Source organism: Clostridium sp. BSD2780061688st1 H5 (genome assembly GCF_005845155.1).
GTDB classification, from domain to species: domain Bacteria; phylum Bacillota; class Clostridia; order Lachnospirales; family Lachnospiraceae; genus Claveliimonas; species Claveliimonas intestinigallinarum.
Map to the genome: position 1 here is coordinate 1 of NZ_SPGT01000020.1, position 57202 is coordinate 57202.

Here is a 57202-nt window from a genome sequence, read left to right on the forward strand (position 1 = left end):
AGTTTTCAAGGTACTGATTGCAACGAAAAGTCGTTGCCACTTTTTTACTTGACTTTCTTTAATAGTTAGTCTTATTTTTCCAGCTCTCCCATGAGCATGTCCAGATCATCCTCAATCCGGCCCTCACGTCCTCTGCCCTTGAAAAAGCCGCAGTTTCTTCCCATATCCTTCTCTTTTTTGCACCGGGAGACCATGAACCGGATGCGGAAGGTGAAATCCTCCGCCTCCATGGTGGTAAAGGGATGCTCCTCCGCGGCCACCACTTCCACGTTTCCCCTCGTATAGACGGGATACTTCCCGCAAAATCCGGCCCGGTGCAGTCTCTGGTGAACACGCTTTCTCGCCCTCAGGATCTCCCCGTCCAGGGCCTCCCCGTAGACTCTCTTCGGATATTTCAGGGAAGCGGCCCTCACCTTCCCGTAGATCGTCTCGTACAGTCTCTGCCTTGCCGGGTCACACAGCTTCCTTGCCAGCTTTTTCTTTAAAAATCCGAAGGGGAACCTGGCATACAGGCCGGCCAGCCTGGCGTAGCTCTTATCCCCCGCCTCCAGCGCCAGCCCCCGCATGCACAGGGCTCCCTCCCGGGTGGAGGGATACCGGTCGTCCAATGGCTCGTCTATGGGGGACCAGTAGCGGAAGGGCGGGAATTCGATGAGACGCATGAATTTCTTCTCGCCCTCATTGCAGGCCGCGTCGCCCAGATACTGGTACTTCTCGTAGACCGTCCCCGCCATATAGACGAGCTGTCTCCACTGCTCCTGCCCCTTTACCCAGAAGTGGCCGATCCGGTGATACTGATAGCACTGGAACACCTCTGTCAGCTCAGAAAACCAGATGGTAAATACATTCTCCCTGCCCTGCTTTACGATGAGAGCCGACCGGTCATCCCTCCAGGCAAGCTGCCCCTGTATAGGGTACTCCTCCTGATCCAGATCCAGATAATCTCCGGTCATCCAGGCATCCCTCAGCACCAGATAGCACTCCAGGGCATCGTTCATCATGTAGGGGATATAGTAATCCACCTTCCTGCCCCTGTCTTCTCCCAGGTGCAGTTCAAACACATGAAACTGAAAGATCTCCGCCAGCTTCCCGTAGCTCTCCGGCATGTCCCTTTGAAGCCCCGGCAGAAATTCCTTCAGCTCTTCAAATCTTTCTATCATAAACCAAGCTTCTCCTTTACCTGCGCCAGGCGTCTGTAGAACTCCCCATAGAAGTCCTCCCCGTCCCAGGGCGTCTGATAAAATGCGCGAAGCAGATACATCTGCAGTATTTTCAGGCTGTCCCCGTCCAGCCCCTCTGACTCCCTCTCACAGACTTTCAAAAAGCTGTGCCAGTCAAAGATATAGGTCTCATATCTCTTGAGATCCGGAATGTCCAGCCAGCTCCTGACCCTGACCTTGGTCCGATCCTTCTTGGGGCACTCGTGCACCTGGAGGAAATAGCGAAATCCCGTCTCCTCATAGTACCGCCCCAGGGGAAACATCCGGCAGATCCCCGGCCTGAAGGGGTGGATGGAGCACCGTCCCTCCCGGTCCAGAAAGGTGCAGGTCTCCTCCGTTCCCTCCATCCGAAGACAGGGCAGGACAATCCCGTCCGACAGGACAAGCTCTGCATGCTCTGCCAGAAGTCCCTCAAAGTCCTTCCCGGTTCCCTTTGTCAAAAGCCAGATATCCCGCGGATCCAGCAGGATGGAGCTTCCCATACCTTGACAGCAGGCAGAGCATCCCTGGCATCCCCGGCAGTCCGCCCGCACCATGTCCTGCGCCGTGTAGAGCTTTCCGTCAGAGATATCCTCCAGTCTTACATTTCTCCTCATCCACTCATCCTCCTGTTTCTTCCTTCTGTTCTGTCCGGCTGCTGCCTTTATTCCTTAATTTCCCAGCTCAAAGAGGCTCATCTGATGGCAGGTCTCCTCCTTTTTTACCGGGATCTCCTTCTCCCGTTTGAGAACTGTCTCAGGCAGCTCTGCCAGGAACCTGGACTCCTCCCCGGAGCAGGTGAGGATCAGCTCCTCCTTTGCCCGGGTCATGCCCACGTAGAGAAGTCTTCGCTCCTCTTCTTCATCCGACGGACGCTTCTCATTTTCCAGAGGGATATTCCCCTCTCTGGCGCCGTAAATGAACACTGCCGGGAACTCCAGGCCCTTGGAACCGTGGAGGGTCATCAGGGTAACAGCCCCTGACGTGTAATTTTTCCCGCCGCATCGCTTCAGGTCGCTCTCCACGCCCAGCACAAGATCCCGCAAAAAGTCCGGCATGGTCTTGTAGAAGACGGTCATGGCTGCCAGCTTCTTCACAGCGTCCTCCTTCTGAAGGCCCTGTTCCTCCATCCACATCTCCAGGAATTTCCCCGGCTTCTTCTTTTCAAAGAGAGGGCGGTATTTCTCCGCCATGGCACGGATCATCTCCTCTGTCAGCTGGTTCCAGGAAAGTCCCAGGAGAAGCTCCGCCGCCATCTGCGCCGCAGACTCGTTCTCCGGATTTTCCAGATACTGAAAGAAGCAGATGCTTCCCTGCACCTTGTCATCCTCCAGAAATCCCTCCCTGCCGGCCACGATATAGGGGATCCCCTCTTTTCGCAGGCACATTTCCACCAGATCCGCCTGCCGGTGGGTCCTGGCAAGGACAGCGATCTCATCAAAGGACCTTGTCTGTCTCTCTTTGCTGCCGGACAGCTCCTGAGCCTCCAGCATGCCGATGCCTCCGGCCATACGCCCGATCTCCTTGGCGATGAAAATGGCCTCCCCCAGCTCGCTTCCCGCTCTCAGAAGACGCACAGGCGCTCCCTCCGGGCAGTTGGGATGCAGAGGCTCACAACCCTGCGTCCTGCGGGCTGCCTCCAGGATCTGGGGCGTGGAGCGGTAGTTCTCCCTAAGCTCCACCAGACATAACTCCCCGCCGGCCGCCTCCACATCCGCCCGCAGCCGCTCAAAGCAGCCGGCGTCTGCCCCTCGGAAGCCGTAGATAGACTGGTTCGGATCCCCGATGACAAAGAGCTCTCTGGCATCCCGGTCCCAGGCTCTCACAAGTCTGTACTGGAGGGGATCGATGTCCTGAAACTCATCGATAAGCAGACAGGTGAACTGCTTTCCCGCAGGGGCGCCGCCCTCCAGCAGCCTCAGCGTCTCCAGAAGCAGGTCGTCAAAATCAAGGAGCCTCATCTCCTGCTTCTTCTTTTTGTAGAGCTCTTCCGCCTGCCGAAAGCGCTCCTCCTCATACACGGACAGGCCCGCCTGTTTCCGCGAGAGGCTCTCCAGGAATTTTCCGGCGCCAACGGAAAGCCCCGCCTCCGACACAGCCTCCCCGGCCATCTGCCGGCACTGAGCCTCGCTTGCCAGGGAGAATTCCACTCCCGCCTTCCGCAGGAAATGCAGACAGATGCTGTGGAAGGTGCCGATCTGCAGACCGCTGACCCGCCGGCTTCCCAGCTCCTTTTTCAGCCGCTCCCGCATCTCACCGGCAGCCTGGTTGGTGAAGGTAACAGCGGTGATCTCGGAGGGCTTTACCTTCCTGTGCTCCAGCAGATACTGGATCCGGGACACCAGGGTCTTTGTCTTTCCGGTGCCCGGCCCGGCAACCACCGCCAAATGCCGGCAGATCCTCCTCACAGCCTCCCGCTGCTCCGGGTTGAGGGAAGGAGCGCCGCCGGCAGCTGCCTCCTGCCGCTCCTCCTTCAAAGCGCTCACCGGCTCCTTTTCTGAAAGGACGGGCTGCGCCTCCCTCTGCCCCTTTTCGAGGGCTTCCGGCTCCACGCCGATGAGGCTGAAGAAATCCATCTGCCCATCCGTGTTCTCAAGCTCGTCCGCCGTAAAAAGCCGGATTGTCCCGTACTCCCCGTCAAATCCCGGGATCCGCTCCACCTTTCCCTGCCTGAGCCGCATGATGCCCTGGGCGATCCGGTGGCCCGCCGCCTTCTGGATATCCTCCTGGGGGATCGTCCGCAGGATCTCAAACTCCGGCCCCAGCTTTCCCAGCATTTCCTCATACTCTCTTAAGACCTTGCGGCTGACCGAAGAATGACCCAGAGACGCGCCGATGACCTCCGGCAGCGGCACCAGGCTCTCAAAGGCAGCGCCGTCAGTCCTGACATAATCCTCCGGCCGGTCGGCCAGCTCCTCCACCCGGTGGGAGACGCCGATGGTAATCTTCCGACCGCACACCGGGCAGACGCCGCCATATTTTTCCGTCTCAGAGGGCGTCAGGCACAGGCCGCATTTCCGGTGCCCGTCCAGATGGTATTTCCCCTCCTCCGGGAAAAACTCAATGGTACCCTGAAGCCCCGTCCCATCCTGGATAGCCCTGCGCAGCCCCTCGTAGGACATCTCGATGTCAAGTAGGTTGGCCTCCCGCCCCAGCTTAGCCGGGGAGTGGGCATCTGAGTTGGAGATGAGATGGTATCTGTCCAGGGCAGACACTCTCCAGTTCATGGGTGGGTCTGACGAGAGTCCCGTCTCCACTGCGTGAATGTAGGGCGTCAGATCCTCAAAGCACTCCTCCACCGTGTCAAAGCCGGAGAAAGCCCCGAACAGGGAGAAGTGGGGCGTCCAGATATGAGCCGGCACATAGATGCTCTCCGGGCAGGAGGTGAGCAGGATCTCCAACAGGTCATGGCAGGAGAGCCCCAGGATAGGCCGGCCATCAGAATGGATATTTCCAATCTCTTCCAGCCTGCCCGCAATCTCCTCCGCCGCCTCCAGACCGGGCAGAAGGATCAGGCTGTGAACCTTGCGCACTCTCCCTCCCTTTTTGTAGATGGAGCTGATTTCCCCCGTAACAACAAAACGAGGAGTCATACTGCCCCTCACTGTCTCATCCTCTATCCTGTATTCGTCTTTCAGCACGTACAGCCCGTCCTCCGCGGGCTTCAGTTTTTCCTTCAGCTCCTCCCTCCAGGCCGGGTGGGTGAAATCTCCGGTTCCCACAATGTGGATCCCCTTCCGCCTGGCCCACAGATCCAGGTGCTCCGGCGTACAGTTTTTACTGGTAGCCCGGGAATACCGGGAGTGTATATGAAGGTCCGCTATGTACATGATCATTCCCTCTTTCGTCTGCGCCCTGCCCGTTTCCACAGCTCCGCTTTCCCGGGCAGGGCTTATCTTATTTATTATAATATGGATGGCGGAAAAATACAATTCCCGGAGATTTCTATTCTGGATTTTCTATATATAGATTTCTATTCCACATTTTTCACGCATCCCGTCACAGGCAGGCCTACATGTTCCGGGCCTTTTCCACTTCCTCCTCCGTGGCCCCGGTGAGGCGCATGATCTCTTCCGGGCTGGTGCCGCCCTCCAGCATCCGGCGGACTATAGACAGCCGGCCCTGCTCTCTGCCTTTCTGCAGACCTTTCTCCATTCCTTTCTCCATTCCTTTCTCCATGCCGGTCTCCCAGGCGCTGCTCATGATGGCATCGTGGTCCCGGATGGCCTTCTGCCGGGCCTCGTACTCCAGCCTGGCCCTCTCGTCCGCGCTCATCCTCTCCAGTTCCCTGTAGGCCTCCTCGATATATTCGCTTGTACTTGCCATATCCTCCAACTCCTTCCGGTCCTTCCCAGCCAGGAAGCGCATCCACTGGATGACCTCATCGTCCTCCCGCAGATCCCCCGGCAGCTTCTTCAGCTCCAGGATCTGCAGCTCCAGAAGGTCTGTGTACTTTTCCCCTGTCTGCTCATCGCACAGGCTGATGGTCCGGTGGCATTTCCTGTCATCCGCAAAGCGGATAAAGTCCAGTATGCTCACATGGATACACTTTTTCAGCTTCGTGTAGGGATCGCCCCTCCCGATCTGATCTGTGTACATTTTACTCAGATAAAACAGGGATCTGGCGTCCCACTGCCCGAAGGGGTACGCCTGCATCTCCATGTTGACCTGCGCCCCTTTCTCACCTTGGGATTGTACATCAGTCCCTTAAAGCACACGTCCACGGTGGGAAGCATGATAAACTTGTCGTTTTTCTTCGTCACTTGCCTTCTCCTTTCCTGGGTAGCTCATGCAGAAAAGGGGCATGTCTGATTTTTGGCATATCCGGTCCGGATACCGGAGGCACGGCCCTCATTTCCTGCTCTGTTCAGTTGTGCAACAATCGGGTCATGCCTGGAAATCAGGCTCCGAATAGCCAGATGCGCCGCCTTGACTTTGCGGTGCACTTGATGTGTATGCCTGGCGGCAGATGCGCCGCCTTGACATATTTAGAATAACATAATTCATTTTGGACTGCAATAGAAAATTTATATTTAAATCCGGTTGTTAAATCTGATTGAAATTCATTTTTTACTCCGCGTTTTCTCCGATCCGCCCGTACACCTTCACCGCGTCCAGCACGTGGTAGGGCTCACTCTGGTGATCTCCCGGCGCCCCGGCTGTCACAAGGACATACTCTTTTCCATTCACCTCAGCCAGGCTTGCCAGACAAAGGCCCGCTTCTTGCGTGTACCCGGTCTTTCCTCCCAGTATCTCTCCCCCTGTGACGGACGGATCTGAAAGGCTGGCAAAGAGAGTGCTTGTCACGGTAAATCCCCCGGGATGAAAGGCGGTGGATGCCATGGTGTAGGATCTGCTGGTAAAGGCCTGCCGGAAGGCGTCATTTTTCAGGGCGTACACCACAAGCCGGGCCATATCCTCCGCCGTAGAGTAGTGCTTTCTGTCGTGGAGTCCGGTGCAGTTGGTAAAATGGGTGTCTCTCATCCCCAGCTCCCGCGCCTTTTCATTCATCATCTCCGCAAAGCCGCTCTCGCTGCCCGCAATTTTCTCCGCAAAGGCCATGCAGCACTCCGCCCCGGAGGGAAGGAGCGCTCCGTAGAGAATCTCCCGGTACGGTACCTCCTCACCCGGCTCAAATCCGGCCATGGAGGCGTTTTCCTCATAGAGCTGCCCGTAGAAATCTCCCGGCATGGTGATAGTCTCATCCAGGCTGGAGATGTGCTCCAGCGCCACCACGGCGGTCATGATCTTAGTCATGGATGCAGGATAGATCCGCCTGCTCCCGCCGGCGGCTCCCAGCTTCTCACCGGTTCCGGCATCCACCAGAGCCGCCGAGGGACTGTACAGATCCTCCAGACAGGCGGACAGCCTCCCTCCGTCCCCGGATCCGGGAAGTCCCAGTCCCTCCATATTCATATAATTTCTCGCTCCAAGCCATACGAAAAACAGCATCAGCACCAGCAAGACAGCGGTGAGCCGGTTTCTCCTGCGTCTTCGCAGCTTTTTCTTTCTTCTATCCATAGCGTTCTCTCCCTTCTTCTGGCTCTTAATCTACCAGAGGAGGGAGAGTGGAACTTTAATATGAAGTTGTTTGATTGCTAAGAAAAGATTAAGACTTTGTGAGTATCTGAAATGATTTACCCGGCAGCTGCGCCTAACACCAGGCCGGCAGGCGCACCTCGAACCTGGTGATCCTATCCTCACTGTAGGCAGCGATGCTGCCGCCGTGCTGGCTGACGATCTCCTTCGCAATGGCAAGCCCCAGGCCGGAGCCCCCTGTCTGGGCGCCCCGTGCATCGTCCAGGCGGAAGAATTTGTCAAAGATCATCTCCAGCTTTTCCCCGGGTATGGTGACCCCTGTATTTTCAAAAATAATAGCGATCTCCTCCCCTGTTCGCTGGGTCCATATCTTAATGGGGGTATCCCGGTCGCTGTAAGCCGCCCCGTTCTTCAGCAGATTGTTAAAGACCCGGGCCATCTTCTCCGGGTCAGCGTAAATATACTCCTCCTCATCCACCTCATTTTCCACTTCGTTTCCGTGCTTTTCAAGGGCAGGGTAGAGCTCCTCTGTCACCTGCACAAGGAGGGCGCACAGATTGACCCGCCGTTTTTCCAGAGGCATTTTCTGGAGATTGTACCGGGTGATGTCAAAAAATTCATTGATCAGCCCCTCCAGACGCTCCGCCTTGGAGAGGGCCGTGTGCAGGTATTTTCCCCGCTGCTCTCCCGGCATGTCCGGCGCCTCGTCAAGAAGGCTCAGATATCCGATGACTGAGGTGAGGGGCGTCTTCAGGTCGTGGGCCAGGTAAGCGATCAGATCATCCTTTCGCCGCATCTCGTCCTCGATGACCTGGGCCTGCCTCTTCTGCTCTTCCTTCATGCTGTCCATACTCTCCCTGGCCTCCTGCCGGATCTTTGCCGTATTTCTCTCTGTAAAAACAAAGACAAGGAGGATGACAGCGGCCGCCACCACGGCAACGCTCCAGAAGATAAAATTTTTCAGGGAAGGCCAGAAAATCGCATCTCTCATAACCGTGTTCCCTGTCTGGGGATCATACCAGGCCGGTACCGAGGTGACAAAATTCCTCGTAAACCACTCCACAAACACGCCGTTGCAGACATAATCCACAAAATCAAACAGAAAATAGAGCGCCAGCAGAGCTGCCAGGACCCCGCCCGCTGCCTTCCAGTACTTTTTACTGTTCTTCAATTTTGTAACCACACCCCCAGACTGTCTTAATGTATCTCGGATGGTCGATGGAGTCCCCCATCTTCTCCCGCAGATGCCGAATATGCACGGTGATAGTGTTATTTTTCCGGCTGTAGTACTCATCCTTCCATATGGCGTGGAACAGCTCCTCGGAGCTGACCACGCTGCCTCTCTTCCGGCACAGGATCTCCAGCACGGAAAACTCTGTGGGAGTCAGCTTTAGGTCCTTTCCCCCAAGGGTGCACTGATGGGTCCTCACATTCAAGGTGAGGCCTCCCCGCACAAGCAGATCCTCCTCCTGGCCGGGACAGTTGTACTTCTTGCAGCGCCGCAGCTGGGCCTTCACCCGGGCCACCATCTCCAGAGGGCGGAAGGGCTTTGTGATGTAGTCGTCCGCCCCCAGAGCCAGGCCGTTGATCTTGTCGATCTCCTCCCCTTTTGCCGTCAGGAAAATAACCGGATAGGTGTCTTTTTTTCGTATCTCCCGGCAGACCGTAAGGCCGCTCACCCCCGGCATCATGATGTCCAGGATGGCAAGGTCCGGCTTCTCCCGGCGTATTTCCTCCAGCGCCTCCTGGCCGGAATAGCACACTCTTGTCTCATAGTTTTCGTTCTGAAGATAAAGGCAGACGAGATCCGCGATATCCGGTTCGTCGTCTGCCACTAAAATCCTCTCGTTCATCTGTTTCTCTCCTTCCTGCCCTCCCATTAATAAAACAAATGGGAAAGGTACCACCTCCTGTAAGAAATGGTACCTTCATGATAGCAGGAAGACTTTAATGTTTTCCTTGCAAAATCTTAAGATTTTATAAATCCTTTTTCCCCTTCCTGTGCTTCACGCACTCTGTCAGGAGATACTCGATCTGTCCGTTCATGGAGCGGAAATCGTCCTCCGCCCACTGGGCGATCTCATCGTACAGCTTTTTTGACAGCCGGAGGGGCACCTGCTTTTTCGCTTTGGCCTTGTCAGCAGCCTTGTTTTCCCTCTCCAAAAAGCATCCCCCTCCCTTCTCTCTTTTTTGTTATTTTAATATAAACTTCCGCTGTTCACAATGGGCTGGGCGTCCTTGTTTCCGCAGAGCACTACCATCAGATTGCTCACCATGGCTGCCTTTCTCTCCTCGTCCAGCTCCACGATCTCCTTCTCATTCAGCCTGGAGAGGGCCATCTCCACCATGCCCACAGCGCCCTCCACGATCTTCTGCCGTGCATCGATGATGGCCGCCGCCTGCTGCCTCTGGAGCATGGCCGACGCGATCTCCGGCGCGTAGGCAAGATGCGTGATACGCACATCCAGTATCTTGATGCCTGCGTCCTCTGTCTTCTCCTGCAGCTCCTTGCTCATGATATCCGCAATCTCCTGGCTGCTGCCCCGAAGGGATTTCTCGTCCGCCCCCTCGCTTGTGTCATAGGGATACTGCCTGGCCGTGTTCCGGATGATGGAGTCACACTGGATGGACAGGTAATTCTTGTAGTTCTCCACATTGATGACCGCCTTGGTAGGGTTGACTACCTTCCAAATCACCACAGCTCCGATCTCCACCGGATTTCCCAGCTGGTCGTTCACCTTCTGCTTTTTATTGTCCAGCGTCATGGTCCGCATGGAGACCTTCTTCTCCTTGTCTCCCACAGACACGGATACGGACCGGCCATTGCCTGACGCCGCCACGACAGGCGCCGACTTTACCGTCGGATTGATGGCTGAGCAGAAGGGATTGACCCAGTAAAACCCTTCCTTTTTCAGCGTTCCGTAGTAGTTTCCGAACACAGTGAACACGTAAGCCTCGTTGGGATTGAGGACCTTCAGCCCGCACAGGAGGATGATCGCTCCAACGAGGATGAGGATTCCCAGTATCACGCCTCCCACGGCAAGGGCGCCGCTGCCGCTCCTGCTGCCGGCCATAAATCCCACGATCATGACGGCAATGCCTGCGATCATTCCTACGATCCCAAGAAGCAGCATCAAATACCCGCTGACCGGGTTCAGTATTCTCTCCTGCCTGATCTTCTCTTTGCTCATAATCTTTTCCCCCTTCTTTGATGAAAGTGTTTTATTTTGATATCATTTTGATATCATCATAATACCACCTATTACAGGGGATGTCAATAGACTGACATCACTGTTCTTATCCTGTGCCCGGGAAAGCGCATCATCCAGGGAACCGCACCCTGAAAAGCAGAAACGGGCAGGAGATCACATGTCTCCTGCCCGCAGCCGCAAGCCTTCTATCCGCTTTTTTGTCTACAGCCCCCTGTCGTAGGGAAGCTTCTTGAAATAATACTTTTTGTCCTCCTCCGTGATACGGCGGATCACCTTTGCCGGATTGCCACCCACGATCACGCCGTCCGGCACGTCCTTTGTGACCACGCTGCCGGATGCGATGACGCAGTCATTCCCAATGGTCACTCCGGGATTGATCACGCTCCTTCCGCCGATCCACACCCGGTTCCCTATCTTCACCTCCATAGCGTACTCCCACTCTGTACAGCGGGTCTCGGGGTGCACCGGATGCCCGGCTGTGTAGATATCCACGTTGGGGCCTATCATCACATCATGCCCAAAGGTCACCTTCGCACAGTCCAGCACGGTAAAGTGCACATTCGAATAAAAGTTCTCGCCAAACTCTATGTTCGTCCCATAGTCACAGTAAAAGGGCGCCTCGATCCACGTGTGCTCCGCCTGCTCACCGATAAGCTCCTTCATGATAGCGGCCCGCTTCTCCATGTCCGCAGGATCACATGTATTGTAAAGGTATGTCAGATGCTTTGCCCGGATGCGGGCCTCACAGAGCTCCTGATCTGCCGCGTTGTACAAAAGTCCCGCCAGCATCCGCTCTCTCTGTGTCATTTGCTGTGTCGGTTTTTCAGCCATTGCCTGCCTCCTCCTTATCCTTCATGTATGTTCGGTCACGGTTAACGTTACACCCTCTGCGGATAAAAAGCAAGCTAATTGTGATACACCTCGTAAAAGCATCTGGCACAGAGCTGGCCCGCCCCCTCCACATAGTATCTTCTGCCTGCAATATGACTGTCTCTGCGCACCGGAACCATACGCCCGCACAGCACACATTTTTCCATCAGCTCTTCGTCCTCTGCGGCCTGGCGGTATGTCTCCTCCATCCTGCATGTCCCCTTTCCGGCAAGTCCTGTTTTTTACAGTCTATACCAGAAGAGGAAAATATATACCACCTGCCTGGAGTCCTTTTTATCTGCTCAGCTTTACGGGTATATAGTCGTGATGCACTGCCTTCAGAAATTTTCCCAGCACATCCTCTGTCTTCAGCCGGATGCTGGACGTGTTGACGCAGGGATGGCAGGCAAAATACTCCTCTCCCAGCACCTCCTCATCTATCAGGAGCTGTACCTTGTTTTCCGGATCAAAGATCAGCCCCATGATAGTGGCGGACCCAGGCGTCACATTCAGATATTTCTCCATATCCTCCCCGGACGCAAAGGAAAGCCTGGATGAGGGAATCTGGGGCGAAAGCTCCTTTGCCTGCAGATTTTTCCCGCCCGGCATGACGAGAAGATAGTAGTTTGTCTTCTGCCGGTTGCACAGGAACAGGTTCTTGCAGATCTCTATGTGCAGCGCCTCGTCCACCTCCCTGCAGGCCTCGATGGTCATCACAGCCTCGTGGTCGGTCCGGACATAGGGTATCCCCAGTCCGTCCAGAAGATCGTAGACCTTCATCTCCTTTTCCAGTCTGCCCGCCGCCTGGGCCGGGCGGCTCTCATATATCTGCATTACTCTCACTCCTTCGTCCTGTATCCTGGTATGGTTCCTTTTGATGGCTCCGGAACGGGTCTTCCCAGCTCTTCGGCAACCTTTATCCACTCTGTAATAGTTGTCTTTGCATTTTCCACTGCTTCGGCTATTGTTTTCCCATCAGACATACACCCCGGAAGATCTGGCACTGTAACAAGAAAGGCATCATCATCCTCGCTCCATGTGATGATCATCTGATACTTATAATCCGCCATCTTCACACCTCCAAATGATATTTTATGATAAGTCCTCTCACTTGCTTCACCTGGTAACTTTTAGCTTTATTTCCTCTGGGCTGAATGTTGATGATTTCCTCAATATATTCCCGGCACATAAAATGGTGGTCTCCCCTTATCCTTTCGGAAAATCCCATAGAGATCAACAGATATCTCAGATCATCAAAATGGATATTGTTGTCCGACTGTGCGTCCAAGATTTTCTTATAAATTTTCTCTTTTCTTCCCATCCATATCCCTTCCCTTATTATATCCGCATTTATCTTCCATGACAACGCCCGTTTCGCCTGCAGTATCTATCGAAGTGCCCAGCACAGCATACCTGCAGTTCACGCACACATGGGTCCCCTCCGGGACAATCCTTCCGCAGATCACACAGTAATCCATCCTGTCACTTCCTTTTCCTTATACGCAGCGCCCACAGCATCGAGGCAAGGGATCCGGCCAGCGCCATTCCAAGCCATGGAATATAAGAGATATCTCCTGTCCTTGGAGCCTTCACCAACGGCTGATCCAGCATCTCCACCTTCTGCTCTTCTCCCGTCTCCTTAAGAGTGAAGCTTACAGACTCCGCCTTCTCATAGCCCTCCGGCGCCTGCTCCTCTGTCAGCACGTACTCTCCAGGCTGCAGTCTGTCAAATTTCTTTTCCTCTTCACCGGAAATCCAGCTCTCCACCAGCTCCCTCTCGCCGCTCTCCAGGACTCTCTCCAGCGTCAGATCAGCCCCAGGCAGATACTGTCGGTTTCCTCCGTCCAGCTTGGAGACGCGCAGCTTGGTATAGTCGTTTTCAAATTCCACCACACAGACAGCCTTATCCTCAATCTGTCCCCGGGAGTCCACACAGATCTCACGGATCGTACCGTCGGGAATATATCCCGGCAGAGCTTCCACCTCCTGTATACAATAAGTGCTGTCCGGCAGAAGATAGGGGATTTCAATCCTTCCTTCTTCGTCCGTCTCATAGACCTCCTCCAGCGTGTATCCGGGGTCCACCGCATCCTCTTCCGTGACTGTGTCCTCTCCCATGACTGCCTCCTCTTCCACAGCCTCATCCTGCTTCAGCCACACCTTAAACCTGACTCCTGACAGAGCGGTCTTCTCCTCTGAGCCCTTTTCATATTTCAGGAGCACAAGAGAAGTCGGCTCATTATAGACAGTGAGATGCTCCTCCACCACAGGGGTCGTCTGATCCTTATATTTCAGCTCCACCTGGAACGCTTTCTCCGGAAGAGCAAATCCGGGAACCTGCTTTGTCTCCCTGACCGTATATTTCCCGAGGAACAACTCCTCGGACACAGCTGTCTCATTCCCCGTCGTTAGGGTCCCGGCCAGCTCCCCCTTTTTCAGGCGAACCGTCCCGTCAGGCGTCACAATGTCCTCCGCCGCCTGTATCTCAAACTCTGTTCCCGCCAGGTACTCTTCCTTCCCCTCCTCGTACTTGTCGATGCTGATCCTTCCCATGGCGTTCTCATCGGCAAACCGCACGGTCAGAGGACTTCCCCAGTCCTTGTCCTCCTCCACGGTGAAGGCAAGCTCCTCCCCGTTCAGGAGGTACCCCTTGGGCGCCTTTACTTCACGCAGATAATAAGTCCCGTATTTCAGCTTTTCCGGGAATGTAAAACGCCCTTCCTCGTCTGTGACAAAGGTCTCGTACACCTGATATTCCGGATAGTGCGATGTCATAGTCACCACATTCCTGTCTGCGTCCAGCAGCTGGAATTCCGTCCCCGCGGCGGGGATCGTCTTACCCGTGGAGGCATCCACCTTCAGCACCTGGATGGGACTGGTGATGAGCGTGTCCTGCCGGTATATGCCGCTGACCGTCACATTTTCTTCCGAGATCTCCACCTCAAAGGGCTTGACGGGATTGTACCCTTCCGGCGTTTTGGTCTCTGTCACCAGGTAGGTATCATACACCAGCCTGCCCCTTGGATAGTCCTCGCTCCTGGTGGTGGCCTTCCCCTCGCGGTCCGTCACGATCCGCAGGACCTCCTGCCCTGTTGTCCTGGAAGTGAGCGTAAATTCCACTCCCTCGATGCCCTCCAGCACATCCTCCTTTTCCTCCTCATTTTGGTACACCTTGATGAGCTCCAGGTCTCCCCGGATCACATCCTCCTCAAAGGCCGGCGTCTGGTATGTCTGCACCTGCTCACCGGTTCCCTCCGGCGTAACGCGCACAAGCTGCGTCTCACTGTTCAGATTATATCCCTGTGGAGCTTTTGTCTCCTGTATCGTCACTGTTCCAAGAGGGAGGAAAAATCCGCCGTTTCCGTCCCGCCACACCGGATCTCCCTCCAAAAAATACTCCTCCTGTGTGGACACAAATCCCCTGTCGTCGCTTCGGAATACCCAGGTCCTGGCAGGGCTCACTCCCTCCAGCTTTTCCAGGCTGTCATAGTCTCCCGTGTAAAACCGGAAGGTAAATTCCGCTCCCGCCAGAGAGGCCGCCCCCTGAGGCGCATTTCCCTCCTCCTGGAAATCCAGCTCTCCGTCATATTTCTTCAGCAACACCTCCACCGGATTTTTCTGGGGAATGTCCTTTGCGCTCACCTGGGCTGTCTGTCCTGCCTGGACGTCCACCCTGTACACGGTCCCATCCAGGGCGTAGCCTCTGGGCGGTGTCTTTTCTTTTACATAGTAGGTTCCCGCGTTGACGGACAGAAGCCCACTCTTTCCGGACGCGTCTGTCACCAGCTCCCCTGCCTGGGCCGTGCAGCCTGCGTCTGTATACACGCCGTACACAACCCCCTCCAGGCTGTAGCAGAAGTTTCCCTCCGTTATGTCGGTCTGTGCGGACACCTTCTGGAGCTGCACATTTCCCTTTGGCTGCTCCTCCAGCCAGACAATGTCCTGCTGATCATTGTAGGCAATGTACACCTGATACCGGTCCAGATTTTCGTGGATCTCCGGCGCCCAGGACCCCTGCACGGCGGCAGTGGCATAGTGGACCATGTTTGTCACACCTGCCTGCATGCTGGCGCTCAGGCCGGTAAGGCTTCCCTCGTAGGCGTAGCTCAGCGCCGCGTGAGCGTAGGCATAGGTATTGTTGTCAGCCTCATTATAAATAATTTTCCCATATGCCTCATAATAGGGATAGCCCGGTGCCATCATCAGGAGCGCCTTCATCACATCGTTGTCAAGTCGGGACACCTGGTATGTCCCCGAGGGTGGCGGGCTCATAGGCTGCACACAGTACCCCGTATAGTTTCCTGTCTCAGCCGCCACGTAAAATTCCCTCGTAAACCAGCTCCCGTAGCTGTGGCTGCCGCCGTAGGAGATGGTGCAAAGAGAGCCGACCGCTGACCTGGGCATAATGCCTCCCTCCGTCACACCGAGCCGGTCCGTCTCCACTCTTTCGCTGTCTCGCCCCAGCGTCCAGCTGATCTCACTGCCGCCTCCCGGATCTGTCTCCGGGCTGTCCTCCTCCGCCCGGGACTGCAGCGCAGAGCTGCCCAGAAGGGCTGCAAACAAAAACAAAGCACAACAAAGAATACATACAAATCTTTTCAATTATGTTTACCTCCGTTTTTCTGTAAAATACCTGTCGTCTAAAAACAAAGTTTGCTTGCAGATCACCTCCCGTCTCGGCTGAACCTGTAAATGTTCTGGTAATTGTCCGGCGAAACGCCTGATTAAGTAAATAGAATATAGTGATAAATAAGAATAGCAGAACTGCTTTTCTATATGTACAAAGTTAACATAGCCTTTCGAAAAATGCAAGAGAAAAATACATTTATCAATATTTTTATACGCCGTATAAAAGACCGCCTGCCAGGAAAAGCTAAAACAGGCCGGAGCTTCTCTCGCATTTAGAACATATATAAATACATAAAAACTGAAAGGAGACAGAGCAAATGAAAGCAGAAAAGAGAAAAGTTGTCATTGTAGGCACCGGCATGGTGGGGATGAGCTATGCCTACTGCCTCCTGAACCAGTCCGTCTGCGACGAGCTGGTTCTCATCGACGTGAACCGGGAGCGGGCCGAGGGGGAGGCCATGGACCTCAATCACGGCCTGGCATTTGCCGGCTCCAATATGCAGATCTACGCCGGGGAGTACCAGGACTGCCGCGACGCGGATCTGGTGGTCATCTGCGCGGGGGTAGCCCAGCAAAACGGAGAGTCCAGGCTGAACCTCCTGAAGAGGAACGCAGCCGTCTTCCGCTCTATCGTGGAGCCCGTCACGGCCTCCGGCTTCCAGGGCATCTTTCTTGTAGCCACAAACCCGGTGGACATTATGACAAGGATCACCTGCGACCTCTCAGGCTTTCCCTCCCAAAAAGTATTCGGCAGCGGCACCGCTCTGGATACCGCCCGGCTCCGCTACCTTCTCGGCGACTATCTGAAGGTGGATCCCCGCAACATTCACGCCTACGTGATTGGCGAGCACGGGGACAGCGAGTTTGTCCCCTGGAGCCAGGCCCTGCTGGCAACCAAGCCCATCCTGGAGCTGGCCCGAGAGACAAAGTACCACATCTCCCCCGCCCGCCTCATGCAGATTGAGGAGGAAGTTCGCACCGCCGCCTACAAGATCATCGAGGCAAAAAAGGCCACCTACTACGGCATCGGCATGGCTCTGGCCAGGATCACAAAGGCAGTCCTGGGGGATGAGCACAGCGTCCTCACTGTGTCTGTCAAGGCTGACGGCCTCTATGGGCAAAGGGATGTATTTACCGGCATGCCCGCCATCATCGGCCAGACCGGCATCCAGGGGATCCTGCCCCTGTCCCTGACAGAGGAGGAGCAGGACAAGCTGAACGCCTCCTGCGACACTCTTTGCCGCAGCTACGAAGGCATCATCTGACATTTCCCCGAATTTATGCTATGATAAGGGCAGGATAATCAATAACAGTAAAGGGGGATTTCCATGGATACGAAATTTGCAATCGTCAGCGACGGCTCCTGCGACCTGCCCGCAGAGGAAGCCGCAAAAAACCACATTCACATCGTCCATTTTCTCGTCTCTTTCGATGGACAGACCTACAAAAGGGAGGGCGTAGAGATCGAGCTGAAGGATTTCTATCAGAAAATGGTGGACGAGCCCGGACATTTCCCCAAAACCGCGGCCCCTTCTCCTGAAGACTTCTATCAGGCCTTTGCAGACTGCGCCAGGATGGGTCGGCCCATCCTGTGTATCTGCATTTCCACCAAACTGAGCTCCTCCATGCAGTCTGCCCAGATTGCAAAGCGGATGCTGGAAAATGAATACCCGGACATCCCGGTCATCGTCCAGGACTCTCTTTGCGCCACCCTGATGCAGAGCGCCTACGTGCTGGAGGCCTGTCGTCTGCGGGACGCAGGGTACACGCTGGAAGAGGCCGCCGACCTTCTGTCAGGCCTGCGCAGTACCGCCCGCATCCTTTTCACGGTAGGCAGTCTGGACTACATACAGCACGGCGGACGCATCGGCAGGATGACCGGCATAGCGGGAACTCTCCTACAGATCAAGCCTCTGATCACACTGCAGGACGGGGAAATCCACTCCTCCGGCATCCGCCGGGGCAGGCGCAGATCCATAGAAGGCGTGGTGGATCTCCTTGTCTCCTACCTGAAAGACAATAGCCTGGCACCCTCAGACTGTCGCATCCTGGCCGGCTACGGATATGACCGGGAGGAGGCAGAGCGCTTTCGGGATCTGACAAAATCCCGGCTTCTTTCGGAATTTGGCCAGACCCCCGACCTGCCTCTCTGCCAGATCGGCGCCACCATCGGCGTCCACGCAGGTCCCTACTCCATCGGCTTCGGCGTGATCCAGAAAAGCAGGCTCTAAATACCCATTTTCCGGAACAGGGTGCGGAATTCTTCCGCATCCTTCAGGGTATGCCTCCATCCGAACCGCTTCATGTCCACCTGCCATCCATCCCTGGTTCCAAAAACCTCCACCCCTTCTCCCTCCAGAAGGTTTTTCTGCATGTCAAATGTCTCAAAGGCCGCTGCTCCGCTGAGCAGCCCTCTTCCATTGACCACCCTGTGGGCAGGTACATCCTCCCCCAGCTTTCCCCTGTTCAGAGCGTACCCCACCTGTCGGGCGTTCTTCGGCTTTCCGCTAAGAAGAGCAATCTGCCCGTAGGAGGCTACCTTCCCCCTGGGAATACACCTGCACACAATGCCGGCTCTCTGATAAAAATCCACTTCTTCTACTCCTTTATGAATACATATTCCGCCGGTCCGGAAAGCTCTTCCCTGAACCGGTATCCCAGGCGGTCAAATCCACGGGCATCCTCGGGCTCCCGCCCCCCTGTCTGCGCCAGATAGCGCACCATCTCTCCCCGGGCCATCTTGGCCAGAGTCCCCTTCTGGCGCACCTTTCCATCAACCAGCTCCCCGAACACACAGGTCACAAACCGATCCCCCGGCCCCAGATACTTTTCTACACATTTAGAATACTCTTTGGAGGCCAGATTGAGGATAGTCCCATCCCCTGCCGTCACCGCCCGGCAGATTGCATCTCCCCAGAACTCATAGAGGTTCCTTGTCCCGGCCACCGCCGCCTTTGCCTGCATTTCCAGGCGGTAGGGCGTGACTCCGTCCAGAGGCCGCAGGACACCGTAAAATCCCGAGAGTATGTACAGGTGCTCCTGGATATACTGAATTTCCTTTCCCTCGAATACGGACGGAGCCATATACTGGTACTGGATCCCCTCATAGGAGAGGATGGCCGGCGTCAGGTTCTTCTCCAGCTCCATAGTCTGAAAGCGCTGATAATTTTCCCGGGCAATGGCGTCATTGCATTTCCACAGCTCCTTTGCCTCCTGGCAGGTCAGCTTTTTCATCCACTGCGCCAGCTCCCGGGTCCTGCCCAAAAAGGCTGGCAGCCCGCTGCAGGGGTACAGATCCGGCTCACTTTTCATTTTCTTTGCGGGTGAGATAATAATTTTCACAGCTGTTCCTCCTTCTGCATAGCCAAAAGCCATTCAATGGACCTGGCCACTCCGTCCTCATCATTAGAGCCTGCGATGTGGTCCGCCGCCTGCAGGCAGCCCTGAGATCCGTTGGAGACCGCAATGCCAATCCCCGCAAACGCCAGCATCCCCCTGTCGTTGTCCCCGTCTCCGAAGGCTGCCGACTCCGTCTGCTCCAGCCCCAGATACCGCAGCAGAAACTTAAGAGCAGACTCCTTGCCCGCATCCCTGTAGGAGATCTCCAGAAGCTGGGGGACTGAGGAAGTCACATAGATATCCGTCACCTCCCGCTCCAGGAGGCACCACAGGCTGCGCTTTTTCTCCTCCCCCTTCACCACCACGTCCAGACAGTCCAGCTTCCCTTCTGCCGCATGCGCCCGGATAAAGGCCTCCATATCCGCCACCGGCTCCCGGGTTCTCTGGATATAGCCGATGGCTGCGGGCATGGCTCCATACCGCACCGGGTCTTCCACATACTCCTTCTGGGCATAGGGCTTTCCGTCTATAAAAGCCTCAAAGACTACATCCCTGCCGTCCATGAGCCGAAGGATCCTCTCCACAGACTCCTCTGTCAGCGAAAATTTCCGCAGGTACTCTCCCGTATGAACCTCCACCACAGCTGTCCCGTTGGAGGTGATAGCATATCGTATCCCGGGGATGCTCAGAATCTCCTCCGGCAGGGAATCAAAGGAGCGTCCGCTGGCCGGGATGACACAGATTCCTCTCTCCAGCGCCTCCGCAATGGCCCGCCTTGTTCTCTCGCTCAGTATGCCCCGGCTGTTCAGCGTAGTCCCATCCAGATCCAGGGCAATGCTTGTGATCTTCATAGTCTGCTCTCCTTTGTTCTGTCTGTATATTGCACTTGTCATCCGCACACCTTCCGCAACTGCTTTTCATCTGCCTCGGGGTACAGCTCTCTCACATAATCCAGTATCCTCTGGAAGGATTTCTCCGGCGCTTCCCTGTAGGCGGATGACACCAGCTCATACCCCCACAACGCCTCTGGAGCGGCATAAACGGAGGCCGCCATCCCGTAGGCCTGGCCCTTGCGGTTCCTCTTCTGTCGGAAGTCCTTTGTCACCAGGTAGGTCTGCATCTGCAGCTCCGTCACAATGCCGCTGAAATTCTTCTCCCCGCCTTTGCCAAAGCCTGCCTCCTTCTTCAGCTCGTGGGAGGCGTACTCCTCCCTCGCCTCAAAGAGATCCATGATCTTCTTACTCCGGTATCCGGCCAGGCCGTCCTCCCACCTGGCGTCAAAGTCATAGCCGTCCCGCCTGTAGTTGGCAAACCAGGGAAACCACTCCTGGGAAATAAAACCGGCCTTTTTGTTGAAAAATTTCCCGTACGCCACTCTCCCGCTTCTGGCAACGATGGCACGCCACTCCCAGGGATCCTGCTCCGGATCCCCGGTCCACCAAAAGAGGGGCGAGGTCTTCTCCTCCACGGAAAACCCCTTCACCTCATTTTGAAACAGGGGAAGAAAGCCAACCCTGTCCACATAGTCTATCAGCTCCCTCCAGGAGCGGATCCGCTCCGGGCTGTCCCAGGCCGTGCCGTGTAGGATCCACTCTCCATTTTCAACTGCCATGGTCATCATCTCCTCTATATCACAGCTGTATCAACAGCCTTTCACCCTATCTCTTCCACTTCCCCCAAAGCCTTCAGGAACTTCTTGCGCCCGTAGCCCTCAAACTCCACCTCGACCATCATCTCATCCTCCCCCACAATGGTTCCTTCTCCATACTTCCGATGTCGGGCTCTGCGGACCTCTTCCTCCGCCGGATGTGCATCTTCCACACAGGACTCCATCGGTCTGGAGCCAGGATTAAGGTCTGTCTTCCGCTCTGCGCGGCTTTTCCGCATCTGCGCCGCCACCTCTCTTCGGAGCTCCTGCAGATTAGCTTTCTTTTCCTTCTGACTCCGAGCCTCGCTCCAGTCCAGTAGATGCTCCGGGATCATCCGCAAATAGGAGCTGTATCCCTCCAGCACTCCTGGCTCTCCGGGATTTGTGTAGTAGGACAGCTCCAGATGGTTCCTGGCTCTTGTAATGCCCACAAAGAAGAGCCGCCTCTCCTCTTCCTCCTGCTCATAGCTCTGACACCGCAGAGGGATCAGCCCCGGGTTCACGCCAATCAGAAACACTGTGTCAAACTCCAGCCCTTTGGAGGCGTGGAGCGTCATCAGCCGGACGCCATCGTCCTCCTGCTCGCTCCCCTTCAGGAACTCCAGTCCATAGAGCATGGAGCTGTCCAGGAAACGGCGCAGGTTTTCCAGAAAGGAGCCGTCCTGCTCCCGGCAGAACCGGCACAGATGCTCCAGCAGCTTCTCGGCTTCCTTGGCATCCTTTTCATAGTCAGCCGAGGTGGGGTGCAGTCGGGTACAAAGGTCAAAGTAATCGAACAGCCACCGGGCTGAAATTCCATCCTTATCTTTATCCTTTTCCACCGCTGCCTCCTGGAACCCGGTCATTCTGTCAAGGAGAGGCAGGGCGCCTCCCTCTCCCTTTTCCAGGATGGAGGCTGCTCTCTTCGGAGTGGCTTTCTCTCCATATTTCCGGTTCGTCAGCACCTGCAGTCCCGTCTGGCGGTCAGCGGGATTGACAGAGAATTTAAGGATCTTCACCAGGTAGTCCAGCACTGGCACATCCCCCAGTGTCTTTTTCAGTGAGAGACTGCAGGGGATACCTGCCTTCTGAAAGACCTTCTCCAGAACCTCCGACTGTCGCTGCAGCCGGTAAAAGACAGCTATCTCTCCGTAGGCCAGCCCGTCCCTGTGGAGACTCTCTATCCGGTCAGCCAGATATTCCGCCTCCTGGAATGGATCGTAGTGGTTGCGGACCGTGATCTTTTCACCCCCGCCCCGGCTTCCCTCAATCTTCCCTCCGAACTGGAGAAAACGGTTCGCCGCCTCCAGGATCGAGGCGTTGGATCGGTAATTCACAGGGAGGGAGAGCTCCTTTGCCTGGAATCTGTGCTTGAGAAGAAAAAACATATTTTCCGTTGTCCCCCGCCAGCTGTAGATCACCTGGTTGGGGTCGCCCACGGCAAAGAGCCGGGACCGGCGCTCTCCGGCGATGTCTGTCCCCAGCGCCTCCAGAAAATCCATCTGGAGGGAGTCGCTGTCCTGCACCTCGTCCACAATGATCCACTCCGGGCACCTGTTCTCTTTATTCAGAAGGGCTGTGCTCACCCGGATCAGGTCGGAAAAGGTCATCTTGTTCTGTCTTTTCTTTCCCTCCTCCAGCAGAGGGAACAGCAGAAAAAGCTCGTCCTTATACCTGGGATTTCTTCCCTTCAGCCAGGAAGCGTACTCCTGCTCCAGACGCTTTTTCAGTCTGTTTTTATACTTGATCTTCAAGCCCCGCTCCGCCGCGATGGCCAGGGCAAGCTCCGCCTCCTCATCCGGATCCATCACCGAGAACTCCCTGGTCCACCCCGCCTCCTCTGTGGGAAGGCAGTTTTTCAGCAGATACAGCGCCACACTGTGAAACGTCCCAAAGCAGGCTGTCGCTTCTTTTGTGACAGAGGGCTCCCGCTGGGCAAGCCGCTGCAGGATCTCATCTGCGGCTTTGTTGGTAAAGGTCAGCACCACCATGTCCTTAAGGGGCACCTGCTTCTCAAAGTGCAGGTGGAGGATCTTCTCAATGAGCACCGTAGTCTTCCCGCTCCCCACATTGGCGTTGACCACACAGGCGGGACTCTCATCCAACACCGCCTCCATCTGATAGGTATTCAGCCGATATGTGTTATGAAAGTCTGTCATCGTATCTGCGCCTCAGCTTTCCCTTTGTCTTTTCCACCCGCTCTGCGTCCTCCTCCACCCGGAAGCGCACCTGCATGTCCGCCGGACAGACCGCATAGTATCGCAGGGTATTCTCCAGGCCCCGCCGGTTGTCCGGATCCTCCAGCCAGGTCTCGTAAAAGCGGCTTCCAAGAGTCAGAGTCAGGCAGTGCCCCTCCACCTCCACTTTCCGGATCATTCCCAGGAAGGCGCCTCCGCTCTCCCCGCTTCTTACTACCCGGTCACAGAAAGCAGGCCACTGATCCGCCAGCCTGAAAAAGGAAAATTCCTTCTCTATAGCAGGCACCTCCGCCTCCATCTGTTTGCCGTGAAAGGCCGGGGGCTCTGTCTGTTCTCTCAGGTTTTCCAGGCCCCACAGGACCATCTTTTTATTCAGGCTATAATCCCCCACACAGGCGGGGCAGCCGTCCTCGCAGGCGCATCCTCCTACCATCCGGATAGCCGCGTCCACGATCTGGGGGATCAGGTCATAGATCTTCTCGGAATAGCCCAGCCCGCCCTCATATTTGTCGTAAATAAAGAGAGAGACCTCCTCTTCCCTGCTGCCGTTTGGGATAAGTGCGTTGTTGGAGACGATAACATCTATATCGTCCCGCTCTGTCATGGTCACCATCATAGCTGCATTTTTAATAGCGTAAGCCAGTCCTTCGAAGTGGTTATTCAGCGCCAGCTCTCCCGTCCTGGTGGGGGCCAGAAGGCTCCGGTAGGTCTGAACCACATTTTCCGGAATCCTGATCCAGGTGCTCTCCGTGTCATAGTCCTTCTGCAGGGGAACGGTCAGAGAGACATAGCCCAGGTTCTGATGGTTGTGGAACTGGAGCTTTTTGTACATGGAGATTACCTCGTTCACATTGATGTCCCCGAAGCAGATATGGCTCCGCTCAAACTCCTCCTGCTGGAACACCTGAAGGATTCTGGTCTCCTGGGTTCCCGAAGGCACAGTGTAGTAGTTGCCCTCAAAGGGCACTGCCTCCGCGGTCCGGCGTACAAGATCCAGCTTCAGCACCTCGTAGAGCTCCCCATCGTGCATGTAGACCGCCCCCGGGTGAAGCTCATGGTAGGCCTGGGACTCATCCATCTCTGTGATCTCCCGCATGTCCCCATCTTCCCCTGACCGGAGGAGCAGCTTGTACCTTGTCTTGTCCATGTTTCTCAGACTGTAATCTCCTGCCGGGAAGGCAGGGCCTGACCAGGCAAATCTCCCCGCCAGTGTCCTCACTTCCTCTGCTCCAAGGAGCACCGGGATCACCTCCCCCAGATCCGGAAAAAGAGCCGCGTCGTCCAGCGACAGGGGGAGCTCCGCCGCTGCCGCCCGTATGTGGGAGAGCTGGATCAGCAGGTTGTCCGGATCCACAATGGCATTTTCGCTGCCGCCGGCAAAGAGCCAGTCCGGGTCGATGGCAATATACTGATCAAAGGGCTGATTTTCCAGGATCAGATAGTTGACGCACTTCTCCCCGTTTCTCCCGGCCCGCCCGGTCTGCTGCCAGAAGGAGGCTCTCGTCCCCGGGTAGCCCACGATCACCGTGGAGTCCAGCTTCCCGATGTCGATCCCCAGCTCCAGAGCGTTGGTGGACACGAGGCCCAACAGCTCACCGGCAGCCATCTTCCCCTCGATCTTTCGCCTCTCCTGTGGGGTGTAGCCCCCTCTGTATCCGGCGATCCGGGAGCTGTCCGCCCTGGACAGAAATCCAGCTCCGTCCAGCCTGTCCCTGGCCTCCTTTAAAATGACCTCCACATTTCTCCGGCTCTTCCCAAAGGCGATGAAATGGTGCTCCTCCTTGGCAAGCCGCGGGATCAGCTCCGCCGCCACAGAAGAGGCGGAGTACCGGCCGTAGGCCTTGTCATTTCTGCCCTTGATCACGGGCGGCTGCAGGATCCGGTACTCCTTCTCCGGCGCCGGAGATCCGTCCCTCTCGATCAGCCCAAAGGGTGCCCCGCATATCTTCTCCGCCAGCTCCACCGGATTGGCGATCGTGGCCGAGCTGCAGAGGAACTGAGGAGCAGACCGGTAGTACCCGCAAACTCTCTTCATCCTCCGGAAAATATTGGCAAGGTGGGCCCCAAAGGCGCCCCGGTAGCTGTGGAGCTCATCGATCACCACATATCTCAGATTGGCAAAGATAAAGTCAAACCCATATTTGCTGTGATTGGGAAGGAAGGCAGCGTTCAGCATCTCCGGGTTGGTGAGGATAATGTTCGCCTCCTTCCGGATCCTGCTCCTCTCAGCGGGCAGAGTATCCCCGTCGTACACCCCCGCCGAGACGCGGCCCTCCCCGAAATACTCCAGCACCGGCTGCAGCGCCCGGTACTGGTCGCTGGCCAGGGCCTTTGTAGGGTAGACAAAAACAGCCCTCGTCAGAGGGTGGGTAAGGACAGCCTGCAGCACAGGAAGCAGAAAACTCAGCGTCTTGCCGCTGGCCGTGGATGTGGTGATCACAACATTTTCCCCTCCGGCCGCCCTCTCAAACATCTCCGCCTGGTGGGTGTAGAGCCTGGAAATCCCCTGCTTTTCCAGATAGGCCCTTATCTCCGGCAGGAGATCTCTTGGAAAGTCCGCATACTCTCCTGTCCGCGCCGGAACAGTCTTTGTGTAAATTGTCAGATCTTCGATTGTCTGCTCTCGCATCGCAGTCTCCCTCCTCGCCGTATTTTCGAACATGTGTTTGTTCAAGTATCATAACACATTGTAGTCCCAGATACAATCCTCAATATCTCTTTTTTATCTCGCTGCTGATTCTATACCGCTCCCGGAATTCTTTCATATCTGCCTCATTCCGTATGAGACAGATATCTGTAAATCTTCCGGTAGCAGCTTCCTGAAATCCTGTCCTTTCCATCATACCATTTTTTTCTGAATAAGAAAATCTCACTTTCTGTCATCCATCCACAGTATAACAGAAAGTGAGTCTCATAATGTTCTTATAAACCTGATCCAACTGCCTCGCCGGAGCTATTTGTTTTCTTATTTCCCCCTCACCGGGAAATACACCTCCGTCTCCCAGTCCTCCGGGGAAAGGGTGTCGAACTGTGTCCTGATATAGAGCTCAAAAGGCTCCCCCGCCATCTCATAGCCATTCTCAATGATCCAGGAGACCACTGCGCCGTAGGCCTCCGAGAGGGTGGAGTAGCTGCCTCTGTGGAGCGTCATGGCGCACAGGCAGGGCTCCATCACCTCATCCGCCTTGTCCTTCTCCTTGATCCCGATAAAGAGCTCAATGTCCGAGGACTCCCGGTCAAACTCCTTATCGTAATACCTGGCCCCATTCATTCCGGTGGGGGTCACCCGCTCCTTTGGCACCCGCTCAAAGAGGGGGCTGTAGTACTTTCCGAATTCATCCACGCCCATCATGGCCCGGTTTGTCAGCACATTCATGGCCGGCGAATTCTTTACTTCAACCTTGTAGCCTTTCTGGTATGTCATCATGTCACCTGTCCTTTCAAATACAGAAATATGTGTCTGGAGCTCGTTCAGGATGAGGGCCCTCTCCTGCTGCTCCCACTTGATCTTTTCTTTCTGCTGCCGCAGCATGGTCAAAATCTCTCTGTCCTCTGAAAGGGTGAGCAGCTTCTGTATCTCCTCCAGCGAAAATCCGTAGCGCTTCAGGCGCTGGATGTAATTCATGACGTCAATCTGCTCCGGCTCGTAGTAGCGGTACCCTGTCAGGACGTCCACCCTGGCAGGCGCCAGGAGCCCGATCCTGTCATAGTGGTGCAGCGTCTTGACGCTCACCTGGCATATTCTTGAAAATTCACCAATCTGAAGCATGTTCCTCTTCCCCTTTCTGCAGTCTGTGATCCGGATCTGATAACAGTGTAGGCCCTGCCCTAGGAGGAGGGTCAACCCCTTTTTGAGAATTTTCTTTTATTTTTAACAGATCACATCACGGCTCCCCGAAGCCGCCTCTCAAAGGCAGCCACCAGCTCCCCCTCGTTCTCGTATCCGCTCACCAGCAGGTAGCTCCTCTTCCCCTGCTTTTTATTGGGGTATTCCACCAGGCATCTCACACGCAGGCCGTCTCCCGCAGGCCGCATCCTCTCCACAGATAAGATCTGGGTCTCCACGCCTGTAAGGCTGGGTCTCTGGCGCAGATACCGCTCCAGGATGTGATCTTTCTTCATATTGGTCTTTGCCTTCTGCATCTGAAAGAGCATCTGGATAAACCCGGGCAGGCCTCTCTGATATCCCACAAATTTCCGGATATCCACCGCAAAGAGCCTTCCCTCATCGTCCTGGCAGAAGACCGTGCAGTACTGATGGACCTTCCTCCCGATCTGCCTTGCGAAAAACAGCGCCAGCGCCACTCCGATCAGGCAGGCTGCCATTGACACCTCCGCCACCGGCCAGTCCAATATCAGGGCCAGTACGACAATCCCGCAGGGCAGGGCGATGACGGCAGCCACCAGCCCCGCAAAAGCCAGCGTGATCTTTGCCGCAAAATGGTCCCTCTCCCCCGCCTGTTCTTCCATCCAAATCCTCATATTCCGTACTCCTTTCTCTCCTGCCCGGCCTTCTCTCCACGCCCCGGTCCGAGGCCCACAGCCTGCTCGACTCCACGTCCCTATTTACTCCACGGCCCGGATCCTCTCCACGATGCTTCCGCCCCGCATCAGGGCCCGGCCGCAGGCCAGGGGCACAAGCACACAGATAAAGACCGCAAAGACGACCATGCCGGCCACGGGCCAGAGAGGCACATAGAAATCTGCTCCCATATAGTTCATAGACTGATAAATTACGTAGGTGACCCCAAGTCCCAGGGTGCCCACGAGAAGGAGGGAGCCTGCCGCCACCAGAAGCCCTTCCATGACCAGCATCCGCCTCATCTGCCGGTCCGTCATGCCGATACTCTCCAGGGCCGCCAGCTCTCTCTTCCGGCTCTGGATATTGCCAATTACTGTATTGACGTAGTTGAGGATGCCGATGAAGGCCAGGACGGCCGCCACGCCGATGCCCACCTCTATCATATTCCCCTGGGCGCTCTTGACAGTTTCCGCCTCGCGGATCCTGGACGTATAGGAAAAGTCCTTTGAGTCCGGGCTCTCGTCCATGAGAGACAGAACTGCGCTCTCCGTCTCTTCGTCGTAGCTCTTCTTGTACTGCACCGCCGCCTTGGACACGTAGTACCGGTCTGTAAACTCCCGCACCGCCTGCTCACTCACAATGACCACGGGCGGGCAGCCCAGCATGGGGCCGGTAAAATAGCTCTCATCGGTCAGGCCTGCGATTTCAAAGCTGCAGGTGTTTCCAAGGGCCTCCTCGTTCAGGACAGCGTCCGCTTCCCCGGCAAGGCCCTCCACCGGGTATTCCCCACATGTCACCGTCTTTCCCATCACGTCCGCATCGGTGAGTTCCAGGCTGTTCCGGTACAGGACGCAGGTCTTGCCCGCCAGGAAATCCTCTCTGTCAATCTCCGCGTCCACAAAGTCCGTCAGATAATCAAGATCCGACTCCGTGATGCCCACCAGGAAGGAGCCGAAGTTTTCCGGGTGGTCCTTGTACTCCTGCAGGTCATCCTCATAGGGGATATACATCCACATGTCATAGAACTCCCGCATCCACGTATCCGCAAAATCCGGCTCCCAGGGCACCGTGATCTGGGCCGCCAGTACCGGGTTTACCCGGGCCACCCCTTCTGTGTCTGACAGCCGCTCCAGGAAGTCCCCGCCCAGGATGTCCTTCCACTGCCGGTTGTCCGCCCTGGCCATGGTCTCATTTTCAATCTCCATGTCCTGGTCCATGAAATTGGAGACGTAGGTCCGGGGGCCCTGGCTCTGTATCATGGTGACCAGGCACAGGAACACGGAAAAGCCGGCTGCCAGAGACAAAATGATGACCGCTGTCTTTCGTTTATCCTTTGTGAGCTGCTGCAGCGCCAGCCGCCACAGTAGGCCGCCCTTCCCGGTTTTTCGCACGCTCTTCCCGCCGTACACCGGCCGGTAGCCTGCCGCCTCGATAGGGGAGACACAGACCGCCAGCTTCACCGGCTTGCGGCTGCCGATCCAGACCGTAGCGCCGGTCAGGAGGATAGTCAGGAGGAAGACTGCCGGGTGGAAGCTGATCTCTATGGGCCCCGCCTCCTTCGCCCTCATCCCGAGAAACCGGACGATGGAGGGGATGAGGAAGAAGGACACCCCTGTCCCCAAAAGCAGCCCCGCCGCTATGCCGACACCGCCCACAAGGACGCTCTGGCGTCCCATCAGAGCGCGGATCTGCCGCCCTGTCATGCCGATAGTCTGGAGGAGTCCGTAGTACCGGACATTCCCTGCCACAGACAGATACAGGATGTTGTAAATCAGAAGACAGGCGCACAGGCAGGTGACAAGGGCGATGCCCGCAAGCCCCAGGACAATGGGGATGGAGTACCCCGCCTCCACAGAGAAGAAGATATTCTGCTGCTTCTCCAGGTCCATGCTGTCGATGAAGGCCGTCTGCTCCTCCTGGGTCCAGAAATTCCTGTGAAAGGTCATGAAATAGCGTCCGGAAGCCACCTCCGAGAGCTGGTAGCCGCACTGGTCATAGAAGGCCTTTGACACATAGAACTCGTTCTGCGACCCGTAGCCCTCCCAGATGCCGGAAATCCGAAACTCCCTCTCCATCTGATTGCCCTGCCCGTCCTGCCAGAGGGCCCGGAAGGTGTCGCCTATGCCCAGGCCCAGGTCCTCAAAGCCGCAGGTCTCAAGCGCGCTCTCCGTCAGCATGACCTCGTTTTCCTTCTGGGGGTAGGAACCCTTCACCTGGGTCCTGGCAGGCGCCATGATGTCATTCCAGTACACATCGTCCGCCCAGATGCAGCCCACATTGACGGTATTGTCGTAATCCGTGGAGAGGATGGAGCCGGCCACGGCGGCGATGCCGATTTTGTCGATGTCCGGGTTCTCCTTGCACTTCTCCTTCTGCTCCTCTGTCATGCCGTACATGACCGCATCGAAGTCCCCGCCTGCCAGGCGGATATTCTGGAGATGGTACATGTGGAACCAGGTGATGCCCACAGTGAAGACAGAAAAGAGCATAAAGGCTGACAGAGCCACAGCCAGACCCATGATGACGGTCCTGCGCCGGCTGCTTTTGAGAGACCGACCCGCCATCCGGCGGATGACCCCCTGATTGTTGTTAGCCAGCATAGGTATCACCTGCCTTCACGATCCGTCCGTCCTCGATGTGCACGATCCGGTCCGCCATCTGGGCGATGTCGCTGTCGTGGGTGATGAGGATGATGGTCTGCTGAAACTGCTTCGCCGCCACCTTCAAAAGCCCCATCACATCGTGGCTCGTGGCCGTGTCCAGATTGCCGGTGGGCTCATCCGCCAGGATGATGGCGGGCTTACTGGCAATGGCCCGGGCAATGGCCACCCGCTGCTGCTGTCCCCCGGACAGGGTGCCGGGCAGGGCCTCCCGCTTTTCCTCCAGGGCCAGAAGGGACAGAAGCTCGTCCACAAATGCCCGGTCGACCCTGCGCCCGTCCAGCTCAATGGGGAGGACAATATTCTCATATACGTTCAGGTCCGGCACCAGGTTGTAGCTCTGGAAGACAAAACCCACCTTCCTGCGCCGGAAGATGGCAAGCTGCTCCCGGCTCATGCCCGCAAGCCTCCTTCCGTCCACATACACCTCCCCGGAGGTGGGCTCATCCAGCCCTCCGAGCATGTGCAGAAGGGTGCTCTTGCCGCTGCCGGATTTCCCGATGATGGCCACAAACTCCCGCTCCGCCGCGGCAAAGTCCACCCCGTCCAGAGCCTTCACCGTGTTCTTGCCAAGCTGATAGTATTTTTTTAGATTTTTCGTCTTTACGATCCAGTTTTCCACTTTTTACGCCTCCTTTTCTCGTCCGGTCACATATTCCTTGGACCATGGCTTTATTGTAAAGCGCAAAAGTCACAAACCAGTCTCAAATCCGAATCATCACAAAACTGTGACATTTCCTCTTCTATAGTGGAAGATAAATGGTAAAGTCCGCGCCTTTCCCGGGGCAGGAACGTACCTCCACATATCCGCCCTGAAGCTCTGTAATCCTCCTCGTTAAGTACAGACCGATGCCGATCCCCTCCACATCGTGAACCTCCGGCTCCCGGTAGAATCTTGTAAAAATTTCCGCCTGCCTCTCCAGAGGGATTCCCTTTCCTGTGTCCTTCACGTGGATTTCCGCAAAGATTTCCCCCTTCCTGACAGACAGCCCTATCCGGCCTCCCCGCCCGGTGTACTTCACCGCGTTGTCCAGAAGGTTGAACACCGCCTCTTCTGTCCACCTGGGGTCGTGGGATAAGAGAAGGGGCCCCTCTGCCTCCGCCCGGATCCCGATATCCTTTGCGGCAGCGGCGGCCACCACGGCGGAGATGGCCCGCTTCAGCGTCTCCGCCAGGTCGCAGTCCCTCTTTTCTATCTGGATGACCCCCGTCTCCAGCCGGGACATTTTCACCAGGCTGCGAAAGAGGAAGTCCAGCTTGTCCGTCTGGTGCTCCAGCCTGTCCAGAAAAATTCCTGTCTCCTCCGGAAGCTCCTCCCGCCTGAGGATCTCCAGGCAGAGCTTCTGGTTGGCGATGGGCGTCCTTGTCTGGTGGGAAATGTCTGAGATGAGCTCCTTCATCTGCTCCTTGGCCTCCAGGCTCTCCTGCTCTCTTCTTACCTGGATATGCTGGATGCGGGCCAGCTTCTCACCCACCTTCCCGGACAGGGTGTCCCTGGTCGCCTGGTCATTTTTCAGAGGCTCCCCCGCAAGGAGGGCGTCCAGGTCCTCCTCCAGTTCCTCGGTAAATGCATATATATCCTTTTTCTGCCGCTCCATCCTCCAGATGGAAATCCCCGCCAGGAGAAGGGCCGCGGCTGTGATCACCTTCATCCAATCCACTGATATCCCATCCCGTACACATTTGAAATATATTTGTGTTCCTCGTCCTCTATCTTGCCCCGGAGGCGGCCGATATTGACCGTCAGGGCGTGCCGGTCCACGATCTGGCTGCCGCCCTCCCAGAGCCGGTCCAGCAGCACGTCGTAGGTGAGGAGCTGCCCCTTATGGGAGAGGAATTCCTTAAGGAGCCTAAATTCCGTGGGCGTCACCGGGCAGGGCCGGCCCTTCACCTCCGCCTTTGCCCCCAAAAGGTCCAGGCGCAGATGCCCATCGTCAAAGATCTGCCCCGCGTCCTCCTTCCCCCTCCTGAGGATCACATCGATTTTCTTCAGCAGCACCTTCATGGAAAAGGGCTTGGTCACATAGTCCTGGGCTCCCAGCTCATAGCCCTTCAGCATGTCCTCCTCCATATCCCGGGCCGTGAGGAAGAGGACCGGGGTTCTGCTCCGGCCTCCCCCGCTCTTTGCCAGATACCGGCAGAAGTCAAACCCCTCCCCGTCCGGCAGGTTCACGTCCAGGAGGGCCAGATCCGCCCCCTCTTTCCCGTATAGCCTTTCGGCCTCTGAAAGCGAACGGGCCACAAGTGGGATAAAGCCCTCCTTCTCCAGCATCCAGGCAATCCCCTCCGACAGCTCCCGGTCATCCTCCACAACCAGGATCCTTCCGCCCGGCAGCTTCCCCGGTTTCATGTCTGGCCTTTTGTCCGGCATCTTATCTCTCATCCTTCCACTCCCTCTTTAAAAATTCCGCAATGTCCACCGCCTTGGGCGGGCAGCCTGCCAGCGATTTCCGGAAGCACCGGGTGCAGCTTCCCACGCCCAGCTCTCCCTCCTGTCCCCGGAAGCCCTGGCCGATGGCAATGCTCTCTCTTTCCTTGCCCTTGAGGTACCCGGCCTCGTCCAGCCGGTCCAGGGCGTAGATGAGGGAGCCGTAGCAGGCTGAGCAGGCGTCCTCCTGGCGCACGTACCGGGCCAGCTGCCCCACTCTCCCCCGGGGCGCAGCCTTCTTCTCCCGCTTTCCCTCCGGGCGGACAAAGTGGAGACTGGCCCCCGCCGTATCCGTGCTCCCCACGCCCAGCTCTTCCGCCAGCCGGATGTACTCGATGTCCCCGGGGCGGTAGCCCAGGGTCTCCGCCGCAAAGCTGTCGCAGAGCACCGGATCCTTGAAGGCCAGCACCCGGTCCATGGGCACCGGGTTGCCCCCGTCCTCAAAGTCCAGATCCCCGCAGATATTGTCGGCCAGGATAAAATCCTGCCGGAGAGCTGCCCCCAGATGGGCGATGGGCCTGTGGAGCCCCATTCTGTGAAATCTGCGCTTCTCACTGTCCGGGATAAGCCCCTTGTAGTTCTTCAGGGCGCAGGTCACCGTAGTCTGACAGTGCCCCTTCACCACCGGCATATTGATAAGGTAGTCCATCTCCAGGGCCCGGGCGCAGACCTGCAGCTCCATGCCGGCTCCGTCCACAGCGACGGCCCGGTCCTTCTTTGTATCATGGAACGGAACGCCCTGCTCCCGGCACACATCCAGAAGCCCGCTTTTTCTCACCGCGCGGCCTGTGTCCTCCCCCACCCAGGAGCTCTCCAGCACTGTCAGATTTTCAAAGCCCTTCTCCCTCAGATAGGAAAGGAGGGCCCCCAGCACCTCCGGGTGGGTGGTGGCCCCGCTGGAGGCAGGCTTGGCCACCGCCAGGTTGGGCTTGATGCCGACGCGCTTTTTCCTGTCCCCGATATCTGACGCCAGGTCGCAGGCCTCCAAAAGCTCCCTGGTCATCTCACAGTAATCCTTTCCCTGTGTGATATAAATGTCTGTTCTCTCCATACCCTGTCACTCCCATCCGGCGCTTCTGATCAGTACAGCTTCCGGTAGATCTCTTCCATATCGTCCGCCGTAAATTTCACATAGCTCTGGTTTAAAAGCCTCTGCTGTGTCTCCTCCACGCTCTTGGCAAAGGTCCGGATTTCTTCCTCCTTCATGCCATATGCGCGAAGGGGCTTCCTCTGGATCAGGCCGCCCAGAAGCTCCTCCATCTCCCGGTAGACACCTCCTGGCTCGCATCCCAGGATACCCGCCAGGAACTCGTTGAGCCCGCCTATGCCGCCCTCCGGAGCCTTCTCCAGATAGGTCTGGAACACAGCCGTGAGGAACTGGTAGTTGGCCTCCCCGTGAGTCACATGGTACACCCCGCTCAAGGGATAGGACATGGCGTGGACAGCGCCGGTCCCCGCATTGGCAAAGGAGATGCCTGCCAGGTTACTGGCCACAAGGAAATCCTTGAACAGACTCTCCCGGCAGTCCGGCCCCTCCGCCGCCAGCCTCTGAAAGCCCTTAAGCAGCATCTCCATAGCCTCCTTCGCAAACATCCTTGTGTAGAGATTGCTCTTGGGGGACACGTAAGACTCTATGGCGTGGATCAGGGCGTCGATGGCGCTGGTGACAAAGAAGTGCCAGGGCAGCTCCTTTAAAAGCTCCGGGATCAGGACCGCGTGATCCGGGTAAATCTCATCACAGGCCAGTCCCAGCTTTGTGTGCAGCTCTGTCATCTCCGCAATAGACACACTGGACACCTCCGAGCCGGCGCCGCAGGTGGTGGGCACGGCTACCAGGGAGCGCACCTTTTTAAGCTCCGTCCTTCTCTGGTAAATGTCCGCCGCCGAAGCCTCCCCCTCCAGCACCAGTATCTTGGCCATGTCGATGACCGCACCCCCTCCGATGGCAATGATCCTGCCGCAGTCTGTCTTCCGAAAGTCCGCAAGGAGGGCGTCCACCATCAGATCGGTGGGCTCCCCCTGGCCGTACTGACTCTTGTAGCGGATCTGCGCCCCTGTCTTCTCCAGACCCGCAAAATGAGCTTCAAACACGGATTTCCCGGCCAGGACAAAGTCTCCCTCCCCGATCCGGAAATCACTCACAAACTCCTGCGCGTCGCTGTACTGATGCACCACCGGCTTCTCCTGAAATAGTTTCATATCCTTTATCCTCCTGTCAAAAATCAGCTTTTGCACTATTGTATCATATCTGTCCGCCTTTTCGTTAAAATCCATGCAGAAACAACTGGAAAGATCCATAGACTTTTTCTCAGAAAGGGAGTAGTATGAAAATAGTAAGAAAAAAGGAGGGATTTCCATGAAATTAAAAGACAAATCCATCGTGGTGACCGGCGCTTCCTCTGGTATGGGGAAAGCCATTGTAGAGCTCTTTGCGCAGGAAGGAGGAAATGTGGTGGCCGTGGCCAGAAGAAAAGAGCGTCTGGACGCCCTGGCAGAGGAGCTGAAGGACGCCCCCGGCAAAGTCGTACCCTTCCCTGCTGACGTGACCCTGAAGGAGAACAATGAGGCCATGATCGACAAGGCTGTTGAGGAGTTCGGAAAGCTGGACGTGCTCATCAACAACGCCGGCGTCATGGACGACATGAGCCCCATGGGAGAGGTGACCGATGAGAAATATGAGAAGGTCATGAAGGTCAACGTGTACGGGCCCATGTGCGCCATGAGAAAGGCTATCCAGGTATTCCAGGCACAGGGAAACGGCGGCGCCATCGTCAACGTCGTATCCGTGGGCGCCACCAGGGCCTGCGCGGGCGCGCTGTACTGCGCCTCCAAGGCCGCTCTTCTGTCTATGACCAAGAACACTGCCTTCATGTATTTCCCGGAGAACATCCGCTGCAACGGCATCGCCCCCGGCGGCATCACCACAGAGATTGCCGGCTCCATGGGCATGCCCAACCCCAACGGCTACGGGCGGGTGAAGAACATCCTCTCCTACGCGCCGCCCCAGGGGACGCCCGAGCAGATCGCTTCCGCCGCCCTCTTCCTTGCCAGCGATGACTCCAGCTATGTAAATGGCGACATCCTGACCGTGGACGGCGGCTGGATCTCCGGCTAAAGAGCCCTGATATCCTTCAGGAGGGCCTGTACGTCCGCTTCCTCTGTGCTCCAGCTCGTACAGAAGCGGACGCAGAAACGGCCGTCCTCCATCCGGAACTGATTTTCAAAAATATGATTTCTTCCCAGCAGCTCCTTCTGCTCTTCTGTCAGCAGGAGGAACTGCTGATTTGTGGGGCTGTCGATGTAGACTTCAATGCCCTTTTTTGCAAAGGCCCGGCGAATTTCCATGGCGTACCGATCCGCCCTCTCTGTAATCTCAAAGTAGGTGCCGTCCCTGAACAGGGTGTAAAACTGGAGCCCCAGCACCCAGCCCTTGGCCAGCAGGCCCCCGTTCTGTTTCATGTAGCTGCGGAAATGCCCCTTCAGCGCCTCGTTCACAATGACCACAGCCTCCCCCACCATGGCCCCGCACTTTGTGCCGCCAATGTAGAAAATATCCGCCGCGGCCGCAATGTCAGCCAGTGTCACGTCATTTTTCTCAGCGCCCAGTCCGTAGCCCATCCTGGCGCCGTCTACCATCAGGTACAGTCCGTACTTGCGGCAGACCCTGCTGATGTCCGAGAGCTCCCCCTTTGTGTAAATAGTCCCGTACTCGGAGGGGAAGGACAGAAATACCATTTTCGGCTGGGTCACATGCTCCTGGACATCACTTGACCGGTAGCCTTCCGCCTCCCTCTCCACAGCCTGGGCCGTGATCTTTCCATTCACCCCCGGTACCACGTGGATCTTGTGCCCTGTGCGCTCCACCGCCCCGGTCTCGTGGACCTGGATGTGTCCCGAATCCGCGCAGATGATCCCCTGGTAGGGGCGCAGCGCCGCGGCGATCATAGTGTAGTTCACCTGAGTGCCGCCCAGCATGAAGTGGACATCCGCATCCGCGCCTCCCAGGTGCTTCTTGATCTCACCGGCCGCCCGCTCACACCACTCGTCCAGGCCGTAGCCTGCGTAGCTCTCCTTGTTCGTGTCCATAAACGCCTGTAAAATGGCGGGATGCGCCCCGTGGTTGTAGTCATTGTTCCATCTGATCATTTTTTCTCTCCTTCTTCCTCGCTTTTGCGTCAATCTGTCCTCTATTTTATAGGATATCCTCCCTGCCCGCAATCCGCAAATTTTCATCTATCATTTCCCACATCTTTATGCTATCTTAGAAGAAAAAGCAGCGCCGGCGTCCGCCGGCATTTCAGAAAGGAATGGTACTTTATATGGGACACGATATCAGATCCATTGTCAGCCAGATGACTCTGGAGGAGAAGGCCGGCATGTGCTCCGGCAAGGATTTCTGGCACCTGAAGGGCGTAGAGCGCCTGGGCATCCCGGAGGTCATGGTGAGCGACGGCCCCCACGGCCTGCGCAAGCAGAACGAGAAGGCAGACCACCTGGGGGCAAACGAGAGCATCAAGGCCGTCTGCTTCCCCACAGCCTGCGCCACTGCCTGCTCCTTTGACCGGGAGCTCTTAAGAGAGCTGGGGGAGGCTCTGGGGGACGAGTGCCAGGCGGAGGATGTGTCGGTCATCCTGGGCCCCGCGGTCAACATCAAGCGCTCTCCCTTGTGCGGGCGCAATTTTGAATACTTTTCCGAGGATCCCTACCTGGCCTCCCAGATGGCAGCCGCCCACATCCAGGGCGTGCAGTCCAAAAATGTGGGCACCTCCATTAAGCACTTTGCGGCCAACAATCAGGAGCATCGGCGCCTGTCCTGTTCCTCAGAGATTGACGAGCGGACTCTCCGGGAAATCTACCTGGCCGCCTTTGAGGCAGCCATCAAGGAGGGAAAACCGGACACTGTCATGTGCTCCTACAACAAGATCAACGGCACCTTCGCCTCCGAAAACCACTGGCTTCTGACAGAGGTCCTGCGGGACGAGTGGGGCTTTGCGGGCTATGTCATGTCCGACTGGGGCGCTGTCAACGACAGAGTCAGGGGACTGGCCGCCGGACTGGATCTGGAGATGCCTGCCAGCGGCGGGCACACGGACGCGGAGATCGTGGCCGCTGTCAAGAATGGAACCCTGGACGAGGCTGTCCTGAACAGAGCTGTGGAGCGCATCCTTCGGATCATCTTTAAATTCGCGGACGGCCGCAGACCCGGTGACTTTGACATGGAGAAGCATAACCGCCTTGCGGAAAGGATTGCAACGGAGTCCATGGTCCTCCTGAAAAACGACGGCCTTCTCCCCCTTCCGAAGGAGGGAAAGAAGATCGCCTTCATTGGGAAATTTGCCGAGAAGCCCCGGTTCCAGGGCGGCGGCAGCTCCCACATCAACTCCTATAAGATTACGGGGGCTCTGGAGGCGGCCGGGCAGATACCGGAGATCACCTCCAAGATCACCTACGCCCAGGGCTACAATGTAGAGGAGGACAGAACCGATCCGGCTCTCCTCACCGAGGCGGTAAGGGTGGCAGAGGAGGCGGACATCGCGGTCATTTTCGCCGGCCTTCCGGACGCCTTTGAATCCGAGGGCTACGACCGGGCTCACATGGGGATGCCAAAGTGCCAGAACGAGCTCATTCAGGAAATCCTCCGGGTGCAGAAAAACACCGTCGTCGTCCTCCACAACGGCTCCCCCGTGGAGATGCCCTGGGCCGGCGATGTGAAGGCTATACTGGAGGCCTACCTCTGCGGCCAGGCGGTGGGGGCGGCCCAGGTGCGCCTCCTCTTCGGCCTTGCCAATCCCTGCGGGAAGCTGGCGGAGACGATCCCATTAAAGCTTCAGGACAATCCCTCCTACTTGAACTTCCCGGGAGACGGGCAGACAGTAGAGTACAAAGAAGGGGTGTTCGTGGGCTACCGGTACTATGACAAGAAGGAGATGGACGTGCGCTTCCCCTTCGGCCATGGACTCTCCTACACCTCCTTCCAGTACAGCGACCTTAAGCTCTCCCGGGATCAGCTCTCGGACAGCGACACGCTGGCCGTGTCCCTCAAGGTGAAAAACACAGGGGACATAGCCGGAAAGGAGATCGTACAGCTCTATGTCTCGGATCTGACAGGAGCGGCGGACCGGCCGGTGAAGGAGCTGAAGGGCTTCGCCAAGGTCTTCCTGGAGCCAGGGCAGGAGAAGACCGTGGAAATGGCACTGGACAAGCGCAGCTTCGCCTGGTACAACACCCGGATCCACGACTGGTATGCGGCGACCGGCGATTACCAGATCCTGGTGGGAGCCTCCTCAAGGGATATCCGCCTCCAAAAGACGGTTCGCTTTGTCACAGAGACAAGGCTTCCCTTCCACGTCCACAGAAACACCACCGTGGCCGAGCTCCTGGCAGACGAGCGCACCGCTCCTGTCATCCGTTCCATGATGGAGGATCTTGCGTCAGATATGATCGGAGGCGGGGACAACTCCTCAGAGGTCGCTTCCGAGGCCATTACCCCGGAAATGACGCTGAAGATGCTGGAGAACTCTCCCCTTCGCTCCTTCAAGAGCTTTTCCGGTCTGTCGGAGAATGAGCTGGCTTCACTTATACAGAAGCTCCAGGCAGCTGCTGACTCAGAAAGCTAGCTTTCGGAGCCGCTGGCCAGATCTGTATTTACACAGGGGCGTCCCCATTCCTGGGGATGCCCCATTTTGTCTGAAAATTTTGAATTATATATATTAATTAAAAATTTTATTCTTCTTTACATTTGTTTAAATCTGCTATCTTTATAATTTCTTTTATTTTTTCTGATTTTTCTATTGACATTTTCTCTTTTGTGATGTATTATAATGACATCAAAAGAAAGGAGGACGGACCACCGAAGATTTAATCTTAAAACCAATTTTTTAACGAAACTAATGAAAGAGGTAAGGACCAATGGGAACGTAATTTAAATCAGAAAATTCACTATTTGAGATAATAGTTTCAAATAGATATCAAGTAAATAAGGAGGTAAATTCCAATGGATGGAATAAGCTGAAAATCCACTGTACCTTTAAAATTAAAAGATACAGTGGATTTTCTTTGTGTATTTATTTACTTTTAAGACTCTTGAAAAGCTCACATGGAAAGCTTGATCCTCAAAATCCTCTCCACAGACTGGTCAACCCTCTCTTCCGTCAGCCGTCCGTCGCTGACCGCCTGCAGCACTCCCTGGTACGCGCTCTCAAAGTCCTCCGGCATAAGCAGCATATCCACGCCTGCCTGCAGTGCCTTCACCGCCGCGTCGGCGGAAGAGTACTGCTGGGTGATGGCCCCCATATTGAGAGCGTCTGTGATGACCATTCCGTCAAATCCCATCTGACCGCGCAGCACATCCGTAACCATCACAGAGGACAGTGTGGCGGGCGTATCGTCCCCCGTCACGTTTGGACAGGCAATGTGGCTCACCATAATGACCGGCACTCCCTTGTCTATACCGTCCTGGAAGGGGACCAGCGCCTGGCTCATGAGCTGCTCCAGATTTTCCTCCACATAGGCATATCCCTGGTGGGAGTCCGCCGTGGTCCCCCCGTGTCCCGGGAAGTGCTTGTACATGCCGATGATCCCCTGATCCCGAAGGCCCTGCAGCTCCGCCTCCGCCATAGAGGCCACAAGCTGAGGATCCGCCCCGAAGGAGCGGTATTTCACCACCTCGTTGGCAGGGTTTGTCAGCACATCCGTATCCGGCGCCGCGTCCATGTTGAATCCCAGATCCCGCAGGTAGGCTCCGATCTGGCTGCCGATGTCATAGGCCTCCTGTGTATTTCCCCGCTGCCCTACCTGGCTCATATAGTCAAAGACCGGAACCTGGAAGGCGGAGTTGGAGGCGATCCTGGACACCTGTCCTCCCTCCTCGTCCACAGAGAGGAAGACAGGAAAGCCGGCTGCTTCCTCCGCGTACTGACTGGTATTGGCCAGCATCTGCCGGGTCTGGTCCGGGTTTTGCAGATTTTGGGCAAAATAGATCACGCCCCCTACCGGGTGCTGCTCAAGAGCCGCCCTGGTGGCCTCCCCAGCCTGCACGGCTGTGCCCACGCCTGTCAGCTGCTCCGGCGTCACCATAAAGAGCTGGTTCACCTTTTCTTCCAGAGTCATGCCGTCCAGCGTCTCCTGCACCCTGGCTTCCAGCTGCTCCTGGGGGGATGGGTTCTCCGGGGTCTGGTCATCTGGTGCTTGGCCCTCCGAGGTCTGCCCCTTAGCTGCGCTGTCCGGATCCTCCTGTTCCGTCCTGACGATGTTCGATTTCTCCTGGCCAGTGTCTCTTAAGAGTATCCAGGCAGCCGCGCACAGAGCCGCCGCCAGCAGGATACCCAAACATGTCAGAGCCGCTTTTTTCTTTGCGGAGAAATGTCTCCCCTGTCTTCCCTGTCTTCTCATAATCTGCTTTTTATCCCCTCATACGATTTACATTTGTTTTCTCACTATCCTGTAATCGTCCCCGCTGCGGTAGTAGGGACAGGCGTAGCGGCTGTCCGATATCAGCCGGACATACTCGCTCCTGTTTCAGTTGGTTTCCACTGGGAAACGCAGTTCCGGTTTTTCTCCCAGCTTCAGATACGTTTGCCCTGCCTGATCAGGCCAGCATCTCCTCTTTCTTCGCCAGGATAGCCTCCACAGCCGCGCAGGCCGGACAATCACAGTACTTTTTCCCGGCAGCCTTGAGCTCCCTTCCGTGCTCTGCCACACCTCCCGCATTGTCTCCGAACACCTTGGCGCCCATGTCAGACTCCGCAAAGGCGATCAGGTTGTCCAGAGGCATGATGTCCGCCTCCAGCTCAGCGATATATTTCTTTGTCTCCTCGGCCTCCCCTTCTGTCCCCACAGCGTCAAGCCATGCCTGGGCAGCCTCCTTTGCCTCCTTGCTGCAGGTTTGTGCCTCCATCAGCTCATGGGTTTTCTCTGTCACATAGTCTTTTACTTCTCTGGTCATATCAGACACCTTCCTTTTCTTTTTTCTGTCTCTATCTTATCACAACAGGACTGATTTACAAGAGGGCAATCCGACTGCCGGCGCGTTATTGGCATGATTATAAGCACTTATTATAAAAGCTAATAAAAGAATATGTAAAAATTAGAGCAAATAATAATTTTTGTGTTATAATCTCTTTAGTATCAACAGATCATAGAAATGAGGTATCGAATATGAAGCCAATCAAAGAAGGAAAAGTACGCGAGATCTACGACAACGGCGACAGCCTGATCATGGTCGCGACAGACCGCATCAGCTGCTTTGACGTGATCCTTAAAAATGAAGTGACCAAGAAGGGGACTGTGCTGACACAGATGTCCAAATTCTGGTTCAATATGACCCAGGACATCCTGCCCAACCACATGATCTCCACAGACGTAAAGGACATGCCGGAGTTCTTCCAGCAGCCCAGATTTGACGGCAACAGCATGATGTGCCGCAAGCTGGAAATGCTCCCCATCGAGTGCATTGTCCGGGGCTACATCACGGGAAGCGGCTGGGCCAGCTACCAGAAGGACGGCACTGTGTGCGGCATCAAGCTGCCCGAGGGCCTGAAGGAGTCCGACAAGCTGCCTGAGCCCATCTACACACCGTCCACAAAGGCAGAGATCGGCGACCACGACGAGAACATTTCCTACGAGCAGAGCATTGCCCACCTGGAGAAATATTTCCCGGGAAAAGGCGAGGAGTACGCGGCCCGTCTCCGGGATTACACTATCGCCCTCTACAAGAAATGCGCTGATTACGCGCTGACAAAGGGGATCATCATTGCGGACACCAAATTCGAATTCGGCCTGGACGAGGAAGGCAACATTGTCCTGGGCGACGAGATGCTGACACCGGACAGCTCCCGCTTCTGGCCCGCAGAGGGGTATGAGCCGGGACACGGACAGCCCTCCTTTGACAAGCAGTTTGCCCGCGACTGGCTGAAAGCCAACCCGGACAATGACTGGACTCTGCCGGACGACATCGTGCAGAAGACCATTGACAAGTACCTGCAGGCATACGAGATGCTGACAGGGGAGAAGCTGTAGATCGGCTGCAAATCAGTTGCAAATCAGCTGTAACCAGGCCTTCAGACCGCGCTCTTTCTGAAAGTGTAACCTTGTCACAGAATTCCTTTTGTTTTTTCTGTACAATACAGTTACAATAATACTTACAGAAGGGATGGATGATCATGAAAGTGAAGCTGGATAAACGGCTGACCGAGCACATGAAGGAAAAGGGACTTAGCCACATCCTGATCAGCCCTCATGTGTGCGCCACGTGAGGCGGCCCGATGCTGAATATATCGGCAAGGTTTGCCGATCCGGATGAGGCGGCCTCCCTGAAAGAAAATGGCTTTCAGAGCTTCGCCCACGATTTTGGCGAGGTCCTGATCTACCGGGAGCCGCTGCGCACGGCCGACACCGTGACCCTCGGTCTCTCCCGCTTTTTCAAAAAGATTACTGTAAACGGGATTTATTCCACATAAAGCAGAAAGGAGAAGAGCTCCCGGGAACCTGTGTAAGCAAGGTTCTCAAGAGAGCTCTTCTCCTTTGTCTTTATTTTGTATTTCTTATTCTGTATCTCTATTTTGTATACTTTTCCACAATCTCCTGCATGCGGTCAAACTGCTGCTCCATCTCATCCACCAGACGGAACTGTGTCCTGGCCCGGACCAGGTTGTGCTCCGGATAATCTGTCTTGAAATAGGTATCTCCCTGGAGATAATCTGTCAGGAAGCGAATGCCGCACTCCAGCGTCATGAGCCGGGCCCCCCAGGGAAGGCTCTTTATCTCCGCCTCAGTCAGAACGTCCTTCGTCTCCTCCAGATACCCCTTCACATACAGCTCGTAGAGGGAAATATCAAAGTGCATCAGATCCAGATTGGGCTCGTCCTCCTCTGCCGTGGCGGCGCCGAAGCGTATGGAGTCACCGAAATCATTGGCCGCAAGTCCTGGCATGATGGTGTCCAGATCGATGATGCACAGCCCTTTCCCCGTCTTCTCGTCAAAAAGAATGTTGTTCAGCTTTGTGTCATTGTGGGTCACCCGCAGGGGCAGGATGCCTGCGTTCTGCTGCTCCACCAGCACACCGCAGTCCTTCTCTCTGGCCAGCGCAAAATCAATCTCCGGCTGACAGGAAGCGGCACGGTTTTTCAGATCCCGTTTCAGGGCGACCTGGAAGGCATCAAACCGCTTGACCGTGTTGTGGAAATCCGGGATCGTCTCATTTAATCTGGATGCCGGATAGTCGCAAAGCTGCTTCAGGAAATGGCCGAAGCTGCTGCCGGACTGATAGAACTGCTCCGGCTTCTCCACAAGCTGGTAGCAGACAGAGTCCGGGATGAAATTGTAGCATCTCCAGGGCTCCCCCTCGCTGTCCTCAAAGTAGTTACATCCGCTCTTTGTCTTGATGTAGGAGAGGGTTTCCCGATCCGGGTCTCCTCCCTCCCTGCGGATCACATTTCTTAGATACTCGGTCACGCCAAAGATATTGTCCATGACTCCGGCCGGATCCTTAAATACGTTGCTGTTCACCCTCTGTAGGACATAGGACAGCTCATCACCATCCTGGTCGGGCATGTAGACCGCGTAGGTCTCATTGATGTGGCCGGCTCCAAAGGGCTTCACATAGCTGCAACGGTTGCCAAAGCCAAAGGCGTAGATGGCATCCTCCAGATTTCTGTCCTCCACGCCGTCAATCTTCCTTCTGGTGGAGAAGATCACTTCCCCGGCCTCCACCTTCACCTTTGAGGCAATGCGGCAGTTCGCCTTCACCACGCTCCCCAGGCCAATGTGGGCGCCCCGCTCCACGTAGGAGTCGTGATCCACCACCGCGCCGCTGTTGATGAGGACTCCGTGCTCCACCACTGTGTGGGTGTTGACAATAGCCCTCTGCATAATAAAGCTCCCTCTTCCGATAGATGCACTGGGGCTTACCACCGCCGACGGATGGATGATGGCCGGCACATTGTACCCCGCCTCCATCAGCTTCTCTGTCCAGTAAAGGCGCATGTTGTTGTCTCCCAGGGCCGCCACAGCCGTGTCATACTGTCCCAGAAAGCTCTCGTAGTCGCAGCATTTTCCCACCACATCCGGCTCCCTCACCGCGTCGTCAAGAAACACTGCCTTCCCATATCCCAGAAGCTGCGCGGTCTCCTGGATCATATGGCCAAATCCGCCGGCCCCAAGTATCAGTAAACTCTTCATAACCTTCTCCGCAGGAGAGCGCACCGGCCCTCCTGTCCCCTTTCTTCTTGTTAAATACATATATTATAACATATCGCTCAGAAAAAAGGATCATTTATCAGAGCGGATATGCTCCTTCATCCACCCGCAGATGAGATCCGCAATCTGGTCGCTGTTGTCCTCCATCATGAGGGCGTGGGTGTTTCCTCTTATGCCCATCTCGGGCAGAGACATCCAGGTGCTGTCCCCTCCCAGCTCCAGAAGCCACTCGTGAAGCCTGCGCATGCTGTCCTCCCAGGCGAACGCGCCGGGCCACTTGTAGCCGTCGATACAGTACTCCTCGCCCAGGAAGTCTCCATACACAAAGAGAAACGGTATATCCTTAAAGGGCGAAACGTCCACCTTGTCCACGTCCATGTTGGAGGAGCTCTCCACCAGGATGACGCCCCTGACATTTTCCGCGTTTTTGAGAGCAGCCTCCAGGGCAAAGAGTCCGCCCTGGCTATGTGCCATGACGATCATGCCCTCCTTCATGCTGGCAAAGTACTCGTCGTAGGCCGCCTGCACCATGGCGTTGGAGGTGGTCCATCTGGGCACATGCTGCTTCATGAACTGGTCGTATTTGCTGTAGTCGAACCGGCTTCCCTCGTAGGGGACACCGTATTTCGGCCCCAGACGGTAGGTAGTCCACCGCTCCGCGTAGCTGTTAAACATGGGCGGGCCCTGGTTGATCTCCGGAAACTGGGCCCAGGAGGACCGCCCTCTCTCCACGCCGTCAGACACATTGACGTTGAAGCCGTTCTGGAGAAAGCGGAATTCCCATCCCGGTCTCCCGTCCTGAGTGCTCTCCCACAGCGCGCCGGAGGAGCCGCCTCCGTGGATCATGCAGACCGGGTAAGGCACCACCGGATCCTCCAGCCTTGTGTACTGCACGTACATCTGCCCGGCCTGGAAATCTCCGTTGGGGTCGTAGGTCACCGGCGGGCCCCCGGGCCAGAAGCTGGTCTGAATCGGGGCGCTCCCCTCAATGGTCACCTTTTTCCCTCCAATGTGATAGCTTCCCTTTGCAATAATGCTGACTGCTCTCTTCACGTTTCTGTCACCTCTTTCTTAAGCCTCTGAAAAGCTCCTGAAAATCTTCTCTTTCTCTTAAAAATGCGTACTCCTCATTCTTCTCAATGGCCGTCATGAGGGCATCCTTTATCTGCCCTCCAAAATCGGGATCCAGCTCCTTCGTGGCAATGTGGGCAAAAAGGAAGGATTTTCCCATATCCCGCGGTCTGGACAGGGAGTCCAGCATCTCCCGCAGCATCTCCACGCAGCGGTCCCCGTCTCTCTCCTCCACGGCCACCGTAAATTCCAGGGACAGGCCGCTGTAATCCCACTGCCAGGCCTCCATCACCTTCCGCCCGTAGCCGGCAATCTCCCGGGCCCGCTCCCGGTCACCCTCCCGCACAGCCACAGTGGCCAGATTGTTAAGAAGCAGATAGACCTCCACGACGGAGCCATTCAGCTTCTGCTCGATCAGCCTGGCGGCCTCCTCATTTTTCTCCTGCTTCATATACATAGAAATCTGCAGCTGTCTCTTGTCCAGCGAACTGTACTCGGGAAGGCGCTGCAGGTATTCCTCCGCCCTCTCATAGTCCTCCTCCTGGATACAGAGGGAGGCCAGCGCATATGTGGCGCGGTCCGCGGACACAGGGGCATCACATTTTGCCGCCCTCTCGTACAGCCGGACCGCATATTCCTGGCACTCCTGCCGCAGCTCGTCTCCTGCCGTCCTAAGGATCACAAGCCCCCGCAGCATAGTGGCCAGCTGGCACAGGAGCTCCCCGCAGGAGGGATATTCCTCCGCCAGGTCTCTGACCCGGGTGACGGCTGCCTCTATTCCATCCTCCTGGGAAATCAGGGCCACCTCGTTCATCTCCTTTGCCATCTCCTCCCGGGTCAGGCTCTCCCGAAAGCACATCAGCGTGTTGGGATCTGTCTTCAAAAGCCGGGCCAGGGCGGGGACAAGAGAAATGTCCGGATAGGTGGCGCCGCTCTCCCACTTGTTCACAGCGGGGGCCGACACGCCCAGATACTCCGCCATCTGCTCCTGGGTAAGATTGAATTCCCTGCGTTTTCTTCGTATCACATCTTTCATCTGCATAACAGTCTGTTCCTCCTCATTTTTATTGCGAAGGCCTTCACTACTGTTATTGTAGCAGACGGATATCCGGGTGTATATTGAACGGTTCTTAATTTTCAGGAAGTTTTTTTAACCGAAGGTTATGTTTTATCACAGGATGTATGTCATCTCATGCCAGCTCTCGCCGCCCCAGCAGGACTGGGACATGCCTTTGTCCTCAAACCCCATCTTCCGGTACATTTCCACCTTTTCCTCCAGACAGGTCAGAACCAGCATCCTGCGTCCACGCTCCCGCTCCTGCCTCACATAGCAGGCCATCAGCTCCGAGGCCAGCCCTTGCCGGCGATATTCCGGCAGTACCCCCAGGCTGAGGATCATGACATTGGCTCCCCTTGGGTCGTGGAGCTCTGTCTGCTTAAAAAATTCATCCCGCAGGGTGGACTCCTCTGTCACAAGGCCATTCAGATAGCCCGCGATTTTCCCCGTCTCTCTGTCCACAGCCACCAGGAACTGCTCTCCCGCCAGGGAGGCCCTGTCCCTTACGACCTCCTTGGCCCCCGCCTCATTGGGCGGGAAACACAGCCGCTCTGCCTCCGCTGCCTCCCGGACCTCCGGCCGCCGGATCAAGCGGATCTCAAACCGCTCTTCTGTGCGGCCGCTTTCCTTTTCGGTCGTCTTCACGGTCATCTTCCTGGTCGTTTTTTCAGTCGTATTCTCTGCTCTTTTCTCAGTCATCCTCTGCTCTTCCTTTGCTTTTTTCATCTCAAAGAGAAAACGGGCAGTGTCACCTGCCCTTATGCTTCTCCTTCTTTTTCTGCTGTTTCAGCTCAAACCTGCGCTCCCTTGACGCCTCCCGCGTTGCGTTTTTATCTTTGCCCTCTGATTTTATCACACATCGGCCCGTCTGTCCAAAAATCTCTTTTCAAAATCCGAATCCAAAATCCGAATATCCTCCCCCAGTGGCAGCTCATGGGAAATCAGCCCGCTTCCATTCATGTCTTCTCTTCTCATATCCACTGCCTGGATCCTGTGGTTGTCATAGGTCTTGAAATAGTAGACTCCGGTACATGCGTTGACACAGCAGGAGTAGGTGGTGATGTCCTCCCGCGCCTCCTCTGTCAGGACCATCCCCCTCACCATAGCCACATTATCAAGGATATGGAAAAACTGGGACACATTTGCCGACTCCTCCCGGGGCGCCCTGGAGTTCCATCTTAGGAAGGCGGCCCGCACAAACCTGGAGGCCGGAGACGCGTCCCCCGGAAGTCCGATGGCTCCCATCCCCTGCCCGAAGGGCTCCATGTCCAGCCCCTCGCCAAACCGGTTCTTCGGAGCCCGGGCTGTCAGGTTCATGTACTGCCGTATATTCATGAGATGAAAGGGAAATGGCGGGTTATTTGTCAGCACTCCGAAGGGATTTTCATAAAGCTCCAGCCCCTCCTCCATCGGCTCAGCCACCCATGCCTCCTGCCGGTCCGCCAGCATGAAATGCAGCGGCGCCAGGGGCACCTCCGGCGCAAAGGGAAGGCCCACCAGATCTGTCTCCTTCAGATATTCCACAGCCTCCCTCGCAGAGGAGCACTGCCCCAGTATCCAGGGGATCACCTCGTAGGGAGTGACCTGGTATTTCTTTTTACTCTCCCTGGGATAGACGGCATTTCCCGGGAAATTCAGCCCCGCCATACCAAGTCCTTTCTCGTTGACCGCCTCGGCGTACATGGGATACTCTCTCATCACCGCCGCCATGCCGATCATGCCGTAATGATGACTCATTTGTTCCATCCTTTTGAATGTGAGGGGAAAATTTCTCGGCGTGATGACCACCCGTTCGCCAAAGGAATACTCCAGATCCAGATTTCGCCCAAAATAAAAATCTCCATTTTCGTATGTGATACAGGTACACATGCTTGCCGCCTCCTTTTTGTATTTTCAGTATCTGCCGTACATATGATCCATATACATGATCTCATACCAGAAGAGCTTTGTCTTCTATTTTTCTCTGTTTATATGATATATTTATAGAAAGAGGATATTCATATTGACGTATAGGAAGATCCATTTAGATGAATTTTTACCAGGAGGTGCTGCGGATATGATCACAGAAAAAGAAATCACAGACAGGCTGGAGCAGAAAATCCTCGCCGGCGGCTGGAACCGCATAAAGCCGGAGGATGCCATACGGGAGGAGCTGGCCGGCATGCCCATTTACGACGCTCCCATCTTCGGCTTTGGGGACGCCCATGACCCACTCTTCCACACGTGGAAAAAGCCTCAGGTCATGCACCCGGATGTCCTGCTGCCGGAGGACTGGCTGCCCGGAGCCAGAACCGTGATCTCCTACTTCTTCCCCTTCACGGACCAGGTCCGGAGAGCTAATGCAAAAGCCGGCATCCGTCCGGCAGATGAGTGGCTTCACGGGCGCATCGAGGGCCAGGAGATGATAGCCGCCGTGGGCCGAGAGCTGTGCTCCATCCTGGAAGAGAAAGGCTACGCGGCCGTCTGTCCCTCCCTGGATCCCCGCTTCCGAATGGTGGCCGATTACGTGTCCAACTGGTCAGAGCGGCACGCAGCCTACATCTGCGGCCTGGGAACCTTTGGCCTCTCAAAGGGCCTCATCACCCGGAAGGGCATAGCCGGCCGCTTTGGCAGCGTCATTACCTCCTGCGCTCTTCCCATTACAGAACGCCCCTACGAGGGACTCACAGACTACTGCATCATGTGCGGGAAATGCCAGCGCAACTGTCCGGCCCAGGCCATCGACAGGACAAAGGGCTGGCTGGCTGGCAAGGATCACACGCTCTGCTCCGCCTATATAAATGAAAATACCCGGGCAGTCTGCGGCCCAAGTCAGAAGATGCGCTACGGCTGCGGGAAGTGCCAGGTGGATGTGCCCTGCGAGAGGGGGATACCGGGGAGAAGGGGTAAATGTCAAGCTTAATTGTTAAGAGGGACACGCAAACATCACCATGACATTAGGGTACTATGCACACGGTACTTTCAATTCAGCGAAAGCAGAACTTGAAAGGCTGGCTCTTGCTTCTTAAATCGGTGATTGTACTACTCATTTACTACTTTTGGTTGCATTTTCATGCTGGTAAATGCCAGCTTATGCAGAGTATCTTCCAAAAGGAAAATGCCGATAAAGCCCTAAAATACAGGCTATACCGACATTTACCAGCTTATGAAAAGATAATCAGAAATTTAGTAAGTTTTTAAACTAAATATTTTTTATTATTAGCATAATCATAGAGTAATCTTGTTACTCCCGATAAAACATCAGACACTTTAGTCTCCCAATTAGAAAATTCCTCTGCTGTTACTCCTGAACGGAAATTTCCATGAGCTATTGAATTTCTACGATTTACCAGTGCATCAATAGCGCTTTGATAACCATCAAACAAATCTATAGGCAATCCAACTTTATATAAATTTTTCTGCAATACTATGTACCATAAATTAGATTCTGTATCTATTATTTGATCCTCAATATTTAATTTTTGTTCTTTAAAATCATCTACCTTTTCCATAAAATCAACACGGCGATATAAACGATGTAGGCGTGTATCATCTGGTAACTCTTTACGAAAAAACTCACTCTTTCGTTCCAAATTCTCATATGCAATAAACTCCTTATGCATACTTGCAACAATTAATCCTGTCTTAACATCTTTGCGGATTAATTCTTGCGAATTTATATATTGTATATAGGTTTGTAGACAAATTTTTATATACCCCTCCATATGAGAGTATAATATTAGTACCAGACTTTTTCTGTACTTATTTTTTTCTTCTTCGGAAATTTCATTCAATTGATTTTTAAAAAAGGCAAGTTCTTCTTGACGCCAAGCCAGTTCCGCTTCAAGCGCCGCTCTAAATTCATCTGCCGTCAAGAACTTTTTCAACTCCTTCCGTAAACAGCCTTATTCTCGTTTTCACCCCATTAATGCTTCCTGTTTTATACGATTGAAGTTCTGGTCCATATTTAGTCTCATTAATGGTTTCCACTACTTTTTGAACGCAATCACATTCCGTAATTTTCCCAATCAAATTTGCAACAGAAACGGTAATTCCATCAAAATAATAGAGTACAAATTCATTTCTAATAATACCGCTACTGGTTTTTCCCGAGAAAGCTTCTTCACCTAAATATTCCTTTATAAATCCAAACGTTTTTTCAAAAACTTTTTTCTCTTCATCAAAGTCAAAAGTTATATTCCCTTCTGTTATTTTTTCCAGATATCTTGTTAAATACTCTGTTACCGGATATTTATAATTATCAATATCGTTTTTTATGGCAAAAAACCTTAAAACAAGTTCTTGATCATATCTTGTCCTTATTTTATCCGATGCAATTCTCTTAATAACAGATTGAAAATCAGCATTCTTACTGCATTCCTCCAAAAAATTAATTCCCTTAGCTCCCAGTAATCTAATTGTACAATTTCTAATCTCTTGAGCAGACAGTATTTCGCCCCCTGTATTCAATCGTTTAAACATATGATATTTTAAAGAAGTTTCACTTTCCTTCTTTATGACTTCCATACGAACAAAACTTCTTTTTATCTTTATCTGCAAAGCCTTCGGTAATTTTTCGAATGTCAACCCATTTAAATCGTCAACTATATCGCACCCTTGTAAAACTAAAAAGTCATTCTCTGTTTCTCCCAGTCTTTCCCCTCTAAAATGCAAATAACTTGATATCCTTTGCAAACCATCAATCAATTCATACACGCCTTCATCTGCCTCAATAACAAAAATTGGAGGAACCGGCATTTCCAGAATTAATGACTCCACAAAGCGTGATTGTTTTTCTTCCTCCCATCTAAAAAGTCTCTGATAGTCTGGCGAAATAGTCAATTCCTTATTTTTATACATATCATATAATTCATTAAATGATACATCTAAACTTTTTGTTCTGATTTTTATAATCTGACTATCTACATTTTCAATCAAATTCTCTATTGCCATACTATTAATTCCTCCACTCCACTCTCAATCTAATCCAAGGATAATCCAATTTTTACATTTTTCACATTTAATTCGTATTTCTTTCAGCTTCCCATCTTTAATTTCTTCGCCTTCATAACTAAATTGATGCCGCTGTAAGTTATCCCTTAATTGCATATATTTCCTTGTTGGAACTTCCTCTACTAATTTATTTCCACAGTCACATTCTATAACTATCTTAATATACTCTCACCTCCACAACTTGTATCTTCTCAATTATGCCTTGACAAAAACTTCTCCTTCTTTACCTAAATAGTACTCTGTTTTTTTCATCGAAGCATGCAGTGCTAGTCGAACAACTTTTCGCATATCCGATTCTTCTCCACCATTCAAAGAATCAACCAAATTTCCTACTTGCTTTTCGCAAATAGATTTATCAATCTTCTCCATCGGTCTCGCCTTATATCCACTGATAATACCCTTTAAGGCACTAAAACTCCCCAACATCCTTTTATCACATTTGTCAATATATGCAAGCATATCTTTTTCGATGGAATCCAAGTATTCCCTGTCTTGATTTTGAGAAAAATAAACTTCCATCATGCTACTCATTATGAATAGTTGCTGGGAGAGTTCAAGACATTCTTTAATTTGAAATGACTTTTCTGTTCTAGATTCCAGTTCTGCATAATCTTTCGTTTTATTAGATATTGTCGTTTCTAAATCATTAATATAAAATTCAATATCTTTCATAGCAACTTTTTTAGCTTCCTGAAGGCTTGTTATTGTTGCAATTCTTTGTTCCTCATGAGACATAATAGATGAATAATTCTCATAAGCGTATTTGATAAAACTCATTTCTGCCATTAATTCTGCTTTTTTATCGCCATATAAAAATTCAAGGATTTCATCTAACTTCATATTCATCATTCGCATTTCATTATTGATTTGCGAAAGAAAATACTGACCAGAAGCAATTGACATTGCGGTAAAAGTCCCCATTATCGCTGCCTGCGTTGACATAGAATAAAATGAAGCAGAACCAACAAATTTCCCATTTTCTCTAATCATAGATCCTACACCGCCTTGATTCAAAGCAGTAAGTGTATGAGGGAGTCCCTCTGGGAATTTAACCACATACGCATTTGTCATAGCTCCTGTTGATACTGCCGGCAACACACCTTGCATAAATGCACTAATGTGCATTTTTTGTGCCGAACTTAATTTTAATTTCCTAAATCGATTCGAGTCCTCAAAGTTAATTTGGCCATCACAAGGGGCAACTTCAAAGTTTCCGCTTGTTTTCAGCATCTGCAAGACTGTATTGTCCTCTAAAGAAAAATTTTCTTTATTCATCATTTCACTCATTTCCCACACCTCAATCATTCTGGAAATATATCCATAATATCATCTAATGAACATTCTAAAGTACCACAAATTTTCACTAATACCTCAACACGAACATCTTCATTTCTTCCTAATTTTGCCATTGCATTCGTACTGATTTTTGCTGTCTTAATAAGCTGTGTTTTACTCATATTTCGATCTATTAAAATTTTCCATAATTTATTATAAGAGACCGCCATCTTTAAGCCTCCTGTCTATTCATATTATTTTTTTAAGTATACCACGGTATATTTCACTTTTCAATTTAATATTGCATTTTTCAATCATTTTTTGTCTATTACATGACAGCTAAGAGGGATTTCCCCAGCCCTCTCCTGTCATCGGGCGTCCCTGCTATGCTTTCTCCTCGTAGCCCGTTTCTGCTCAGCTTCTATCCGTTCCTGTTGTTTCGTCCGGTTAATCACAACATTCACCTGTTCAGAACCGACAGCCGCCTTTATACGTCCAAAATCCGCCGCCACTATCCGCAGTTCCCGATTTTCCGCCAAGACTTCTTCCAGCCTGTTTGTCAACCGCTCATTTCCACTCCGTTCCCTGTTATATGCCGCTTGCAGCTTTGTAAACTCCAGATATGCCGAATAAACAGAGCGCATAACTTGTACGATTTTCTTTACCAACGGCTTTGCTTTTTTCTCCCGGTAGGATTTTCCTGTTTCTAGGGTTCCCGCCTCCGGCAATACCTCATTTAGATCAGAAGAATATTTTTCTGCAAATCGTTCCATATCTTTTACCATAGGCGCAATCTCTGTCAGCTTTTTCTCATATTAAGCTGCCTTTTTCTTAACCTGATTTGCCTGTTTATCAACCTCTTCCCAATTTTCATGTGCAGAGGATATTTCCCGTTCAATATTTTGCAACTGATCAAGCCATTCTTCATTGACCTCCTGCATAGTGGCATTATGCTCCTCCAAATCCGGCTTTCTGTTTTTCAAGCGTAGCCACTTCCTTCGCCCGCTCTTGTTTTTCAAAATCCAACAGAGACAAGTGCTTTTCATGTGTGCCTTTCTGCTCCCATTCGATCCCATGCTCCAGCATAATTGAGGCAAGCTGCTGCTTTTCAGCCACCACCCACTGATTTAACTCTGTCTCCATTCTTGTACCGCCTTTAAAACCGAGTGCCGACAATGCCTGTTTCAAAGACACCCTTGTATCCAATCCACGCTTACTTCCAGTTGTATATAGTACAAAATCTATATGCAGGTGCGGTGTTGCCTCATCCATATGGAGATGAGCGGAAAACACACGCAAGGCAGGATTTCGTTCCTGAAAACCTTTCATATATTCATCCAATATTCTTGCTGCAATCTGTCCATCAGGCGTTTCCGCTCCCATATCATTTTTATTTCCAATCTGAAGGATTATCTCATGAAATGGTTTTTCCTGCTTTCCAGAACGGATTTTTTCATAATAATTTTCAATCTTCCGATCTTTCCTTGTCTGCTTTACATTATACCTTTCAAGTGCCTCATCAAATAATTCATGGTATATTTCTTGAATATCCTGATTGCAGTATTCCACATTCCAGTGACTCCGTTTCGGATCCGTATTCTTTGCATGAAATTTTCTGCTGTTGTGGTTGACAGAGCCTTGCCCTTTTATAAAGCTGATTGTCCTCTTCAATAACTCTCCTTTCTCCCTTTTCCATGAATCAGCACTGTATTCTCTTCCGGCCGGTAATCTGCCATATCCAGAGCGGACAGTTCTCCCACCCGAAGCCCCAGACAGAAAAGCAGCTCGATTATACACATATTCCGGGCAGCCAGTCTTTCTTTATATTCCGACCGGGCCTGCTGATACTGGAAAGTAGCCGCCAGGATCATCTCTTTAATCTCTTCCCTGGATAAGGTCCTGGGCAATGTCCTTGGCAACTGAAATTTTCTGGCCGTGAACCGGAAGAAAATCTCATTTAAGTTCAAAACCATTCTGAGATAATCACAATACTGCTGAATGGAAACATATTTTCTGCGGATAGAACGAGGTGCTAATTCTATCTCATTCTGCATATAAAAAAATATTCATAGATGCTCCGGTCATTGATATCCCCGTAATGCCGTCTTTCCAGCCACCTGGAAAAATTCTGCAGGTCATTTTTATAGGCATACAGGGTATTGGATGACAAGTTTCTCTGCACAAAAAGCATATCAATAAAGTCCTTGATCAGGACTTCCTGTTGTTCCTTATTATATTCCATAGGCCCCTCCATTTTTCTCCTATCTGTTCATACAATTCCAATGATACCTTCTTATCCTTTTACTGTCCGGGGAGGGTGTTTGCAGAAAAATCCCGGAGGCTTCCGTTCCCGCTGTCTGTCCATATCATACCTCATATAAATTATAGTGTATGGATGGCCGAAAAAAAAAGACCCTGCACTGTCTTTTCAAAGGCAGTACAAAGTCCTTTCCCTTCTTTTTTCTCTTATGCCAGTCCCTTTTCCTCTAACCAGTTATCCAGAGTCCTTTTTCCTCTTTTCATCTTAAGGGTCCGGATCTGGAACTCCAGAATGGTCAGCAGGGTAAAGACGATCCACAAAACGGTCAGGAATATTACGGCTTCCTGAATACTTTCTCCTCCTGATATGGTACTTCGGAAGGCTTCCACCGTATAAGTGAACGGTACCCAGTCATGAAGATAAGGGACAAAGCTTCCGGACAGTTCCAGGGGGTAGGTTCCCACAGAACCTGCTAGCTGGATCACCATAAATACCAACATCAGGAAACTTCCCACTTTGCCAAAAGTATTGGTAAAGAAATACATCACAGACATAAAAGCCACCGAAGCCAGACAGGCCACCGCCAGGGTTTTCCCCATTTCCACCGGCTCAAAACCGTCACACAGATGAAGCATAAAGATCATCACCGCTGCCTGGAGCAGGGCAATCAGATACAGTACCGATGCCTTGCTTCCCCACCAGGCCAGACCGGATTTCAGCTTTCCGCTGTACTTTGTCAGCGGATACATAAGACTAAAGGCAATACAGCCTACCCAAAGTGCCACAGACATCATATAGGGGGCCATGGCATGGCCGTTATTTTCTACCCTGGTGATCTGTGTTTCTTTTGTTTCCACAGGAGCTGCAAACATATCCGCCGTATCTTCTCCTTTATTCGTATCCCGGATCTGTTTTGCCCCATCTGCCAGACTGTCTTTTAAAGTCCTAGTTCCTTCCGCCAGCTGTTCAATCCCGGATCCAAGAGTTTTACTTCCGTCATGAAGCTGGGAAGCTCCGCTGCTGATCTGGGAGGCTCCGTCCTCCAGCTGTACCGCTCCTCCAAGAAGAGCCTGATTGTTTGCAGTAAGCTGGCCGGTTCCCTGGGACAACTTGCTGGTTCCGGCTACCAAGGTATCCATACCCGCCGAAAGAGTTCCTGCTCCCTGAGAAAGGGTCTGGGCTCCTGTCTTCAGACTTCCGGTTCCCTGTTTCAGATCCTTTGTTCCCTGGGACAGCTGTTCTACTCCCTGGGAAAGAGCCGGAAGCTGTCCCTGCATTTCCTGTACTCCTTTATCCAGATCAGAACTTCCCTGTACCAGACGGCCAAATCCCTCATCCAGCTGCCCGGCTCCCTGTACCAGTGCTTCCGTTCCCTGTGTCTTCAGTGCTCCGGCTCCATCCTTTGCACTCTGGATTCCGCCGGCAAGTGCAGGTGCCGCCTCAGTCAGCTGTTCTACTCCCCGGTTCACTTCTCCACTTCCCTGGGTAAGACGGTCAGCACCTTCCCTCAGCTGAGACAGGCTGTCTCCAACCTGTGTGCCGATTCCGCTCTTCAGCTGCTCCATGCCGCTGTCCACTCCTGCCAGATACTGTTCTCCGGCTGTTTCTGTCTGAGCAGACAACTGTCCC

54 protein-coding genes and 1 pseudogene (1 of these 55 cut by a window edge) are annotated in these 57202 nt (G+C 54.1%); 7 read left to right on the top strand and 48 right to left on the bottom strand.

Annotation, left to right across the window (positions count from 1 at the left end; translation table 11 throughout):
- Positions 1 to 71 precede the first annotated feature (71 nt).
- From FGQ86_RS12070 to FGQ86_RS12140, 17 genes are all read right to left on the bottom strand, one after another.
- The gene (locus FGQ86_RS12070; protein WP_033126643.1) at positions 72 to 1160 is read right to left on the bottom strand and encodes a DUF3878 family protein; all 1089 of its coding nucleotides are present in this window, start codon (positions 1158 to 1160) and stop codon (positions 72 to 74) included.
- The gene (locus FGQ86_RS12075; protein ID WP_138304226.1) at positions 1157 to 1816 is read right to left on the bottom strand and encodes a YkgJ family cysteine cluster protein; all 660 of its coding nucleotides are present in this window, start codon (positions 1814 to 1816) and stop codon (positions 1157 to 1159) included. The genes FGQ86_RS12070 and FGQ86_RS12075 overlap by 4 nt, the downstream gene beginning before the upstream one ends.
- Before the next feature lie 54 nt (positions 1817 to 1870).
- A complete protein-coding gene (locus FGQ86_RS12080; protein ID WP_138304327.1) occupies positions 1871 to 5029 on the bottom strand; it encodes a UvrD-helicase domain-containing protein in 3159 nt (1052 codons plus the stop codon).
- Between the two features lie 181 nt (positions 5030 to 5210).
- Positions 5211 to 5861, bottom strand: a complete 651-nt coding sequence (locus tag FGQ86_RS12085; protein ID WP_243127260.1) for an Rpn family recombination-promoting nuclease/putative transposase — start codon at positions 5859 to 5861, stop codon at positions 5211 to 5213.
- Positions 5804 to 5962 carry a hypothetical protein gene (locus FGQ86_RS16500; RefSeq protein ID WP_205155364.1) on the bottom strand — a complete coding sequence of 53 codons (159 nt, stop codon included), beginning with the start codon at positions 5960 to 5962 and terminating at the stop codon, positions 5804 to 5806. Before FGQ86_RS16500 ends, FGQ86_RS12085 begins: the two co-directional genes overlap by 58 nt.
- A 307-nt stretch (positions 5963 to 6269) precedes the next feature.
- Positions 6270 to 7220: a serine hydrolase gene (locus FGQ86_RS12090; protein ID WP_171031563.1), complete on the bottom strand. Its 951-nt coding sequence runs from the start codon at positions 7218 to 7220 to the stop codon at positions 6270 to 6272.
- Between the two features lie 133 nt (positions 7221 to 7353).
- Positions 7354 to 8409: a HAMP domain-containing sensor histidine kinase gene (locus FGQ86_RS12095; protein ID WP_243127262.1), complete on the bottom strand. Its 1056-nt coding sequence runs from the start codon at positions 8407 to 8409 to the stop codon at positions 7354 to 7356.
- A complete protein-coding gene (locus tag FGQ86_RS12100; protein WP_033126667.1) occupies positions 8396 to 9091 on the bottom strand; it encodes a response regulator transcription factor in 696 nt (231 codons plus the stop codon). The genes FGQ86_RS12095 and FGQ86_RS12100 overlap by 14 nt, the downstream gene beginning before the upstream one ends.
- A 124-nt stretch (positions 9092 to 9215) precedes the next feature.
- Positions 9216 to 9401, bottom strand: coding sequence for a hypothetical protein (locus FGQ86_RS12105; protein WP_138304229.1), 186 nt, complete (start codon positions 9399 to 9401; stop codon positions 9216 to 9218).
- A gap of 35 nt (positions 9402 to 9436) precedes the next feature.
- Complete coding sequence (locus FGQ86_RS12110; protein WP_138304232.1) at positions 9437 to 10429, bottom strand: SPFH domain-containing protein; 993 nt, start codon at positions 10427 to 10429, stop codon at positions 9437 to 9439.
- Between the two features lie 222 nt (positions 10430 to 10651).
- On the bottom strand, positions 10652 to 11257 hold the full coding sequence (locus FGQ86_RS12115) for a sugar O-acetyltransferase (RefSeq protein WP_138304333.1): 606 nt from the start codon (positions 11255 to 11257) through the stop codon (positions 10652 to 10654).
- 98 nt (positions 11258 to 11355) lie between these two features.
- A complete protein-coding gene (locus FGQ86_RS16270) occupies positions 11356 to 11529 on the bottom strand; it encodes a hypothetical protein (RefSeq protein WP_156111854.1) in 174 nt (57 codons plus the stop codon).
- Positions 11530 to 11614: 85 nt separating this feature from the next.
- A complete protein-coding gene (locus FGQ86_RS12120) occupies positions 11615 to 12154 on the bottom strand; it encodes a prolyl-tRNA synthetase associated domain-containing protein (protein WP_138304234.1) in 540 nt (179 codons plus the stop codon).
- Between the two features lie 5 nt (positions 12155 to 12159).
- A complete protein-coding gene (locus FGQ86_RS12125) occupies positions 12160 to 12390 on the bottom strand; it encodes a type II toxin-antitoxin system HicB family antitoxin (protein ID WP_138304237.1) in 231 nt (76 codons plus the stop codon).
- Between the two features lie 2 nt (positions 12391 to 12392).
- Positions 12393 to 12641 carry a type II toxin-antitoxin system HicA family toxin gene (locus tag FGQ86_RS12130; protein WP_138304240.1) on the bottom strand — a complete coding sequence of 83 codons (249 nt, stop codon included), beginning with the start codon at positions 12639 to 12641 and terminating at the stop codon, positions 12393 to 12395.
- Positions 12616 to 12798 carry a hypothetical protein gene (locus FGQ86_RS12135; RefSeq protein ID WP_138304242.1) on the bottom strand — a complete coding sequence of 61 codons (183 nt, stop codon included), beginning with the start codon at positions 12796 to 12798 and terminating at the stop codon, positions 12616 to 12618. Before FGQ86_RS12135 ends, FGQ86_RS12130 begins: the two co-directional genes overlap by 26 nt.
- Positions 12799 to 12802: 4 nt before the next feature.
- Positions 12803 to 15922: a SpaA isopeptide-forming pilin-related protein gene (locus tag FGQ86_RS12140; RefSeq protein ID WP_138304245.1), complete on the bottom strand. Its 3120-nt coding sequence runs from the start codon at positions 15920 to 15922 to the stop codon at positions 12803 to 12805.
- Positions 15923 to 16266: 344 nt separating this feature from the next.
- On the opposite strand from FGQ86_RS12140, the gene FGQ86_RS12145 reads away from it, so the two are divergent.
- Both FGQ86_RS12145 and FGQ86_RS12150 read left to right on the top strand, forming a co-directional pair.
- A complete protein-coding gene (locus FGQ86_RS12145; RefSeq protein ID WP_138304246.1) occupies positions 16267 to 17214 on the top strand; it encodes an L-lactate dehydrogenase in 948 nt (315 codons plus the stop codon).
- Positions 17215 to 17277: 63 nt separating this feature from the next.
- Entirely contained in the window at positions 17278 to 18180 is a 903-nt protein-coding gene (locus FGQ86_RS12150; protein WP_138304249.1) for a DegV family protein, read from the top strand.
- Here FGQ86_RS12150 and FGQ86_RS12155 read toward each other — a convergent pair.
- From FGQ86_RS12155 to FGQ86_RS12220, 14 genes are all read right to left on the bottom strand, one after another.
- Complete coding sequence (locus FGQ86_RS12155) at positions 18177 to 18542, bottom strand: MGMT family protein (protein WP_033126651.1); 366 nt, start codon at positions 18540 to 18542, stop codon at positions 18177 to 18179. The genes FGQ86_RS12150 and FGQ86_RS12155 overlap by 4 nt on opposite strands.
- A gap of 5 nt (positions 18543 to 18547) precedes the next feature.
- Positions 18548 to 19291, bottom strand: a complete 744-nt coding sequence (gene yaaA / locus FGQ86_RS12160) for a peroxide stress protein YaaA (RefSeq protein ID WP_138304252.1) — start codon at positions 19289 to 19291, stop codon at positions 18548 to 18550.
- Positions 19288 to 20139 (bottom strand): HAD family hydrolase, encoded by an 852-nt coding sequence (locus FGQ86_RS12165; protein ID WP_138304255.1) that lies wholly within the window; start codon positions 20137 to 20139, stop codon positions 19288 to 19290. The genes yaaA and FGQ86_RS12165 overlap by 4 nt, the downstream gene beginning before the upstream one ends.
- A gap of 38 nt (positions 20140 to 20177) precedes the next feature.
- A complete protein-coding gene (locus FGQ86_RS12170) occupies positions 20178 to 20900 on the bottom strand; it encodes a hypothetical protein (protein ID WP_138304258.1) in 723 nt (240 codons plus the stop codon).
- Positions 20901 to 20941: 41 nt separating this feature from the next.
- Positions 20942 to 23074: an ATP-dependent helicase gene (locus FGQ86_RS12175; RefSeq protein ID WP_138304261.1), complete on the bottom strand. Its 2133-nt coding sequence runs from the start codon at positions 23072 to 23074 to the stop codon at positions 20942 to 20944.
- On the bottom strand, positions 23058 to 25742 hold the full coding sequence (locus tag FGQ86_RS12180; RefSeq protein ID WP_138304264.1) for a DEAD/DEAH box helicase: 2685 nt from the start codon (positions 25740 to 25742) through the stop codon (positions 23058 to 23060). The genes FGQ86_RS12175 and FGQ86_RS12180 overlap by 17 nt, the downstream gene beginning before the upstream one ends.
- A gap of 336 nt (positions 25743 to 26078) precedes the next feature.
- A complete protein-coding gene (locus FGQ86_RS12185) occupies positions 26079 to 26882 on the bottom strand; it encodes a MerR family transcriptional regulator (protein WP_138304266.1) in 804 nt (267 codons plus the stop codon).
- Positions 26883 to 26992: 110 nt separating this feature from the next.
- Positions 26993 to 27595: a hypothetical protein gene (locus tag FGQ86_RS12190; protein WP_138304267.1), complete on the bottom strand. Its 603-nt coding sequence runs from the start codon at positions 27593 to 27595 to the stop codon at positions 26993 to 26995.
- Between the two features lie 84 nt (positions 27596 to 27679).
- Positions 27680 to 30235: an ABC transporter permease gene (locus FGQ86_RS12195; RefSeq protein WP_138304269.1), complete on the bottom strand. Its 2556-nt coding sequence runs from the start codon at positions 30233 to 30235 to the stop codon at positions 27680 to 27682.
- Positions 30225 to 30917, bottom strand: coding sequence for an ABC transporter ATP-binding protein (locus tag FGQ86_RS12200; protein WP_138304271.1), 693 nt, complete (start codon positions 30915 to 30917; stop codon positions 30225 to 30227). The genes FGQ86_RS12195 and FGQ86_RS12200 overlap by 11 nt, the downstream gene beginning before the upstream one ends.
- 121 nt (positions 30918 to 31038) lie before the next feature.
- Positions 31039 to 31947 carry a HAMP domain-containing sensor histidine kinase gene (locus FGQ86_RS12205; RefSeq protein ID WP_138304335.1) on the bottom strand — a complete coding sequence of 303 codons (909 nt, stop codon included), beginning with the start codon at positions 31945 to 31947 and terminating at the stop codon, positions 31039 to 31041.
- Positions 31944 to 32678: a response regulator transcription factor gene (locus tag FGQ86_RS12210; RefSeq protein ID WP_347562514.1), complete on the bottom strand. Its 735-nt coding sequence runs from the start codon at positions 32676 to 32678 to the stop codon at positions 31944 to 31946. Before FGQ86_RS12210 ends, FGQ86_RS12205 begins: the two co-directional genes overlap by 4 nt.
- Positions 32668 to 33774, bottom strand: coding sequence for a DUF362 domain-containing protein (locus tag FGQ86_RS12215; RefSeq protein ID WP_138304274.1), 1107 nt, complete (start codon positions 33772 to 33774; stop codon positions 32668 to 32670). The genes FGQ86_RS12210 and FGQ86_RS12215 overlap by 11 nt, the downstream gene beginning before the upstream one ends.
- 29 nt (positions 33775 to 33803) lie before the next feature.
- The gene (locus FGQ86_RS12220) at positions 33804 to 34922 is read right to left on the bottom strand and encodes a 4-hydroxybutyrate dehydrogenase (protein WP_138304277.1); all 1119 of its coding nucleotides are present in this window, start codon (positions 34920 to 34922) and stop codon (positions 33804 to 33806) included.
- Positions 34923 to 35079: 157 nt separating this feature from the next.
- On the opposite strand from FGQ86_RS12220, the gene FGQ86_RS12225 reads away from it, so the two are divergent.
- Positions 35080 to 35838 (top strand): glucose 1-dehydrogenase, encoded by a 759-nt coding sequence (locus FGQ86_RS12225; RefSeq protein WP_138304280.1) that lies wholly within the window; start codon positions 35080 to 35082, stop codon positions 35836 to 35838.
- Here the strand turns inward: FGQ86_RS12225 and FGQ86_RS12230 are convergent.
- On the bottom strand, positions 35835 to 36869 hold the full coding sequence (locus tag FGQ86_RS12230; protein ID WP_138304283.1) for an aminotransferase class I/II-fold pyridoxal phosphate-dependent enzyme: 1035 nt from the start codon (positions 36867 to 36869) through the stop codon (positions 35835 to 35837). The genes FGQ86_RS12225 and FGQ86_RS12230 overlap by 4 nt on opposite strands.
- 173 nt (positions 36870 to 37042) lie before the next feature.
- Between FGQ86_RS12230 and FGQ86_RS12235 the strand changes: the two genes are divergently transcribed.
- Positions 37043 to 39340 carry a glycoside hydrolase family 3 C-terminal domain-containing protein gene (locus tag FGQ86_RS12235; protein WP_138304286.1) on the top strand — a complete coding sequence of 766 codons (2298 nt, stop codon included), beginning with the start codon at positions 37043 to 37045 and terminating at the stop codon, positions 39338 to 39340.
- Positions 39341 to 39815: 475 nt separating this feature from the next.
- Here FGQ86_RS12235 and FGQ86_RS12240 read toward each other — a convergent pair whose 3' ends face one another.
- The gene (locus FGQ86_RS12240) at positions 39816 to 41114 is read right to left on the bottom strand and encodes a glycoside hydrolase family 3 N-terminal domain-containing protein (RefSeq protein ID WP_138304288.1); all 1299 of its coding nucleotides are present in this window, start codon (positions 41112 to 41114) and stop codon (positions 39816 to 39818) included.
- A 196-nt stretch (positions 41115 to 41310) separates the two neighbouring features.
- Positions 41311 to 41667, bottom strand: coding sequence for a molecular chaperone Hsp90 (locus FGQ86_RS12245; protein ID WP_138304291.1), 357 nt, complete (start codon positions 41665 to 41667; stop codon positions 41311 to 41313).
- A 170-nt stretch (positions 41668 to 41837) separates the two neighbouring features.
- On the opposite strand from FGQ86_RS12245, the gene FGQ86_RS12250 reads away from it, so the two are divergent.
- Both FGQ86_RS12250 and FGQ86_RS12255 read left to right on the top strand, forming a co-directional pair.
- Positions 41838 to 42740: a phosphoribosylaminoimidazolesuccinocarboxamide synthase gene (locus tag FGQ86_RS12250; RefSeq protein WP_279230601.1), complete on the top strand. Its 903-nt coding sequence runs from the start codon at positions 41838 to 41840 to the stop codon at positions 42738 to 42740.
- Positions 42741 to 42985: 245 nt separating this feature from the next.
- On the top strand, positions 42986 to 43180 hold the full coding sequence (locus tag FGQ86_RS12255) for a hypothetical protein (protein WP_033125147.1): 195 nt from the start codon (positions 42986 to 42988) through the stop codon (positions 43178 to 43180).
- A gap of 97 nt (positions 43181 to 43277) precedes the next feature.
- Here FGQ86_RS12255 and FGQ86_RS12260 read toward each other — a convergent pair whose 3' ends face one another.
- From FGQ86_RS12260 to bsh, 5 genes are all read right to left on the bottom strand, one after another.
- Complete coding sequence (locus FGQ86_RS12260; RefSeq protein WP_138304296.1) at positions 43278 to 44900, bottom strand: phosphotransferase; 1623 nt, start codon at positions 44898 to 44900, stop codon at positions 43278 to 43280.
- 90 nt (positions 44901 to 44990) lie between these two features.
- Positions 44991 to 45971 (bottom strand): esterase, encoded by a 981-nt coding sequence (locus FGQ86_RS12265; RefSeq protein ID WP_138304299.1) that lies wholly within the window; start codon positions 45969 to 45971, stop codon positions 44991 to 44993.
- Positions 45972 to 45978: 7 nt separating this feature from the next.
- Positions 45979 to 47031: a helix-turn-helix transcriptional regulator gene (locus tag FGQ86_RS12270; RefSeq protein ID WP_138304302.1), complete on the bottom strand. Its 1053-nt coding sequence runs from the start codon at positions 47029 to 47031 to the stop codon at positions 45979 to 45981.
- Between the two features lie 129 nt (positions 47032 to 47160).
- On the bottom strand, positions 47161 to 47745 hold the full coding sequence (locus FGQ86_RS12275) for a GNAT family N-acetyltransferase (RefSeq protein ID WP_347562515.1): 585 nt from the start codon (positions 47743 to 47745) through the stop codon (positions 47161 to 47163).
- Between the two features lie 153 nt (positions 47746 to 47898).
- On the bottom strand, positions 47899 to 48915 hold the full coding sequence (gene bsh, locus FGQ86_RS12280; protein ID WP_138304305.1) for a choloylglycine hydrolase: 1017 nt from the start codon (positions 48913 to 48915) through the stop codon (positions 47899 to 47901).
- Positions 48916 to 49102: 187 nt separating this feature from the next.
- Here bsh and FGQ86_RS12285 point away from each other — a divergent pair, with 187 nt between their 5' ends.
- Positions 49103 to 49948 (top strand): 4Fe-4S binding protein, encoded by an 846-nt coding sequence (locus FGQ86_RS12285; protein ID WP_138304307.1) that lies wholly within the window; start codon positions 49103 to 49105, stop codon positions 49946 to 49948.
- A 274-nt stretch (positions 49949 to 50222) separates the two neighbouring features.
- On the opposite strand, the gene FGQ86_RS12295 is transcribed toward FGQ86_RS12285, so the two are convergent.
- The 9 genes and pseudogenes from FGQ86_RS12295 to FGQ86_RS12330 all read right to left on the bottom strand — a co-directional run.
- Positions 50223 to 50900: an MAE_28990/MAE_18760 family HEPN-like nuclease gene (locus FGQ86_RS12295; RefSeq protein WP_138304310.1), complete on the bottom strand. Its 678-nt coding sequence runs from the start codon at positions 50898 to 50900 to the stop codon at positions 50223 to 50225.
- Entirely contained in the window at positions 50887 to 51978 is a 1092-nt protein-coding gene (locus FGQ86_RS12300; protein WP_138304312.1) for a DUF262 domain-containing protein, read from the bottom strand. The genes FGQ86_RS12295 and FGQ86_RS12300 overlap by 14 nt, the downstream gene beginning before the upstream one ends.
- 255 nt (positions 51979 to 52233) lie before the next feature.
- Positions 52234 to 53325: a hypothetical protein gene (locus tag FGQ86_RS12305; protein WP_138304315.1), complete on the bottom strand. Its 1092-nt coding sequence runs from the start codon at positions 53323 to 53325 to the stop codon at positions 52234 to 52236.
- Between the two features lie 14 nt (positions 53326 to 53339).
- Positions 53340 to 53543 (bottom strand): helix-turn-helix transcriptional regulator, encoded by a 204-nt coding sequence (locus FGQ86_RS12310; RefSeq protein ID WP_138304317.1) that lies wholly within the window; start codon positions 53541 to 53543, stop codon positions 53340 to 53342.
- A 138-nt stretch (positions 53544 to 53681) separates the two neighbouring features.
- Entirely contained in the window at positions 53682 to 54098 is a 417-nt protein-coding gene (locus tag FGQ86_RS16720) for a hypothetical protein (protein WP_347562516.1), read from the bottom strand.
- A gap of 30 nt (positions 54099 to 54128) precedes the next feature.
- Positions 54129 to 54296, bottom strand: coding sequence for a hypothetical protein (locus FGQ86_RS16725; RefSeq protein ID WP_347562517.1), 168 nt, complete (start codon positions 54294 to 54296; stop codon positions 54129 to 54131).
- Positions 54292 to 54963, bottom strand: a pseudogene (locus FGQ86_RS16730) (plasmid recombination protein); the annotation flags it as partial. The gene FGQ86_RS16725 and the pseudogene FGQ86_RS16730, both read right to left, overlap by 5 nt.
- Before the next feature lie 17 nt (positions 54964 to 54980).
- Complete coding sequence (locus tag FGQ86_RS12320) at positions 54981 to 55232, bottom strand: tyrosine-type recombinase/integrase (protein ID WP_171031564.1); 252 nt, start codon at positions 55230 to 55232, stop codon at positions 54981 to 54983.
- A 547-nt stretch (positions 55233 to 55779) separates the two neighbouring features.
- A protein-coding gene (locus FGQ86_RS12330) for a YhgE/Pip domain-containing protein (RefSeq protein ID WP_138304323.1) crosses the window boundary here: on the bottom strand, positions 55780 to 57202 show its 3' portion. It continues 1724 nt past the right edge of the window; only the last 1423 of its 3147 coding nucleotides appear in the window; its start codon lies beyond the right edge, outside the window; the stop codon is at positions 55780 to 55782.

Excerpts from the sequence above, each read along its gene's own strand:
- FGQ86_RS12285 (WP_138304307.1), top strand. The coding sequence starts at position 49,103 with ATGATCACAGAAAAAGAAATCACAGACAGGCTGGAGCAGAAAATCCTC.
- FGQ86_RS12165 (WP_138304255.1), bottom strand. The coding sequence starts at position 20,139 with ATGAAGATCACAAGCATTGCCCTGGATCTGGATGGGACTACGCTGAAC.
- FGQ86_RS12235 (WP_138304286.1), top strand. The coding sequence starts at position 37,043 with ATGGGACACGATATCAGATCCATTGTCAGCCAGATGACTCTGGAGGAG.
- FGQ86_RS12180 (WP_138304264.1), bottom strand. The coding sequence starts at position 25,742 with ATGCGAGAGCAGACAATCGAAGATCTGACAATTTACACAAAGACTGTT.
- FGQ86_RS12110 (WP_138304232.1), bottom strand. The coding sequence starts at position 10,429 with ATGAGCAAAGAGAAGATCAGGCAGGAGAGAATACTGAACCCGGTCAGC.
- FGQ86_RS12300 (WP_138304312.1), bottom strand. The coding sequence starts at position 51,978 with ATGGCAATAGAGAATTTGATTGAAAATGTAGATAGTCAGATTATAAAA.
- FGQ86_RS12175 (WP_138304261.1), bottom strand. The coding sequence starts at position 23,074 with ATGACAGACTTTCATAACACATATCGGCTGAATACCTATCAGATGGAG.
- FGQ86_RS16720 (WP_347562516.1), bottom strand. The coding sequence starts at position 54,098 with ATGGTAAAAGATATGGAACGATTTGCAGAAAAATATTCTTCTGATCTA.
- FGQ86_RS12240 (WP_138304288.1), bottom strand. The coding sequence starts at position 41,114 with ATGAGAAGACAGGGAAGACAGGGGAGACATTTCTCCGCAAAGAAAAAA.
- FGQ86_RS12080 (WP_138304327.1), bottom strand. The coding sequence starts at position 5,029 with ATGTACATAGCGGACCTTCATATACACTCCCGGTATTCCCGGGCTACC.
- FGQ86_RS12205 (WP_138304335.1), bottom strand. The coding sequence starts at position 31,947 with ATGAAGGTGATCACAGCCGCGGCCCTTCTCCTGGCGGGGATTTCCATC.
- FGQ86_RS12310 (WP_138304317.1), bottom strand. The coding sequence starts at position 53,543 with ATGGCGGTCTCTTATAATAAATTATGGAAAATTTTAATAGATCGAAAT.
- FGQ86_RS12195 (WP_138304269.1), bottom strand. The coding sequence starts at position 30,235 with ATGCTGGCTAACAACAATCAGGGGGTCATCCGCCGGATGGCGGGTCGG.
- FGQ86_RS12260 (WP_138304296.1), bottom strand. The coding sequence starts at position 44,900 with ATGAAGAGTTTACTGATACTTGGGGCCGGCGGATTTGGCCATATGATC.
- FGQ86_RS12120 (WP_138304234.1), bottom strand. The coding sequence starts at position 12,154 with ATGCAGATATATGAGAGCCGCCCGGCCCAGGCGGCGGGCAGACTGGAA.
- FGQ86_RS12125 (WP_138304237.1), bottom strand. The coding sequence starts at position 12,390 with ATGGCGGATTATAAGTATCAGATGATCATCACATGGAGCGAGGATGAT.
- FGQ86_RS12230 (WP_138304283.1), bottom strand. The coding sequence starts at position 36,869 with ATGATCAGATGGAACAATGACTACAACCACGGGGCGCATCCCGCCATT.
- FGQ86_RS12135 (WP_138304242.1), bottom strand. The coding sequence starts at position 12,798 with ATGGATTACTGTGTGATCTGCGGAAGGATTGTCCCGGAGGGGACCCAT.
- FGQ86_RS12100 (WP_033126667.1), bottom strand. The coding sequence starts at position 9,091 with ATGAACGAGAGGATTTTAGTGGCAGACGACGAACCGGATATCGCGGAT.
- FGQ86_RS12085 (WP_243127260.1), bottom strand. The coding sequence starts at position 5,861 with ATGGAGATGCAGGCGTACCCCTTCGGGCAGTGGGACGCCAGATCCCTG.
- FGQ86_RS12090 (WP_171031563.1), bottom strand. The coding sequence starts at position 7,220 with ATGGATAGAAGAAAGAAAAAGCTGCGAAGACGCAGGAGAAACCGGCTC.
- FGQ86_RS12305 (WP_138304315.1), bottom strand. The coding sequence starts at position 53,325 with ATGAGTGAAATGATGAATAAAGAAAATTTTTCTTTAGAGGACAATACA.
- FGQ86_RS12270 (WP_138304302.1), bottom strand. The coding sequence starts at position 47,031 with ATGCAGATGAAAGATGTGATACGAAGAAAACGCAGGGAATTCAATCTT.
- FGQ86_RS12130 (WP_138304240.1), bottom strand. The coding sequence starts at position 12,641 with ATGGGAAGAAAAGAGAAAATTTATAAGAAAATCTTGGACGCACAGTCG.
- FGQ86_RS12255 (WP_033125147.1), top strand. The coding sequence starts at position 42,986 with ATGCTGAATATATCGGCAAGGTTTGCCGATCCGGATGAGGCGGCCTCC.
- bsh (WP_138304305.1), bottom strand. The coding sequence starts at position 48,915 with ATGTGTACCTGTATCACATACGAAAATGGAGATTTTTATTTTGGGCGA.
- FGQ86_RS12245 (WP_138304291.1), bottom strand. The coding sequence starts at position 41,667 with ATGACCAGAGAAGTAAAAGACTATGTGACAGAGAAAACCCATGAGCTG.
- FGQ86_RS12115 (WP_138304333.1), bottom strand. The coding sequence starts at position 11,257 with ATGACACAGAGAGAGCGGATGCTGGCGGGACTTTTGTACAACGCGGCA.
- FGQ86_RS12170 (WP_138304258.1), bottom strand. The coding sequence starts at position 20,900 with ATGGCAGTTGAAAATGGAGAGTGGATCCTACACGGCACGGCCTGGGAC.
- FGQ86_RS12150 (WP_138304249.1), top strand. The coding sequence starts at position 17,278 with ATGGATACGAAATTTGCAATCGTCAGCGACGGCTCCTGCGACCTGCCC.
- FGQ86_RS12075 (WP_138304226.1), bottom strand. The coding sequence starts at position 1,816 with ATGAGGAGAAATGTAAGACTGGAGGATATCTCTGACGGAAAGCTCTAC.
- FGQ86_RS12185 (WP_138304266.1), bottom strand. The coding sequence starts at position 26,882 with ATGCTTCAGATTGGTGAATTTTCAAGAATATGCCAGGTGAGCGTCAAG.
- FGQ86_RS12215 (WP_138304274.1), bottom strand. The coding sequence starts at position 33,774 with ATGGAGAGAACAGACATTTATATCACACAGGGAAAGGATTACTGTGAG.
- FGQ86_RS12225 (WP_138304280.1), top strand. The coding sequence starts at position 35,080 with ATGAAATTAAAAGACAAATCCATCGTGGTGACCGGCGCTTCCTCTGGT.
- FGQ86_RS12275 (WP_347562515.1), bottom strand. The coding sequence starts at position 47,745 with ATGACTGAGAAAAGAGCAGAGAATACGACTGAAAAAACGACCAGGAAG.
- FGQ86_RS12210 (WP_347562514.1), bottom strand. The coding sequence starts at position 32,678 with ATGAGAGATAAGATGCCGGACAAAAGGCCAGACATGAAACCGGGGAAG.
- FGQ86_RS12220 (WP_138304277.1), bottom strand. The coding sequence starts at position 34,922 with ATGAAACTATTTCAGGAGAAGCCGGTGGTGCATCAGTACAGCGACGCG.
- FGQ86_RS12070 (WP_033126643.1), bottom strand. The coding sequence starts at position 1,160 with ATGATAGAAAGATTTGAAGAGCTGAAGGAATTTCTGCCGGGGCTTCAA.
- FGQ86_RS12190 (WP_138304267.1), bottom strand. The coding sequence starts at position 27,595 with ATGAGGATTTGGATGGAAGAACAGGCGGGGGAGAGGGACCATTTTGCG.
- FGQ86_RS12145 (WP_138304246.1), top strand. The coding sequence starts at position 16,267 with ATGAAAGCAGAAAAGAGAAAAGTTGTCATTGTAGGCACCGGCATGGTG.
- FGQ86_RS16270 (WP_156111854.1), bottom strand. The coding sequence starts at position 11,529 with ATGGAGGAGACATACCGCCAGGCCGCAGAGGACGAAGAGCTGATGGAA.